The 54,883-nt window shown below is 60.8% G+C and carries 65 protein-coding genes and 2 tRNA genes (2 of these 67 only partly in view); 51 read left to right on the forward strand and 16 right to left on the reverse strand.

Features of this window, described 5'->3' with window-relative positions:
* A protein-coding gene (gene hmgA, locus C441_RS11985; RefSeq protein WP_007275319.1) for a hydroxymethylglutaryl-CoA reductase (NADPH) crosses the window boundary here: on the reverse strand, positions 1-1,029 show its 5' portion. Its footprint begins 183 nt before the window's first position; the window shows 1,029 of its 1,212 coding nt (coding positions 1-1,029); the start codon lies at positions 1,027-1,029; the stop codon falls past the left edge of the window.
* Positions 1,030-1,181: 152 nt separating this feature from the next.
* On the opposite strand from hmgA, the gene C441_RS11990 reads away from it, so the two are divergent.
* The 7 genes from C441_RS11990 to C441_RS12020 all read left to right on the forward strand — a co-directional run bounded on the left by C441_RS11990 (position 1,182) and on the right by C441_RS12020 (position 9,881).
* A complete protein-coding gene (locus tag C441_RS11990; protein WP_007275320.1) occupies positions 1,182-2,822 on the forward strand; it encodes an amidohydrolase in 1,641 nt (546 codons plus the stop codon).
* Positions 2,823-3,032: 210 nt separating this feature from the next.
* Positions 3,033-4,190, forward strand: coding sequence for a quinolinate synthase NadA (gene nadA, locus C441_RS11995; protein ID WP_007275321.1), 1,158 nt, complete (start codon positions 3,033-3,035; stop codon positions 4,188-4,190).
* Entirely contained in the window at positions 4,187-5,815 is a 1,629-nt protein-coding gene (locus tag C441_RS12000; RefSeq protein ID WP_007275322.1) for an L-aspartate oxidase, read from the forward strand. The genes nadA and C441_RS12000 overlap by 4 nt, the downstream gene beginning before the upstream one ends.
* Complete coding sequence (gene nadC / locus C441_RS12005) at positions 5,802-6,608, forward strand: carboxylating nicotinate-nucleotide diphosphorylase (protein WP_007275323.1); 807 nt, start codon at positions 5,802-5,804, stop codon at positions 6,606-6,608. Before C441_RS12000 ends, nadC begins: the two co-directional genes overlap by 14 nt.
* Before the next feature lie 62 nt (positions 6,609-6,670).
* Entirely contained in the window at positions 6,671-7,468 is a 798-nt protein-coding gene (gene pyrF / locus C441_RS12010) for an orotidine-5'-phosphate decarboxylase (protein WP_007275324.1), read from the forward strand.
* Positions 7,469-7,556: 88 nt separating this feature from the next.
* Entirely contained in the window at positions 7,557-8,135 is a 579-nt protein-coding gene (locus tag C441_RS12015; protein ID WP_007275325.1) for a DnaJ domain-containing protein, read from the forward strand.
* Positions 8,136-8,276: 141 nt separating this feature from the next.
* Positions 8,277-9,881: a GTPBP1 family GTP-binding protein gene (locus tag C441_RS12020; protein WP_007275326.1), complete on the forward strand. Its 1,605-nt coding sequence runs from the start codon at positions 8,277-8,279 to the stop codon at positions 9,879-9,881.
* A gap of 39 nt (positions 9,882-9,920) precedes the next feature.
* Here C441_RS12020 and C441_RS12025 read toward each other — a convergent pair whose 3' ends face one another.
* From C441_RS12025 to C441_RS12035, 3 genes are all read right to left on the reverse strand, one after another.
* Complete coding sequence (locus tag C441_RS12025; RefSeq protein WP_049920562.1) at positions 9,921-10,412, reverse strand: hypothetical protein; 492 nt, start codon at positions 10,410-10,412, stop codon at positions 9,921-9,923.
* The gene (gene mch / locus C441_RS12030) at positions 10,409-11,341 is read right to left on the reverse strand and encodes a methenyltetrahydromethanopterin cyclohydrolase (protein ID WP_007275328.1); all 933 of its coding nucleotides are present in this window, start codon (positions 11,339-11,341) and stop codon (positions 10,409-10,411) included. Before mch ends, C441_RS12025 begins: the two co-directional genes overlap by 4 nt.
* Before the next feature lie 128 nt (positions 11,342-11,469).
* Entirely contained in the window at positions 11,470-11,784 is a 315-nt protein-coding gene (locus C441_RS12035; RefSeq protein WP_007275329.1) for an MTH1187 family thiamine-binding protein, read from the reverse strand.
* A 105-nt stretch (positions 11,785-11,889) separates the two neighbouring features.
* On the opposite strand from C441_RS12035, the gene C441_RS19955 reads away from it, so the two are divergent.
* The 5 genes from C441_RS19955 (at position 11,890) to C441_RS12055 (ending at position 14,295) form a co-directional block, all read left to right on the forward strand.
* A complete protein-coding gene (locus C441_RS19955) occupies positions 11,890-12,057 on the forward strand; it encodes a hypothetical protein (protein WP_167321012.1) in 168 nt (55 codons plus the stop codon).
* 72 nt (positions 12,058-12,129) lie between these two features.
* A complete protein-coding gene (locus tag C441_RS12040) occupies positions 12,130-13,188 on the forward strand; it encodes a YihY/virulence factor BrkB family protein (protein WP_007275330.1) in 1,059 nt (352 codons plus the stop codon).
* A gap of 38 nt (positions 13,189-13,226) precedes the next feature.
* Positions 13,227-13,511, forward strand: coding sequence for a DUF7130 family rubredoxin-like protein (locus C441_RS12045; RefSeq protein WP_007275331.1), 285 nt, complete (start codon positions 13,227-13,229; stop codon positions 13,509-13,511).
* Positions 13,512-13,582: 71 nt separating this feature from the next.
* On the forward strand, positions 13,583-13,834 hold the full coding sequence (locus C441_RS12050; protein WP_007275332.1) for a hypothetical protein: 252 nt from the start codon (positions 13,583-13,585) through the stop codon (positions 13,832-13,834).
* 170 nt (positions 13,835-14,004) lie between these two features.
* Positions 14,005-14,295 carry a hypothetical protein gene (locus C441_RS12055; RefSeq protein WP_007275333.1) on the forward strand — a complete coding sequence of 97 codons (291 nt, stop codon included), beginning with the start codon at positions 14,005-14,007 and terminating at the stop codon, positions 14,293-14,295.
* 397 nt (positions 14,296-14,692) lie between these two features.
* Here the strand turns inward: C441_RS12055 and C441_RS12060 are convergent.
* Both C441_RS12060 and C441_RS12065 read right to left on the reverse strand, forming a co-directional pair.
* A tRNA-Gly gene (locus C441_RS12060) sits at positions 14,693-14,763 on the reverse strand.
* 12 nt (positions 14,764-14,775) lie between these two features.
* Positions 14,776-14,846 (reverse strand) — tRNA-Gly (locus C441_RS12065).
* 289 nt (positions 14,847-15,135) lie between these two features.
* Here C441_RS12065 and C441_RS12070 point away from each other — a divergent pair.
* The 29 genes from C441_RS12070 to C441_RS12205 all read left to right on the forward strand — a co-directional run bounded on the left by C441_RS12070 (position 15,136) and on the right by C441_RS12205 (position 35,378).
* The gene (locus C441_RS12070) at positions 15,136-15,978 is read left to right on the forward strand and encodes a putative RNA uridine N3 methyltransferase (RefSeq protein WP_007275334.1); all 843 of its coding nucleotides are present in this window, start codon (positions 15,136-15,138) and stop codon (positions 15,976-15,978) included.
* Positions 15,979-15,982: 4 nt separating this feature from the next.
* Complete coding sequence (locus tag C441_RS12075; RefSeq protein ID WP_004969581.1) at positions 15,983-16,999, forward strand: 50S ribosomal protein L3; 1,017 nt, start codon at positions 15,983-15,985, stop codon at positions 16,997-16,999.
* Between the two features lie 3 nt (positions 17,000-17,002).
* Complete coding sequence (gene rpl4p / locus C441_RS12080; protein WP_004969582.1) at positions 17,003-17,749, forward strand: 50S ribosomal protein L4; 747 nt, start codon at positions 17,003-17,005, stop codon at positions 17,747-17,749.
* Positions 17,746-17,997 (forward strand): 50S ribosomal protein L23, encoded by a 252-nt coding sequence (locus C441_RS12085; RefSeq protein WP_004042614.1) that lies wholly within the window; start codon positions 17,746-17,748, stop codon positions 17,995-17,997. The genes rpl4p and C441_RS12085 overlap by 4 nt, the downstream gene beginning before the upstream one ends.
* Positions 17,998-17,999: 2 nt before the next feature.
* Positions 18,000-18,725, forward strand: a complete 726-nt coding sequence (locus C441_RS12090; protein WP_004042612.1) for a 50S ribosomal protein L2 — start codon at positions 18,000-18,002, stop codon at positions 18,723-18,725.
* Positions 18,726-18,727: 2 nt separating this feature from the next.
* Positions 18,728-19,150: a 30S ribosomal protein S19 gene (locus C441_RS12095; protein WP_004974913.1), complete on the forward strand. Its 423-nt coding sequence runs from the start codon at positions 18,728-18,730 to the stop codon at positions 19,148-19,150.
* Positions 19,151-19,153: 3 nt separating this feature from the next.
* Entirely contained in the window at positions 19,154-19,615 is a 462-nt protein-coding gene (locus C441_RS12100; protein ID WP_004042608.1) for a 50S ribosomal protein L22, read from the forward strand.
* Positions 19,615-20,523: a 30S ribosomal protein S3 gene (locus C441_RS12105; RefSeq protein WP_007275335.1), complete on the forward strand. Its 909-nt coding sequence runs from the start codon at positions 19,615-19,617 to the stop codon at positions 20,521-20,523. Before C441_RS12100 ends, C441_RS12105 begins: the two co-directional genes overlap by 1 nt.
* Positions 20,524-20,736 (forward strand): 50S ribosomal protein L29, encoded by a 213-nt coding sequence (gene rpmC / locus C441_RS12110; protein WP_004062417.1) that lies wholly within the window; start codon positions 20,524-20,526, stop codon positions 20,734-20,736.
* Positions 20,736-21,167 (forward strand): ribonuclease P protein component 1, encoded by a 432-nt coding sequence (locus tag C441_RS12115; RefSeq protein ID WP_007275336.1) that lies wholly within the window; start codon positions 20,736-20,738, stop codon positions 21,165-21,167. The genes rpmC and C441_RS12115 overlap by 1 nt, the downstream gene beginning before the upstream one ends.
* Positions 21,158-21,502, forward strand: coding sequence for a 30S ribosomal protein S17 (locus C441_RS12120; protein WP_042663561.1), 345 nt, complete (start codon positions 21,158-21,160; stop codon positions 21,500-21,502). The genes C441_RS12115 and C441_RS12120 overlap by 10 nt, the downstream gene beginning before the upstream one ends.
* On the forward strand, positions 21,502-21,900 hold the full coding sequence (locus tag C441_RS12125) for a 50S ribosomal protein L14 (protein ID WP_004042597.1): 399 nt from the start codon (positions 21,502-21,504) through the stop codon (positions 21,898-21,900). The genes C441_RS12120 and C441_RS12125 overlap by 1 nt, the downstream gene beginning before the upstream one ends.
* 1 nt (position 21,901) lies before the next feature.
* Positions 21,902-22,258 carry a 50S ribosomal protein L24 gene (gene rplX, locus C441_RS12130; protein ID WP_004969587.1) on the forward strand — a complete coding sequence of 119 codons (357 nt, stop codon included), beginning with the start codon at positions 21,902-21,904 and terminating at the stop codon, positions 22,256-22,258.
* A complete protein-coding gene (locus C441_RS12135) occupies positions 22,255-22,956 on the forward strand; it encodes a 30S ribosomal protein S4e (RefSeq protein ID WP_007275337.1) in 702 nt (233 codons plus the stop codon). Before rplX ends, C441_RS12135 begins: the two co-directional genes overlap by 4 nt.
* On the forward strand, positions 22,953-23,471 hold the full coding sequence (locus C441_RS12140; RefSeq protein WP_004969589.1) for a 50S ribosomal protein L5: 519 nt from the start codon (positions 22,953-22,955) through the stop codon (positions 23,469-23,471). The genes C441_RS12135 and C441_RS12140 overlap by 4 nt, the downstream gene beginning before the upstream one ends.
* On the forward strand, positions 23,468-23,644 hold the full coding sequence (locus tag C441_RS12145; RefSeq protein ID WP_004042587.1) for a 30S ribosomal protein S14: 177 nt from the start codon (positions 23,468-23,470) through the stop codon (positions 23,642-23,644). The genes C441_RS12140 and C441_RS12145 overlap by 4 nt, the downstream gene beginning before the upstream one ends.
* Positions 23,645-23,646: 2 nt before the next feature.
* Positions 23,647-24,039 (forward strand): 30S ribosomal protein S8, encoded by a 393-nt coding sequence (locus tag C441_RS12150; protein ID WP_004042581.1) that lies wholly within the window; start codon positions 23,647-23,649, stop codon positions 24,037-24,039.
* Between the two features lie 4 nt (positions 24,040-24,043).
* Positions 24,044-24,580 carry a 50S ribosomal protein L6 gene (locus tag C441_RS12155; RefSeq protein ID WP_007275338.1) on the forward strand — a complete coding sequence of 179 codons (537 nt, stop codon included), beginning with the start codon at positions 24,044-24,046 and terminating at the stop codon, positions 24,578-24,580.
* Positions 24,580-25,287, forward strand: coding sequence for a 50S ribosomal protein L32e (locus C441_RS12160; RefSeq protein WP_007275339.1), 708 nt, complete (start codon positions 24,580-24,582; stop codon positions 25,285-25,287). The genes C441_RS12155 and C441_RS12160 overlap by 1 nt, the downstream gene beginning before the upstream one ends.
* Positions 25,287-25,742 carry a 50S ribosomal protein L19e gene (locus tag C441_RS12165; RefSeq protein WP_004969594.1) on the forward strand — a complete coding sequence of 152 codons (456 nt, stop codon included), beginning with the start codon at positions 25,287-25,289 and terminating at the stop codon, positions 25,740-25,742. The genes C441_RS12160 and C441_RS12165 overlap by 1 nt, the downstream gene beginning before the upstream one ends.
* The gene (locus C441_RS12170; RefSeq protein ID WP_004969595.1) at positions 25,742-26,296 is read left to right on the forward strand and encodes a 50S ribosomal protein L18; all 555 of its coding nucleotides are present in this window, start codon (positions 25,742-25,744) and stop codon (positions 26,294-26,296) included. The genes C441_RS12165 and C441_RS12170 overlap by 1 nt, the downstream gene beginning before the upstream one ends.
* Positions 26,293-26,937, forward strand: coding sequence for a 30S ribosomal protein S5 (locus tag C441_RS12175; RefSeq protein ID WP_049920563.1), 645 nt, complete (start codon positions 26,293-26,295; stop codon positions 26,935-26,937). Before C441_RS12170 ends, C441_RS12175 begins: the two co-directional genes overlap by 4 nt.
* On the forward strand, positions 26,937-27,401 hold the full coding sequence (locus tag C441_RS12180; protein WP_007275340.1) for a 50S ribosomal protein L30: 465 nt from the start codon (positions 26,937-26,939) through the stop codon (positions 27,399-27,401). Before C441_RS12175 ends, C441_RS12180 begins: the two co-directional genes overlap by 1 nt.
* Positions 27,398-27,895 carry an uL15m family ribosomal protein gene (locus C441_RS12185; protein ID WP_004969598.1) on the forward strand — a complete coding sequence of 166 codons (498 nt, stop codon included), beginning with the start codon at positions 27,398-27,400 and terminating at the stop codon, positions 27,893-27,895. The genes C441_RS12180 and C441_RS12185 overlap by 4 nt, the downstream gene beginning before the upstream one ends.
* 3 nt (positions 27,896-27,898) lie before the next feature.
* Positions 27,899-29,368 (forward strand): preprotein translocase subunit SecY, encoded by a 1,470-nt coding sequence (secY, locus tag C441_RS12190; RefSeq protein WP_007275341.1) that lies wholly within the window; start codon positions 27,899-27,901, stop codon positions 29,366-29,368.
* A gap of 104 nt (positions 29,369-29,472) precedes the next feature.
* Complete coding sequence (locus tag C441_RS12195; protein ID WP_007275342.1) at positions 29,473-30,123, forward strand: hypothetical protein; 651 nt, start codon at positions 29,473-29,475, stop codon at positions 30,121-30,123.
* The gene (locus C441_RS12200) at positions 30,116-31,171 is read left to right on the forward strand and encodes a tyrosine-type recombinase/integrase (RefSeq protein ID WP_007275343.1); all 1,056 of its coding nucleotides are present in this window, start codon (positions 30,116-30,118) and stop codon (positions 31,169-31,171) included. The genes C441_RS12195 and C441_RS12200 overlap by 8 nt, the downstream gene beginning before the upstream one ends.
* Positions 31,172-31,488: 317 nt before the next feature.
* Positions 31,489-32,628 (forward strand): hypothetical protein, encoded by a 1,140-nt coding sequence (locus C441_RS19545; protein ID WP_152420727.1) that lies wholly within the window; start codon positions 31,489-31,491, stop codon positions 32,626-32,628.
* Entirely contained in the window at positions 32,625-35,378 is a 2,754-nt protein-coding gene (locus tag C441_RS12205; RefSeq protein ID WP_007275344.1) for a hypothetical protein, read from the forward strand. Before C441_RS19545 ends, C441_RS12205 begins: the two co-directional genes overlap by 4 nt.
* Before the next feature lie 46 nt (positions 35,379-35,424).
* On the opposite strand, the gene C441_RS12210 is transcribed toward C441_RS12205, so the two are convergent.
* Positions 35,425-35,634, reverse strand: a complete 210-nt coding sequence (locus C441_RS12210; RefSeq protein ID WP_152420728.1) for a hypothetical protein — start codon at positions 35,632-35,634, stop codon at positions 35,425-35,427.
* Positions 35,635-35,778: 144 nt separating this feature from the next.
* Between C441_RS12210 and C441_RS12215 the strand changes: the two genes are divergently transcribed.
* Positions 35,779-37,140, forward strand: a complete 1,362-nt coding sequence (locus C441_RS12215) for a DNA adenine methylase (protein WP_007275346.1) — start codon at positions 35,779-35,781, stop codon at positions 37,138-37,140.
* A 69-nt stretch (positions 37,141-37,209) separates the two neighbouring features.
* On the opposite strand, the gene C441_RS19055 is transcribed toward C441_RS12215, so the two are convergent.
* The 9 genes from C441_RS19055 to C441_RS12265 form a co-directional block, all read right to left on the reverse strand.
* Positions 37,210-39,483 (reverse strand): DUF262 domain-containing protein, encoded by a 2,274-nt coding sequence (locus tag C441_RS19055; RefSeq protein WP_161618821.1) that lies wholly within the window; start codon positions 39,481-39,483, stop codon positions 37,210-37,212.
* A 335-nt stretch (positions 39,484-39,818) separates the two neighbouring features.
* Positions 39,819-40,877, reverse strand: coding sequence for a hypothetical protein (locus tag C441_RS12235; RefSeq protein WP_007275348.1), 1,059 nt, complete (start codon positions 40,875-40,877; stop codon positions 39,819-39,821).
* Positions 40,877-41,659: an MvaI/BcnI family restriction endonuclease gene (locus C441_RS12240; protein ID WP_007275349.1), complete on the reverse strand. Its 783-nt coding sequence runs from the start codon at positions 41,657-41,659 to the stop codon at positions 40,877-40,879. Before C441_RS12240 ends, C441_RS12235 begins: the two co-directional genes overlap by 1 nt.
* Positions 41,660-41,728: 69 nt before the next feature.
* Complete coding sequence (locus C441_RS12245; protein ID WP_007275350.1) at positions 41,729-42,097, reverse strand: MarR family winged helix-turn-helix transcriptional regulator; 369 nt, start codon at positions 42,095-42,097, stop codon at positions 41,729-41,731.
* Positions 42,098-42,205: 108 nt separating this feature from the next.
* Complete coding sequence (locus C441_RS19060) at positions 42,206-42,847, reverse strand: RipA family octameric membrane protein (RefSeq protein ID WP_007275351.1); 642 nt, start codon at positions 42,845-42,847, stop codon at positions 42,206-42,208.
* Positions 42,844-43,284: a TIR domain-containing protein gene (locus C441_RS19065; protein WP_083874916.1), complete on the reverse strand. Its 441-nt coding sequence runs from the start codon at positions 43,282-43,284 to the stop codon at positions 42,844-42,846. The genes C441_RS19060 and C441_RS19065 overlap by 4 nt, the downstream gene beginning before the upstream one ends.
* 695 nt (positions 43,285-43,979) lie before the next feature.
* A complete protein-coding gene (locus C441_RS12250; RefSeq protein ID WP_007275353.1) occupies positions 43,980-44,714 on the reverse strand; it encodes a recombinase family protein in 735 nt (244 codons plus the stop codon).
* A 1,151-nt stretch (positions 44,715-45,865) separates the two neighbouring features.
* Positions 45,866-46,150 (reverse strand): hypothetical protein, encoded by a 285-nt coding sequence (locus C441_RS12260; protein ID WP_007275354.1) that lies wholly within the window; start codon positions 46,148-46,150, stop codon positions 45,866-45,868.
* Positions 46,151-46,672: 522 nt separating this feature from the next.
* Positions 46,673-47,047, reverse strand: coding sequence for a hypothetical protein (locus tag C441_RS12265; RefSeq protein WP_007275355.1), 375 nt, complete (start codon positions 47,045-47,047; stop codon positions 46,673-46,675).
* Positions 47,048-47,296: 249 nt separating this feature from the next.
* On the opposite strand from C441_RS12265, the gene C441_RS20745 reads away from it, so the two are divergent.
* The 9 genes from C441_RS20745 to C441_RS12300 all read left to right on the forward strand — a co-directional run.
* On the forward strand, positions 47,297-47,590 hold the full coding sequence (locus C441_RS20745; RefSeq protein WP_449271542.1) for a DUF7563 family protein: 294 nt from the start codon (positions 47,297-47,299) through the stop codon (positions 47,588-47,590).
* Positions 47,590-48,192, forward strand: a complete 603-nt coding sequence (locus tag C441_RS19725; RefSeq protein ID WP_007275356.1) for a hypothetical protein — start codon at positions 47,590-47,592, stop codon at positions 48,190-48,192. The genes C441_RS20745 and C441_RS19725 overlap by 1 nt, the downstream gene beginning before the upstream one ends.
* Positions 48,193-48,217: 25 nt before the next feature.
* Entirely contained in the window at positions 48,218-50,353 is a 2,136-nt protein-coding gene (locus C441_RS12275) for an ATP-binding protein (RefSeq protein WP_007275357.1), read from the forward strand.
* Between the two features lie 238 nt (positions 50,354-50,591).
* The gene (locus tag C441_RS19555) at positions 50,592-51,290 is read left to right on the forward strand and encodes a hypothetical protein (RefSeq protein ID WP_152420729.1); all 699 of its coding nucleotides are present in this window, start codon (positions 50,592-50,594) and stop codon (positions 51,288-51,290) included.
* Positions 51,291-51,725: 435 nt separating this feature from the next.
* Positions 51,726-52,457 carry a hypothetical protein gene (locus tag C441_RS12280; protein ID WP_007275358.1) on the forward strand — a complete coding sequence of 244 codons (732 nt, stop codon included), beginning with the start codon at positions 51,726-51,728 and terminating at the stop codon, positions 52,455-52,457.
* Between the two features lie 103 nt (positions 52,458-52,560).
* Entirely contained in the window at positions 52,561-52,917 is a 357-nt protein-coding gene (locus C441_RS12285) for a hypothetical protein (RefSeq protein WP_004969601.1), read from the forward strand.
* Positions 52,914-53,855, forward strand: a complete 942-nt coding sequence (locus C441_RS12290) for an alpha/beta hydrolase (RefSeq protein WP_007275359.1) — start codon at positions 52,914-52,916, stop codon at positions 53,853-53,855. The genes C441_RS12285 and C441_RS12290 overlap by 4 nt, the downstream gene beginning before the upstream one ends.
* A 69-nt stretch (positions 53,856-53,924) precedes the next feature.
* Positions 53,925-54,416: a hypothetical protein gene (locus C441_RS12295; protein ID WP_007275360.1), complete on the forward strand. Its 492-nt coding sequence runs from the start codon at positions 53,925-53,927 to the stop codon at positions 54,414-54,416.
* Positions 54,417-54,510: 94 nt separating this feature from the next.
* Positions 54,511-54,883, forward strand: partial view of an ornithine cyclodeaminase gene (locus tag C441_RS12300; RefSeq protein WP_007275361.1) — the beginning only. The gene runs 869 nt beyond the window's last position; 373 of the gene's 1,242 nt are visible here — the first part of the coding sequence; the start codon lies at positions 54,511-54,513; its stop codon lies beyond the right edge, outside the window.

A 54,883-nucleotide genomic window follows, 5' to 3' on the forward strand; every position in this document is an offset into this window, starting at 1 on the left:
CTTCGTGCCGCCGCCGACGGTGCCGACTTCGAGGGAGGCGATGGAGACCGAGACGTAGAGGTCGCCGTCCTGCACCTCGGCGGTCGTGATGGCGTTCGCCCCCTCGACGACCTGCGCCTCGTCCTGCCCGGTGGCGAGGAACATCGCGGCGACGACGTTGGCGACGTGGGCGTTGAAGCCGAGGCTCGCGGCCTTCGCGGAGCCGACGAGGTTCTTGCGGGTGTTGAGTTCCGCGACCGCTTCGGGCGTGGTGTGCAGGCGCTCCTCGACGACTTCGCGCGGGATTCGAACGTCGGCGGCGACGCTCCGCCCGCGGCCCTCGACGGCGTTGATGGCGGCGGGCTTCTTGTCGGAACAGAGGTTGCCCGAGAGGGCGACGAGCGAGGCGGTCGTCTCGTCTTCGACGACGCCGCAGGCGGCCTCGGTGGCGATAGTGGCCATGTTCATCCCCATCGCGTCCTTGGTGTCGTAGCGGAACCGCAGGTACACGGAGTTACCGACGACGTACGGCGTCACGTCGAGGAGTTCGCCGTGGTTCGTCGTCTCTTCCGCGGCCTCCTTCAGCGCCGCGAAGTTGTCGCGGGTCCACGAGACGAGCGCCTCGGCCTCGGCCACGTCGGCGACGCGGAACACCGGCGCGCGGGTCATCCCGGACTTGAGGACGCGAGCGGTCGCGCCGCCGGCGCTGTTGATGACCGAACAGCCGCGGTTGACCGACGCGAGGAGCGCGCCCTCGGTGGTCGCGAGCGGCAGGTACTTCTCGCCGGAGACGGAGCCGCCGTCGACCGAGACGGGGCCGGCGACGCCCATCGGCACCTGAATCGCGCCGACCATGTTCTCGATGGCCGACTCGGCGGCCTCCGCGGGGAAGCCGTAGTTCCCGACCGCGTCGAGCGACGCGCCGGACTGCTCTTCGACGAGCGAGCGGCGCGCCTCGGCGGCGGTGTCGGCGTCGGCGTGCGCTTCGAGTTCGTGGAGGCGGAGTTCGCCCTCCCGAACGCGGTCTGCGAGGGACGCGGCGTCTGTCATGCCCCGACGTTTCCCGCGCCGGCCCTAACGCGTTCCGGTTCTTCCAACGCCCGCGGTCCGTCCCCGTTCAAGGCCGCCCCGTCGTCCGACCACCGCCCGACCGCTCCGCCGCCTCCCGAACCGTTTTGCCCTCCCGCGTCGGGGTCGAACGTATGACCGCGGCAGCGGACCTCGTACTGACGAACGCGGAGGTACACACTCTCGGGTCGCCCGACGAGACGCACGAAGCCGTCGCCGTCCGCGACGGCGAGGTCGTCCGGGTCGGCCGCACGTTCGACGTGGAACTGCTCGCCGGCGTCGAGACGCGGGTCGTCGACTGCGGCGGCCGCGTCGTCCTCCCCGGCTTCATCGACGCCCACACGCACCTCCCGATGGTCGGCCGGTCTATCGTCCACGCCGACCTCTCGGAGGCCGGCTCCGCGGCCGAGGCGGTCGAACTGCTCCGCGAGCGCGCCGCCGAGGTCGAACGCGAAACCGAGGGAGGCGATGGGGGGACTGGCGACGGAATCGGCGGCGACGAGACCGACTGGGTGCTCGGCTACGGCTACGACGAGAGCAGGTGGGACGAATCGAGATACCTCACCCGCGACGACCTCGACGCCGTCTCCGAGTCGCGTCCCGTGGTCGCCTTCCGCGAGGACCTCCACACCGCCGGCGTCAACTCGGTCGTCCTCGACCGCTACGCCGACGAACTGCCCGACGAGGGCGTGCGGACCGCCGGGAGCGACGGTGACGGCGACGATGCCGGCGACCCGACGGGCATCGTGGTCGAGGGCGCGGTCGACGTGCTCCGCGAGGCGACCGAACCGGGCCGCGCGGAGATGGCGGAACTCGTCCGCGCGGCGCAGTCGTACGCGACCGCCCGCGGCGTCACCGGCGTCCACGACATGGTCCGCGGCTCCCGCGCGCCCGAGGTCTACCGCGACCTCGCCGACGCCGGCGAACTGGCCCTCCGCGTCCGAATCAACTACTGGTCCGACCACCTCGACGCGCTCCGCGAGGTCGGCCTGCGGACGAACCACGGCGGCGGGAGTCGCGGCGACCTCGTCACCGTCGGCGCGATAAAGACGTTCACCGACGGGAGCTTCGGCGGGCGGACCGCGAAGCTCACAGAACCCTACGCCGACGCCGCGGCGGACCCCGACGCGGCCGACGACGAGACGGGCCAGTGGGTCGTCGCCCCCGAGGAACTCCGCGACCTCGTCGCCGACGCGGACGAGTCGGGCTACCAACTCACCGCCCACGCCATCGGCGACGCGGCCGTCGACGCGGTGCTCGACGCGTACGAGGAGACCGACGACCCCGGCGCGGCCCGCCACCGGGTCGAACACGTCGAACTCGCGTCCGACGAAGCTATCGAGCGCTTCGCCGACTCGGGCGTCGTCGCTTCGGTCCAGCCGAACTTCCTGAAGTGGGCCGACGAGGGCGGCCTCTACGACGCCCGGCTCGGCGAGCGACGCCTGCGGACCAACCGCTACCGCGACCTGCTCGACGCGGGCGTGGACCTCGCGTTCGGGAGCGACTGCATGCCGCTCGGACCGCTTCTCGGCGTCGACCTCGCCACCGACCACCCGAACCCCGACCAGTCGCTCACCGTCACCGAGGCGCTTCGGGCGTACACCTCCGGCGCGGCCTACGCCGGGTTCGACGAGGGCCGACTGGGAACCGTCGCGGTCGGCACCGCCGCCGACCTCGTCGTCCTCGACGAGTCGCCGTGGGAGACCGACTCGATTCGCGATGTCCCGGTCTCGATGACCGTCGTGGACGGTCGCGTCGTCTTCGAACGCGACTGAGCAAAGAACAACTATCGATGTCGTTACTCTTTTGAAGAAAATTATTCTTCGACCGAGTAGAGACTGTGCTCGACTTCGAACGACTAATCGAGTGCATTTACCACCGGCCAATCGTCTATGTAGAGAATCTTTACGGGTGAGTCACGAGTATTGAAGAAAAATATTTTTCAATAAGGGCCGATGATTGGACTTCCACCGTGGTGACCAATCGTGGTTGAATTACAGTCGGTCGGGTTCGAGTCGGAGCTCAGCCTGTTCAAATACGACACCCTCGAACAGCTTCCGGAGAGCCACCGCGACCTCGACGAGGCCGCCCGCTCCCGGCGAATCGCCGCCGCCCGCGAGGAGCTCGGCGACCGCGTCGTCGTCCTCGGGCACAACTACCAGCGCCGGGAAATCGTCGAGCACGCGGACTTCATCGGCGACTCCTACGAACTCTCGAAGCGCGCCGCCGAGTCGGACGCCGACTACGTCGTCTTCGCCGGCGTGACGTTCATGGCCGAGAGCGCGGACGTCATCACCGGCGACGACCAGACGGTGATTCTCCCGTCGATGGAGGCGTCGTGTCCGATGGCCGGGATGGCCGAGGCCGTGCAGGTCGACTCCGCGTGGGAGACGCTCGTCGAAGAAAGCGGCGGCAAGGACATCGTCCCCGTGACGTACATGAACTCCTACGCCGACCTGAAGGCCTTTTGCGCCTCCCACGGCGGGCTCATCTGCACCTCCTCGAACGCCGCCGACGCCTTCGAGTGGGCCTTCGAGCGCGGCGACGCCGTGCTGTTCCTTCCCGACAAGCACCTCGGGCGCAACACGGCCGACGACCTCGGCATCGACGGCGTGGTCGAGTGGGACCCGTGGGCCGGCGACGTGGCCGAGTCGATGGGTGCCGCCGGCGAGGTGGAACCCGACATTCCGGACCTCGGCGACGCAGAAGTCATCCTCTGGGACGGCTACTGTCAGGTCCACGAGCGCTTCCGCGTCGACCACGTCGAGGCGGCGCAGGCCGACGGCGCGAAGGTCGTCGCCCATCCCGAGTGCCGCCCGAGCGTCGTCGCGGCCGCCGACGAGGTCGGCTCCACGAGCCACATCTGCGACGTCGTCGCGAACGCCGACCCCGGCGAGACGTGGGCCATCGGCACCGAGGTCCACCTCGCGCGACACCTCGCGCGCTGGCACCCCGAGGTCGACGTGCGCCCCCTCTGCGGCGACGCCTGCATGGACTGCAACGCCATGCGGCAGGTCGACCCCAACTACCTGACGTGGGTGCTCGAAGAACTCGCCGCGGGCCGCGAACCCAACGTCGTCGAGGTCGCGCCCGAGGAGAAGGAACTCGCCGCGGTCGCGCTCGACCGCATGCTCGAACTATGAAGGCCGACGTGCTCGTCGTCGGCTCCGGCATCGCCGGCTGTGCCGCGGCCCTCGCCGCCGCCCGCGAGGGGGCCGACGTGCTCGTCGTCACGAAGGCGACCGAACCCGAGGACGCCGCGTCAGACTGGGCGCAGGGCGGCATCGCCGTCACCCGGTCCGCGCCCGCGGAGTTCGCCGCCGACATCCGCCGGGCGAGCGACGACACCGCCGACCCCGAGGCCGTCGAGACGCTCGTCTCCGAGTCCCGCGCCGTCGTCGAGGACGTGCTGTTGGACACGCTCGGCGTCGAGTTCGACGCGGCGGGCGACGGCGACGCCGGCGACCCGGGTTCTGGCGACGCCGCCGGCACCGACGCCGCCGACTTCGACCTCGCCCGCGAGGCGGGGCACTCCAGCCGCCGAATCCTCCACGTCGACGCCAGCACCGGCGCGCACGTCCTCCGGCCGTTCCTGAAGCACCTCTCGGCCCGCGACGGCGTGCGCATCGTCGAGGACGCGATGGCGCTCGACCTCCTGACCGAGGAGGGGACCGTCCGCGGCGCGACCGTCCTCGCGGGCGGCGAGGTCGAACCCGTGTTCGCCGGGGCGACCGTCCTCGCCACCGGCGGCATCGGCGACTGTTACGCCCGGTCGACCAACCCCGCGGGCGCGGCCGGCGACGGCGTGGCGATGGCCGCGCTCGCCGGCGCGACCGTCTCTGACATGCAGTACGTCCAGTTCCATCCGACGGCGTACGACCCCCGGACTGACCCACGGGCCGACGACGACGCGCGACCGTTTCTCGTCAGCGAGGCCGTTCGCGGCGAGGGCGCGGTCCTGCGCGACGCCGACGGCCGCCGCTTCATGCCTGACGTGCACGAAGACGCCGAACTCGCCCCCCGAGACGTGGTCGCCCGCGCCGTCTCCCGCGCCCGCGACCGGACCGGCCGCGTCGTCCTCGACGTGGCCGACCTCGCCTTCCGCGGGGAGTTCCCCGACCTCGCGGCGCTCTGCGACGACCGCGGCGTCGACCTCGACGCCGGCATCCCGGTCGCCCCGAGCGAGCACTTCCTCTGCGGCGGCGTCGCCGTCGACGACCGCGGCAGGACCTCGCTGTCCCGGCTGTTCGCCGTCGGCGAGTGCGCCCGCACCGGCGTCCACGGCGCGAACCGACTCGCCTCGACCAGCCTGCTCGAAGGCCTCGTCTGGGGCGTCCGCGCCGGCGAGACCGCGTCCGACCGGGGCCGCGGCGAGGCCGAGACCGTCGAGTACGCGCCGCCGCGCGACTCCGACCCGGCGCTCCCCGACGCCTTCGCCGACACGAAGTTCGACCGCCTCGGGCGGACGATGGACGAGTTCGTCGGCATCGAGCGCACGCCCGACGGCCTCGACACCGCGCGGGCGCGGCTCCGCCGCCTGAAAGGCGAGGTCGACGCCTACGCCCGCACCCGCGTCTCGCGGGCCGTCTACGAACTCCGGAACGCCTGCGTCGCGTCGCTCCTCGTCGCCCGCGCGGCCGCCGACGCGCCGTCGGCCGGTTGTCACTCGCTCGTCGACCCCGACGGGCGCGAGGGAAGCGAGGGAGGCGACGGAGGCGAGCGTGGCGACGACGCCGGACAGGGGGTGACCCCGAGTGCTGACGACTGAGACGGTCGAGCGCTGGCTGGCCGAGGACGTCGGCCACCGCGACGTGACGAACGACGTGCCCGGCGACACCACCGGCCGGCTCGTCGCCAAGGAACCGGCGGTCGCCGCCGGTCTCGACGCCGCCGTCGCCGTCTTCGGCTCCCTCGGCGTCGAGGCCGAGCGAGCGGTCGAAGTCGGCGACGCGGTCGAAGCGGGCGACGAAGTCCTCCGCGTCGAGGGCGACGCCCGGAACGTCCTCCGCGGCGAGCGCGTCGCCGCCAACGTCGTCGGCCACGCCTCCGGGGTCGCCACGACGACCCGCGAGGCGGTCGACGCCGCCCGCGAAGTCTCGGATTCGGTTCGGGTCGCCGCGACCCGCAAAACCACCCCCGGCCTCCGCGGCGTCGAAAAGCGCGCCGTCGTCGCCGGCGGCGGCGACACCCACCGCCTCACGCTCTCCGGGATGGTGATGGTCAAGGACAACCACGTCGCCGAACTCGGTCTGGAGGAGGCGGTCCGCCGCTTCGCCGAGCGCAAGTCGTTCGCGACCAAGCTCGAAGTCGAAGTCGAGACGCCCGCGATGGGCGAGCGCGCCGCGGCCGCCGGGGCCGACATCGTCCTGTTCGACAACCTCCCGCCCGAGGCGGTCCGCGAGGGCGTCTCCCGACTCCCCGAGGGCGTCCTCTCGGAGGCCAGCGGCGGCATCACTCCGGAGACGCTCCCCGACTACGCCGACACCGGCGTCGACGTGGTGTCGATGGGCTGGCTCACCCACAGCGCGCCGAGTTCGGACTTCTCCTTCCGGACCGGGTGAGGGGCCGGTCCACCCGGAGCGAAGGGAAAACCCCTTACTTTCGGTCGTCGCACTCGCGGGCAATGGGCTTCTTCGACGACCTCCGCGACCGCATCGAGGCGACAGACAGCGTCGTCTCGGTCGGCCTCGACGCCGATATCGACCGCATCCCCGAGCACCTGATCGACGAGGACCTCCCGCGCTGGGCGTTCAACCGCCGCATCATCGACGCGACCCACGAGCACGCCGCGGCGTTCAAGCCGAACGCGGCGTTCTACGAGGACGAAGACGGCTGGCGCGCCCTGCGGGAGACCATCGCCTACGCCCACGGCAAGGGCGTGCCGGTCCTCTTGGACGCCAAGCGCGCCGACATCGGCAACACGACCCGCAAGTACGCCGACCTGCTCGACGACGCCGACGCCATCACGGTCAACCCCTACATGGGCCGCGACTCCGTCCAGCCGTTCCTCGCCCGCGAGGACAAGGGCGTGTTCGTCCTCTGCCGCACCTCGAATCCCGGCGGCTCCGACCTCCAGTCGCTCGAACTCGACTCGGGCGAACCCCTCTACGAGCGCGTCGCGGCGCTCTGCGCCCTCTGGAACGAACACGGGAACGTCGGCCTCGTCGTCGGCGCGACCGGCCCCGACGAACTGGAGCACCTCCGCGAGCAGGTGCCCGACCTGCCGTTTCTCGTCCCCGGCGTGGGCGCGCAGGGCGGCGACGCCGAGGCCGCCGTCGAGTTCGGCCTCGCGGACGGCGTCGGCCTCGTGAACTCCTCTCGCGGCATCATCTTCGCCGGCGAAGACCGCGGCGAGGACTTCGACAAGGCCGCCGGGCAGGCGGCCAAGCGCCTCAAAAAGCGACTGAATCAGTACCGCTGAGGCGACGCGTGGGCGGGTTTCTCGGCCGCCTCGTCCGGCGGTCGCGCCCCGGCGAGACGTTTACCACCGTGCGACCCTAACTGCGCCCGTGGACCGAGACCGACTCGTCATGGGGCTCGCGGCGGTGTTCGCGGGCATCACCATGCTCCTCGTCGTGTTGGCGTTCGCCTACCGACAGCTCCTGTTGCTGTTCGTCGCCCTCCCCTTCGGCGCGACGACCTACTTCATGTACGCCCACGTCAGCGGCCGCCTCCACGAGCGGTTCCGCCGGACGCGCGTCCGCGCCGACGCCGGACGCGGCGGGTTCGGCTTCCGGTCGGAGCGACGGCGGAGCGACCGCCGGGAGACCGGCGGGTTCGGCGCTGGGCCCCGCGGCGACCCACAAGAGGGACCGCGCGCCGGGCGGTTCGGTCCAGACGGCGGATTCGGCGGCGAACGCCGCCGCCGACAGCGAACTCGCGGCGACGGGCCGAACGTCCGCCCGCCGCGACGCGGTATGAGCCGACGGCAAGCCCTCGACACGCTCGACCTCGACGACGACGCCTCCGCGGACGAGGTGAAAGCCGCCTACCGGAGGCGCGTCAAGGAGACGCACCCGGACTCGAAGACCGGCGACGAGGAGGCGTTCAAGCGCGTCAACCGGGCATACGAGCGACTGAGCGACTGAGCGCGTCTCGTTTCCTCTCGCATTCGACCGCCACACGTCTCGTCGGGCGCGTTCGCGTCGCTTCCGTCTCGATTGTGTTACAGTCTCATGGCAATCGCTACCGCGGAAAGCGTTTTCACGGTCGGTTTCCTACCCGAGTCCATGAGCGCGGATCGGGCTCTCTTGGACGAGGCCCTTGAGCGCGGTGAGGAAGAAGGCGGAAACGTCGAGTTCAAAGAACGCCTCACCCGCGCCGTTCACCTGTCCGACGGCCGGATGGAGTCGCTCGCGGCGCAACTCAGACACCGAGTGCTCTCCGGCGACGGCGTGGCGACCTACGTGGTCGGCGTCACCGACGACGGCGGCATCGCCGGCATCCCGCCGGACGACTTCTCCGAGACCATGGACGTGCTGTCGCTTCTGGCCGAGGAGGCCGGGGCGCACATCGAGGACGTGGAGACGTGGGGCGTCGGCGACTCGGCCGAGCGCGGCCTCGTCGGCGTCGCGACCATCCGCGAGGGCGCGATGCTCGACGTGGACGACGACCACATCGTCGTCGGCACCGCGGGCCACGTCGACCACGGCAAATCGACGCTCGTCGGCTCGCTCGTGACCGGACAGGCCGACAACGGCAACGGCGGCACGCGGTCGTTCCTCGACGTGCAACCCCACGAGGTCGAACGCGGCCTGTCCGCGGACCTCTCGTACGCCGTCTACGGTTTTGCCGACGACGGCCCGGTCCACATGCGCAACCCCCACCGGAAGTCCGACCGAGCGCAGGTCGTCCAGGAGGCCGACCGACTGGTCTCGTTCGTCGACACCGTCGGCCACGAGCCGTGGCTCCGAACGACGATTCGCGGCCTCGTCGGCCAACGCCTCGACTACGGCCTGCTCGTCGTCGCCGCCGACGACGGCCCGACGCGGACGACCCGCGAACACCTCGGCATCCTGCTCGCCATGGAGCTTCCGACGGTCGTCGCCATCACGAAGGTCGACGCCGTCTCCGAGGAGCGCGCCGCCGAGGTCGAACGCGAGGTCGAGCGCCTCCTCCGCGACGTGGGCCGGACGCCCCTGAGCGTCGAGCGCCACGGCGTCGACGCCGCCGTCGAGGAGATAAGCGAGTCGGTCGTCCCGCTGTTCCTGACGAGCGCGGTCACGATGGACGGCCTCGACGACCTCGACCGGCTGTTCGAGGCGCTCCCGAAGCGGAGCGCCGCCGAGGGCGAGTTCAAGATGTACATCGACCGGACCTACTCGGTCACGGGCGTCGGCGCGGTCGCCTCGGGCACGGTCAACTCCGGGGCGGTCGAGGCCGGCGACACACTGCTCTTGGGACCGATGTCCGACGGCGAGTTCCGCGAGGTCGAGGTCCGCTCCATCGAGATGCACTACCACCGGGTCGACCGGGCCAACGCCGGCCGCATCGTCGGCATCGCCCTGAAGGGCGTCCGCGAGTCCGAAATCGAACGCGGTATGGTGCTCCTCCCCGCCGACTCGGAGCCAGCCGCCGTCCGCGAGTTCGAAGCCGACGTGATGGTGCTCAACCACCCGACGCGGATTCAGGAGGGCTACGAGCCGGTCGTCCACCTCGAAACCATCTCCGAGGCGGCAATCTTCCACCCCGACGGCGGGCGGCTCCTGCCGGGCGACACCGGCACGACCCGCGTGGAGTTCAAGTTCCGCTCGTACTTCGTCGAGGTGGGCCAGCGGTTCGTCTTCCGCGAGGGGCGGTCCAAGGGCGTCGGCACCGTGACGAAGGTCGACTAGAATAGCACGGACGGCGACGCAGATTCGCCTCGCCGACGGTCAGGCCGCGTCTTCGACCGCGACGTAGCCGTCCGGTCGGTTTTCCGCCGCGTCGAACAGCACCGCCCAGTCGAGGAGCCGCGCGACTCTGTCGCGCCAGCGCGACTCCCACCCCTCGGGGTCGCGGTGGCGCTCCCAGTTCGGCACGGTCGGCTCGAACGCCTCGAACACCGCGTCCGCGGACGTCGGCTCGTCGCCGAGGGCGTCGAGCGCCTCGCGCGCGCCGAAGACGTTCTCTTCGAACGCGCTCCGCAGGTCGTCGGCGTCGGGGTCGTCGCGGACGCGCTCGAAGCCGCGGCTCACCTCGCGGGCGAGGCCGAGCGACTGGCAGAACACGAGCCAGTCGCGGCCCTCGTCGGGCGTCACGTCGAGTCGGGTCGCCACTCGGCCACAGCAGTCGTCTTCGGACCCCGGAATCAGGGGGACGGCGCGGTGGGCGTCCCACAGTCGGTCGAGGGAGTCAGGCGCGGGCGGGACCGGCTTGCGCCTCACAGTCCGAACGACTCGGCGAGCACGTCCTCGTCGGTCTCGCCGAGGGTGTACGTCGGCCCGTCGACCACGTCGACCGTGACCTGCGCGGGGCCGAACACGTCGGGGTCGACCTCGCCGAAGTCCCAGTCGGCGTCCTCGAACAGCTGTTCGAACGGAACGCCGTAGTCAGCCCCGGCCGTGGATATCGCGCGGTCGAAGTCGTCGAAGTCCTCGCTGACGGTGACGTGGACGCGCCCGCCGTAGGCGACGGCGTCGTTCGTCCGACCCATGGCGACGCTCTCGTCGTAGCTGACGGGGGCGAGCGGGGCGGAGCCGTTGATAGAGAGGACGTTCGTCGGGTCGTACCCCGCCTCGAAGAGGTTGAAGACGGCGAGTTCGGCGGCGCGGGCCGCGCCCGTGACGCTTCCGACGAGCGAGCCGGTCGCGTAGGTCGGCAGGAAGACGGCGCTCGGTTCGAGGCCGGTCGTCTCCGCGACGTGTTCGGCCACCTCGTCGGTCGGAAGGTCGATGCTCTCGACGGCGAGGACCGTCAGGTCGAACTCGTCGTAGTAGCCGAGGTGGTGGAACTCCTCTTCCTCGCCGACCAGCGCGCGGGCCGGGCCGGAGCCGAGACCGTCGAAGCCGTCGAAGGTGAGCTCCCAACCGGCCTTCTGCGAGCAGAGGAGCGCGAGCGCCGGGCGGTCGGTGGAGAGTTCGACGTGCGGACGGGGCGTGCCGGCGACCTCGCCCATCCGCGTCTGTACCGTGGCGAGACCCGCGGTCTGAATCTCCGCGAGGAGCATCCCCGCTTCGACACCGCCGTCGGCGTCGACGCCGAAGTCGATGACCGTCGCGCCCGAGTCGAGTTCGTAGCCCTCGATGCCGAGCTCTCCGGCGAAGTCGAGCGCCTCGTCGACCAGTTCGATGGCCATCCGATTGATGCTGTCCATGCGAGGCGATTGCGCGCCTTCGGCTAAAGGGTTTGTCAGTCACCCACCGCTCCGGGTCGCGTGGACGTGTCTCGTGTCTCGTGTCTCGCACGGCGGACCCGCGTGGCGGGTCGCCGCGGCCCGCGAAGCTACTCGCGGTCGCGTCTCGCTTCCCGCCCGAGGTGGGCTTCGACGGCGTCGACCTTGTCGGCGGCCGTCTGGTCTTTCGTGCGCTTGTCGTCTATCTTCAGGAACGAGCTCACGCGGTCGCCGTCGACCGCCTTGTGAGCCGCGCCGACCGCCGCGAGCAGTTCGTCGATGTCGTCGGCCTCGATGACCGTTCCCATCGGGTTCGTCTCGTAGGCCACGTCGAAGTCGTCGAGGGCCGCGACGGCCTTTGCGACCTCGCCCGACATGCTCCCTTCGACGACCGGTGCGACGCTCAACATGGCGATGACTGTCATGGCCGTACCAACGCGGCACGCGGTAGTAAAACGGGGTGGGCCGAGCCAGCCGGGCCGGCGACCGAACCGACGAGGCTATGACCTCGAACAGCCACAGATTCCGATATGTTCCAGAGCCAACTCACTCGGCTGGCGCTCGTGTTGGGGGCGAACGTCGTCGGCGGGGTCACCCTCGGTTCGGCCATCGGCGGGGCCGTCGGCTACGCGGCGGAGTGGACCGTGACGGGTGCCGTCTTGGGACTGGCAGTCGCCGTCTTCGCCGTCCGTCGGTAGTCGCTCTCACCGAGAGCCGCCGCCGACCGGGCGCGCATCGCGCTTTTCTCGTCAGCCGACGTATCAGCGCCCATGAATCCGCGCGTCGAGAGAGCGCTCACGCTGGGCCGGGCCATCGCCTACGAGGTCCGGACCGAGCGGCTCACCTTCATGGCGGGCAGTATCGCCTACGGAGCGTTCGTCTCGCTGTTACCGCTGTTCCTGCTCGTCCTCGCGGCCGTCTCCGCCACCGGTAACAGCGGTCTCCGCGAGAGCGTCATCGCCGTCATCCAGTCCGTCTTGACCCCCGGCGCGGGCGACGTCATCGTCGCCGAACTGGAGTCGTCGACCCAACTGGCGAGCCTCTCCGTCGTCGGGGTGCTCGTGTTGGTGTGGGGGACGCTCCGCATCTTTCGCGGCCTCGACACCGCCTTCTCAGACATCTACGAGTCGGAAGCGGCCAACACCTTCGCCGACCAACTCTCCGACGGCATCGTCGTGCTCGTCACCGTCGCGGTCGCCGTCGTCGCCGGCGCGCTCATCGAGTCCGCGCTCCCGGCGCTCGACGGGGCGCTCGGGTGGGCCGTCTACCGCGGCCTCCTCGTCGGCGTCCTGTTCGTGACGTTCTACCCGATGTACTACATCTTCCCCGACGAGGACGTGACCTATCTGGAGGTCGTCCCCGGCACGCTCGTCGCCGCCGTCGGCCTGACGACCTTCGAGTCGCTGTTCCGGCTCTACGTCGAGTTCAGCAGTCGCGCCCCCGAATCGAGCGTCGTCGCCGGCATCCTCGTCCTCCTGACGTGGCTCTACTTCAGCGGGCTCGTCATCCTCCTCGGCGCGGCCGTCAACGCGGTGTTGTCGAACCGCTCGCGCGACGTGAACGTTCGCCCGCTGTTCGGCGGCGTCCCCCTCGACTCGCAGGTCGACACCGTGACTCGCGGGGAAGTGACCGCGGCCATCGAGCGACTCGACCGCCTCGTTGCGGCCGCGCCCGACGAGGACCTGACGCTTCGCGTCGGCGACGAGTCGGTCACACTTCCCCGGCCAGAGCGGGTCGTCACGGACACCGAAACCAGTCGGTTCCTGCCGGAGGGCCCCGTCAGACTGGAACTCAGATGGTCCTCGTGGCCTGACAGTCACGAGGAATGACGACGGGCGTTATGGGACTGGCGTGCGTATGCGACACTATGGCAATAAAGACACCAGCCCGCCCGACCCAGCCGGCGCGACCACTCGAAGAGGACCGAACGAAGTGGGAGGCCACCGAGACGACCGCCGAAACTGCCTCGCGAGCGGTCCGACCCCCGACCGTCGTCGAACACCGGCGACTGCCCGAGAAGAACTTCGGCGAGGCGCAACTCGTCTGGCGGTGTGACGACTGCGGCGAACTCGGCTCGCTGACCGCGTTCCCGTCGTCGTGTCCCGACTGCGGCGCGGGCCGCGAGGCGCTGTTCTACTTCACTGAGGACTGACCCCCTCGGTCGAGCGCGGTCCGCCACCGGCCGACCGCGACCGTTTTCCCGCCGGCCGACGATCCACGGATATGTACCTCTCTCACCCCGTCCGTCGCATGCGCGACGACCCTCTGGACGGCGAGGTCGTGGCGCTCCGCGTCGAACCAGCGGACGACGCCCGCGAGGCGCTCGAAACCCGCGTCGAGTCGCTCGGCGGAAGCCTCGAACGTGAACTCCGATTCGGCGGCGTCGTTGTCTCGCTCGCGGAGTCGGCCGTCTCCGACCTGTGCGAACTCGACGGCATCGAGCGAATCGAGACGGCCGACACGCTCGGCTACTGATTCTTCGCCCGCGCGTGCGAGAACGGGACGGTCCGCTCGGGCATTAGTGTCAACTACTTAGTAGACCCCCTGCGGACGTGGCGTATGGTCCGTCTGCCCTCCCGAATTGCGCGAGTGACCGGTGTCGTCGCCGCCGCACTCATCGCCCTCGTGACGTTCCCGACCGTATCATGAGCCCCCTCACCGACCTCGGGGGGCTCCCCCTGCTCGTCGCGTACCTGTTGCTCCTCGCGGGCACGGCCGTGCAGTATCGGCGCGAGAAGCTCTCCGGCACGCGGGCGGTTCTCCTCGTCGGGATGTGTCTCACGTGGCTCTCGTACGCCCTCTTGCAGGTGACGCAAGGCGGGGTCGTGCCGACGGGCACGCCGCTCAACTACGCCCTCGACGCGCTCGCCGTCGTCGTCCTCGTCGCCGGCGTGGCCGCGATGGCCTGGTGGTGGCGGACGCGGGACGAAACGTGAGAGTTTCCGGGGGCGCGTCGCTGACGGGGTTGCGTTCGGAGACGTGCGTCGGCCGGGAGTTCACCGAGCACCGTGAGATGAACGCAGGCGCACCGGCGAGACCGGCGGTCGAGTCGGTGAGACGGGGTTTGAGCCGAGCCGAGACGATTTCCTCGCGATGCTCGGAACTGCGTCTCGTCGGGTTCGAAATCCCAGCGTCCCGCACACAGCCTCAAGACCGAGAGACACGGAGGTCTCTCGGAGGTTTGTGTTCGGCAGAAGTGCGTCGGCTGGGATTTGAACTCCACTCGCTCACTCGCGTTCGCTCGCTAGTTCAAATCCCAGCGTCCCGCATTCACAACTCACAGTCCGAGCGACACGCACAGCGGTCGCTCGGAAGGTAGATTCGTTGTAGAAGTGCGTCGGCTGGGATTTGAACCCAGGTTGTGACCATGGCAAGGTCACGTGATACCACTACACTACCGACGCATGTGGTGGAAGTGCGCTGGCTGGGATTTGAACCCAGGTTGTGACCATGGCAAGGTCACGTGATACCACTACACTACCAGCGCATTCCGCGTGTATCGTGGCGTGCTACTGCGTTACTCGATAGTGTCGGGTTGATAAATAAGGCTTGCGAAACGGGGGAGAAATCGGGCGACGGCGCGCCACCTGCTACCACGTGAGATTCGCCCTCGGCGACCTGTCGCCGACCGTGTAATTATGTACCACGCGACATTCGCCAATCTCCCGCAAACTGGGTCGTGGGACGCTCTATCACCCCAGAACGGATTCGCTACTCTTTTAGGTAGGCCCCCGGTACAAACGCCACAGTCTAGACGAGACGAGGATGAACCCGGCATGAAACTCAGCGTACTCGTGCCGTCCTCACTCGTCCGGGAAGCCGAAGACAAACGCGAGGCAACTCGCAAACTCGGCTACGTCGCCCGCGCGGCGGCGGTCTTCCGGGCGAACGAACTCGTCGTCTTCCCCGACGAAGACGGCGAGAACAAGTGGGGCGGCGAGTTCGTCGAAACCGTACTTCGGTACGCCGCGACGCCCCCCTACCTCCGCAAGGAGGTCTGGGGCAAGCGCGACGAACTCCGCTACGCTGGAATCTTGCCGCCCGTTCTCGTCGCGTCTACGACCGCGGACGACTCCGACGAGTCGCCCGCGTTGCGAGAAGGAATCGTGACCGAGGTCGGACCTGACGACCGCGTTCGGGTCAATTGCGGAATGCAACACCCGATCTCCCTGTTCGTCCCTCCCGGGATGGACCTCACAGAGGGAGAGCGCGTCGCTGTCAGGATCTCTTCGCGAGAACCGGTCCGTGCGCGGATCGTCGACGAGCCCCGTCCGGGCTTCGACGTATCCCGCATGGACCTCACGGAAGCACTCGGCAGGCCGGATGCGGGCGTGCGAATCGCCACGTCTCGCTATGGCGAACCGCTGTCGGTCCCCACATTGGGTGACTTGACGGCCCGCATCACCGATGCCGGCGGCATGACCGTCGTCTTCGGGTCGCCGGGCCGTGGGCTTCCGGACATGCTCGGGATGCCTCCCGAGGATGTTGCAGACGTCGAACCTTCCGTTGGTCCGGGGTTCGACCTCTGGCTCAATACGATTCCGCGACAGGGCAGTGAGGTCGTGCGAACAGAAGAAGCGATGTTCGCCTCCCTCGCCTCCCTGACACTCACGGAGTGAATCCATGCCACAACCAAGCAGACCACGAAAAGGCTCGATGGGCTTCAGCCCGCGCAAGCGAGCAGTCAAGGAGGTTCCACGCATCAAGTCGTGGCCGTCCGACGACGGCTCTCCCGCGCTGCAGGGCTTCGCCGGTTACAAGGCCGGTATGACCCACGTGATGATGGTCAACGACGAGGCAGACTCCCCCCGCGAAGGAATGGAGGAGTCCGTCCCGGTGACCGTCGTCGAGACGCCGCCGATGCGCGCCGTCGCCCTTCGCGCCTACGAGCAGACGCCGTACGGTATGAAGCCGCAGACCGAGGTCTGGGCGGGCGAGTTCCACGACGAACTCGACCGCGTCCTCGACCTGCCGGCAGAAGACACGTTCGACTCGGACGCCGACGCGCTTCGCGAGGCCGTCGAGGCCGGCGAAGTCGATGACCTCCGCGTCATCACGCACACGGTGCCCTCCGAGCTCGCGAACGTGCCCAAGAAGAAGCCCGACGTGATGGAGACTCGCGTCGGCGGCGGCTCCATGGTGGAGCGCGCCGACTTCGCCCTCGACCTCGTTGCCGAGGGCGGCGAACACGAGATGTCCGACGTGTTCCGCGCCGGCGAGTACCTCGACGCCGCGGGTGTCACGAAGGGTAAGGGTACGCAGGGTCCCGTCAAGCGATGGGGCGTCCAGAAGCGTAAGGGCAAGCACGCCCGCCAGGGCTGGAGACGCCGTATTGGCAACCTCGGCCCCTGGAACCCGTCCCGTGTCCGCTCTACGGTTCCGCAACTCGGTCAGACTGGCTACCACCAGCGCACCGAGCTCAACAAGCGCCTCATCGACCTCGGTGAGGGCGACGACGCCTCCGTCGACGGTGGCTTCGTCAACTACGGCGAGGTCGACGGCTCCTACGCGCTCATCAAGGGCTCGCTCCCGGGCCCCAACAAGCGCCTCCTGCGGTTCCGCCCGGCCATCCGGCCGAACGACCAGCCGCGCCTCGACCCCGAGGTGCGCTACGTCTCTACCGCATCGAACCAGGGTTAAACCATGCAGGCAACTATCCGAGACCTGAACGGCGACGACGCGGGCAGTATCGACCTGCCCGAGGTCTTCGAGACGGCTTACCGTCCGGACCTCATCAAGCGTGCCGTCATCGCCGCGCAGGCAAACCGAAAACAGCCGTACGGTGCCGACCCCTACGCCGGACTTCGAACCCCGGCAGAGTCCATGGGCAGTGGCCGTGGGATGTCCCACGACCCACGCCAGAACGGCGTCGCCCGACGCGTCCCGCACGCCGTCTCCGGCCGCCGCGCTCACCCGCCGAAGGCCGAAAAGGACCAGGGGAAGGAGATCAACACGAAGGAGCGTAAGCTCGCCGTCCGCTCGGCGCTCGCCGCCACGACGGACCCCGAGCTGGTCGCCGAGCGCGGTCACCGCTTCGACGACGACGTCGAGCTCCCCCTCGTCGTCTCCGACGACTTCGAGGACCTCGTCAAGACGAAGGAGGTCGTCGACCTCCTGCAGTCCCTCGGCGTCTACGACGACATCGAGCGCTCCGAGGAGAACAAGAAGGTCAAGGGCGGCCAGGGCAAGCTCCGCGGTCGCAAGTACACCCGTCCGAAGTCCATCCTCTTCGTGACGGCCGACGAGCCCTCGAAGGCGGCTCGCAACCTCGCGGGCGTCGACGTCGCCACCGCGGCGAACGTCTCCGCCGAGGACCTCGCGCCCGGCACCCACGCCGGCCGCCTCACGCTGTTCACTGAGAGCGCGCTCGAGGAGGTCGCAGAACGATGAGCATCATCGAACACCCGCTGGTCACGGAGAAGGCGATGAACCAGATGGACTTCGACAACAAGCTCCAGTTCATCGTCCACATCGACTCGACGAAGTCCGACGTCAAGTCGGAAGTCGAGTCGCGCTACGACGTGACCGTCGAGAAGGTCAACACGCAGGTCACGATGAAAGGCAAAAAGAAAGCAACAGTTCGTCTCTCTGAAGACGACGACGCGCAGGAAGTCGCGTCGCGTATCGGGGTGTTCTAACCATGGGACGCCGAATTCAGGGCCAGCGTCGCGGTCGCGGTACGTCCACGTTCCGGGCGCCGTCGCACCGCTACAAGGCCGAGCTGTCGCACAAGAAGTCCGAAGACAAAGACACGATCTCGGGTACGGTCGTCGGCATCGAGCACGACCCCGCACGCAGTGCGCCCATCGCCCTCGTCGAGTTCGAGGACGAACAGCGCATGATTCTCGCACCCGAGGGTATCTCCGTCGGCGAAGAGCTTCAGATCGGCGTCTCCGCCGAGATCAAGCCCGGCAACACCCTGCCGCTCGCCGAGATTCCCGAAGGTGTCCCCGTCTGTAACGTCGAGCACCAGCCCGGCGACGGCGGGAAGTTCGCCCGCGCCTCCGGCGTGAGCGCGCAGCTTCTCTCGCACGACCGCAAGGTCGCTATCGTGAAGCTCCCGTCGGGCGAGGTCAAGCGCCTCAACCCCAACTGCCGAGCCACCATCGGCGTCGTCGCCGGTGGCGGCCGCACGGAAAAGCCGTTCGTCAAGGCAGGCAAGAAGTACCACAAGATGAAAGCGCGCGGTATCAAGTGGCCGCGCGTGCGTGGTGTTGCTATGAACGCCGTCGACCACCCGTTCGGTGGCGGCGGCCGGCAACACCCCGGTCAGCCGAAGTCCGTCTCGCGGAACGCTCCGCCGGGCCGGAAGGTCGGTGACATCGCCTCCAAACGCACCGGTCGCGGTGGCAAGGGAGGTAAGTAACCATGAGTACGCAATACCGCACCGGCCGCGAAGGTGAGTTCACCTACCGCGGCTACACGCTCGACGAGCTGCAGGATATGGAGCTCGACGAGGTCGCGGAACTGCTCCCCGCTCGTCAGCGGCGAACCATCACCCGAGGCCTGTCGGCCGAGCACGAGAAACTGCTCGCGAAGGCTCAGGACAAGACGGAAGAGGAGACGGCTAACACGCCCATTCGAACGCACCTGCGCGACATGCCGATTCTCCCCGAATTCGTCGGTCTTACCTTCGCCGTCTACACCGGTCAGGAGTTCGAGCGCACCCAGATTCAGCCCGAGATGATCGGTCACTACCTGGGCGAGTTCCAGCTGACCCGTAGCTCGGTCGAGCACGGTCAGGCCGGTATCGGCGCGACCCGGTCTTCGAAGTTCGTGCCCCTCAAGTAAACCATGGGAATCAACTACAGCGTCGAGGCCGACCCGGACACCACGGCCAAGGGTATGCTCCGGGACCGGCCCATCAGCATCAAGCACAGCAAGGCCATCTCCCGAGCCATCAAGGGGATGCCCGTCGCCGACGCAGAGGAGTACCTCGAAGCCGTCATCGACGGCGAGCGGTCGGTTCCGTTCAAGCAGCACAACTCCGGCGTCGGTCACCGAAGCGACATCGACGGCTGGGACGCGGGACGGTACCCCGAGAAGGCGTCCAAGGCGTTCCTCGAACTCCTCGAAAACGTTCGCAACAACGCGACCGAACAGGGCTTCGACGGACCGGCCATGGAGATCAAGCACGTCGCCGCCCACAAGGTCGGCGAACGTCAGGGTCGCAAGCCCCGCGCCTTCGGTCGGGCGGACCCGTGGAACACCCCAATCTGTGACGTCGAACTCATCATCGAAGAGGTCGAGGAATAATGGCTGACGAACACCAATTCATCGAGAACGGACTGCAGCGGTCCCAGATCGACGAGTTCTTCGCAGAAGAGCTCGGTCGAGCGGGCTACGGCGGCATGGACGTCGCCAAGACGCCGATGGGCACCCAGATCGTGCTCAAGGCCGAAAAGCCCGGGATGGTCATCGGGAAAGGCGGGAAGAACATCCGTAAGGTCACCCGCGAACTCGAAGAGCGATTCAACCTCGACGACCCCCAGATCGACGTGCAGGAAGTCGACGAGCCGGACCTCAACGCCCGGATCGTCGCCGACCGCCTCGCCAACGCGCTCGAACGCGGCTGGTACTTCCGTAAGGCGGGTCACACGACCATCGACCGCATCATGGACGCCGGCGCCCTCGGTGCCGAGATCGTCCTCTCCGGAAAGGTCACGGGCGCTCGCTCCCGCGTGGAGAAGTTCAACCGCGGCTACATCAAGCACAACGGCGAGCCCGCACAGGAGATCGTCGACGAGGGCCAGGGCGTCGCAGTCATGAAGCTCGGCACCATCGGCGTGACGGTCAAGATCATCCCGCCGGGTGCGCGACTCCCCGACGACTTCGAAGTCGAGGAAGACGCCAACCCCGAGGCGGTCGAACAGATCGAAGAGACCGAAAGCGTCGAGGACCTCCTCGAAGAGGAGCCGGAGGAAGTTCCGGACGTCTCCGAGGAGGACGACGACGAGACGGACGCCATCGACGAAGACGTCGTCGAGGAAGCGGCCGTCGAAGCGGTCGAAGAGGAAGTCGTCGACGACGAAGCCGACGACGAGGACGAAGCGGTCGAGGAAGTCGTCGACGACGACGAGGAACTCGACGAAGACGTCGCCGAAGAGGCGGCCGACCTCGTCTCGGAGATGGAAGACGAAGACGACGAAACGGAGGAAGAATAAATGGCGATCCTCTACACCGAAGAGATTCGCGACATGACGCCCGCAGAGCGCACCGCCGAGCTCGAAGAGCTCGAGACGGAACTGCTCAACGCGAAGGCCGTTCAGGCCGCGGGCGGCGCGCCGGAGAACCCCGGCCGCGTCTCTGAACTGAAAAAGACCATCGCCCGAATCAAGACGATTCAGGGCGAAGAAGGCGACCTCGACGAAGAATAATGCCACTCACACCCGAGACTCTCACGCGACACGAACTCAACGGCCTCCACGTGGAGGTCGTCGACGCGGCGAACCCCGACCTCGTCGGGATAGCCGGTCGCATCGTCGTCGAGACGATGCACACGTTCATGCTCGACGACGGGTCTCGGGTGCGGCAGGTGCCGAAACGAGGGGCGACCTTCGAATTTGAGATTCCGCGTACAGATGAAGCCGCCGGCGCCGCGAAGGCGTCGGGGACCGCGTCCAAACTTCGGTCGGATACTACTGGCGGATTTGATGCCAGTCAGTCTGGCCGGCTCGCCGACTCATCATCGGCGGCTTCCCGTTCCGGGAATTGCGAGGGTGTGGCCTACGTTACGGTGGATGGCGCACAACTGCTCTCACGACCCGCCCTGCGCACCGAAACTACAGGTGACTCGAAATGGCGATAGGACTTGACGTTCCAATGCCTCCGGAACCTGACGATTCCGAGGCTTACGACTACGAAAAATGTCCGTTCTACGGCTCGCTCTCCGTCCGGGGTCAGACCCTGGAGGGGACGGTCGTCTCGACGGACATGGCAAAGACCGTCATCGTCGAGCGGGAGTACGACGTATTCGTTCCGAAGTACGACCGCTACATGAAGCGACGTTCCCGCATCCCGGCACACGTGCCGGGCGTGCTCGACGACGTCGCTGTCGGTGACGAAGTAACGATTGCGGAGACCCGACCTCTCTCGAAGACGAAATCCCACGTCGTCGTCGAGATTATCGGAGGTGACGAGTGATGGAAGCGCTCAAAGCGGACATCACCAAGGGTGTCGCCCGTGGCTCGCTGGTCACGTGCGCCGACAACACCGGCGCTCGTGAACTGAAGATTATCAGCGTCGCGGGTTACTCCGGTACGAAGAACCGCCACCCCAAGGCAGGCATCGGGGACAAGGTGACCGTCTCGGTCACCAAAGGTACCCCCGAGATGCGCCGCCAGGTGCTCGAAGCTGTCATCGTCCGCCAGCGGAAATCCATCCGCCGGCCCGATGGCACGCGTGTGAAGTTCGAGGACAACGCCGCCGTCATCATCGACGAGATGGAAGAGCCTCGCGGGACCGAAATCAAGGGTCCCGTCGCACGCGAAGTCGCCGAGCGCTTCGGGAGTATCGCATCGACGGCTACGATGATCGTATAGTATGACTCGACAACCGCGCAAACAGCGAACCCAGATTCGCGACGCGCCGCTCCACGAGCGGCAAAAGCAGGTCCGCGCACCGCTGTCGGCCGACCTCCGCGAGGAGTACGGCAACCGTAACGTCCGCGTCAACGCGGGCGACACGGTCGAGGTGCTCCGCGGCGACTTCGCCGGCGACGAAGGCGAAGTCACCGAGGTCGACCTCACGGACGCCGTCATCTACGTCGACGGCGTCACCGTTGAGAAAGCCGACGGCGAGGAGGCCCCACGCCCCCTTCAGGCCAGTAACGTCCGCGTGACGGAACTGGACCTCGAAGACGACGTGCGCGAGGCCCGACTCAAGGAGGATAACGAATGACTCGACACCAGAAGCGACTGTCCGTACCGAAGTCCTGGCCGGTCGAGCGCAAGACAGGCACGTTCACGGTCAAGGCCGGAGCGGGTCCGCACGGCGAGGCGGGGGTTCCCCTCATCATCGTCCTGCGCGACGTGCTCGGCTACGTTGACTCGAAGAAGGAGGCCCAGTACGCCCTCAACCACCAGAGTATTCTGGTCAACGGCGACGTGGCCTCCGACGTCCGCCGTCCCATCGGGATGTTCGACATCCTGGCGTTCGTCCAGCGAGAGGAGTACTACCGCGTCTTCCCCGACGAGGGAGGCCGCCTGGCGCTGACGCCCATCGACGCCGACTCGGCATCCAGCCGTCTCGGCAAGATCGTGAACAAGACGCAGGTCTCCGGTGGCGACTTCCAGCTGACGCTCCACGACGGGGCGACCCTCGTCGTCGAGGACGCCTCGGAGTACAGCGGCAAGGACTCCATCGTCGTCGACAACGAGACGAAGGACGTCGTCGCGCACTTCCCCTACGAGGAAGGCGCGCTCGTCACAGCTGTCAACGGGCAGCATGCTGGCGAAATCGGCGAGGTCACAGAGATAATCGTCACGCCCGGCAGCGGGAACAACTCCGTTGTCGTCGAGACCGAAGACGGCGAGTTCGAGACGGTCGAACAGTACGTCGTCGTCATCGACGAGAACTTCACGGGTGATGACGAATGAGCGAGGCTGACTTCCACGCGATGCGCGACCCGCGCATCGAGAAGGTCGTCGTCCACATGGGCGTCGGCGAAGGCGGTCGCGAACTCGCCAAGGCCGAGGACATCCTCGAGGAGATTACCGGTCAGGAGAGCGTTCGCACGATCTCCGGCCGAGCCTCGCAGGACTTCGGCGTTCGCCGCGGCGAACCCGTCGGCGCGAAGGTCACCCTCCGCGGTGACACCGCCGTCGAGTTCCTCGAAACCGCACTCCCCATCGCGGACCTCTCGGTCTCGTCGTTCGACGAGACTGGCAACTTCGGCTTCGGCGTCGAAGAGCACACGGAGTTCCCAAGCCAGGAGTACGACCCGCAGATCGGTATCTACGGGCTGGACGTGACGGTCAACCTCGTCCGCCCCGGCTACCGAGTGAAAAAGCGCGACAAGCGTTCCCGACAGATTCCGTCGTCCCACCGGATGACCGTCGAGGACGCCGTCGCGTTCATCGAGTCCACGTTCGACGTGGAGGTTGAAGAATGAGCGATAGCGAAACAGAACAGACGGGCGAGCACGCGTCCCGCCGCACCGGCCAGGAAAACGAGTGCCGGCGCTGCGGTCGAAAACAGGGACTTGTCAGCAAGTACGACATCAACCTGTGCCGCCAGTGCTTCCGAGAGATCGCCCGCGAGATGGGATTCAAGAAGTACCGATAAGAATGGCTGACAACGACCCACTCAGTAGCGCGCTTTCCGGTGTGGACAACGCCGAGAGCGTCGGACACCTGTCCCACGAGATCCAGCCCGCCTCCAACATCATCGGCTCCGTCCTCGAGGTCTTCTACGACCGCGGGTACATCGACGGCTTCGAGTTCGTCGACGACGGCAAGGCCGGTCTGTTCGAGGTTGAACTGAAAGGCGCAATCAACGATTGTGGCGTCGTCAAGCCCCGGTATTCCGCCGGAGCCGACGACTTCGAGAAATGGGAGAAGCGATTCCTCCCCGCCCGTGACTACGGCGCGCTCATCGTCACGACGAGCCACGGCGTCATGAGCCACTACGAGGCCCGCGAGAAGGGCATCGGTGGCCAGATCATCGCCTACGTCTACTAGAACAATGAGCCGAATAGAAATCGAAATCCCGGACGAGGTATCCGCCGAGGTCAAGAACCTCGAGCTCACCATCGAGGGCCCCAACGGAAGCGTCACAAAGCGCCTCTGGTACCCGAACGTCACGGTCTCCGCCGAAGACGCCGCTGTCGTCATCGAGAGCGACGTCGAGAACGCGAAGACCAACGCGACCATCGGTACCTTCGAGAGCCACGTGAACAACATGCTTCACGGCGCGACCGAAGGGTGGGAGTACAAGATGGAAGTCCACTACGCTCACTTCCCGATGCAGGTTAGTGTCGAAGGGAGCGACGTGGTCATCAAGAACTTCCTCGGCGAGAAGTCCCCGCGACGAGCGCAGATTCGCGGCGACACGGACGTACAGGTCGACGGCGAAGAACTCACCCTGACGGGCTCCAACAAGGAGGACGTCGGGCAGACCGCCGCCGACATCGAACAACTCACCCGCGTCAAGGACAAGGACACTCGCGTGTTCACCGACGGCGTGTACATCACCCAGAAACCGCAGACTGGTGATGCCTAATGTCGGAAGAAATCACCGAACTCGAAGACATCAGCGGCGTCGGCCCGTCGAAGGCCGACGCACTCCGCGAAGCCGGCTTCGAGAGCGTCGACGACGTACAGGCCGCGAGCCAGTCCGAACTGGCCGAGGTCGACGGCATCGGGAACGCGCTCGCCGCGCGTATCAAAGCCGACGTCGGTGGCCTCGAGGTCTCCGACGAGTCCGAGGCCGAAGTCGAAGACGAGTCCGAAGCCGAGCCTGAGGAAGAGGAAGCCGAAGAAGTCGAGACGGAGCTTCAGCCCCGCGGTCACGCGGACAAGAAGCCCCAGCTCGACGACGAAACCGCGGAAGCCCTGGCGCAGAAGCGCCGCGAGGGCAAGCCGCAGTTCAACCGGCAGGACCACCACAAGAAGAAGCGCACGCCCAAGTCGTGGCGTCGCCCCCGTGGCGGTCTCTCCAAACAGCGTATCGGCATCAAGGGCAAGGGCCCCAAGGTCGAGGCGGGCTACCGCACGCCGAAGGCCGCCCGCGGCCTTCACCCGTCGGGCTTCGAGGAGGTCCGCGTGTTCAACACGGACGATCTCGAAGGCATCGACGGTGATACGCAGGCAGTTCGCATCGCCTCCTCGGTCGGCGCGCGCAAGCGCGAGCGCATCGAGGAAGCGTGTGAGGACCGCGAGATTCGCGTCCTCAACCCCACCTACGTCGAAGTCGAGGTGGACAACTGATGACGGACCTCAAAGCGCAGAAGCGAATGGCGGCCGACGTCCTCGACGTCGGCAAGGGTCGAGTTTGGTTCGACCCCGAGGAACAGTCCGAAATCGCGGAGGCTATCACGCGCGAAGACATCCGTGAACTCGTCGACGAGGGCACGATTCGCGCCAAGGACGCCAAGGGCAACTCGAAGGGTCGCGCACGCGAGCGCGCCGCCAAGCGTTCCTACGGTCACCGCAAGGGTGCCGGCTCCCGCAAGGGCCGTTCCGGCGCTCGACAGAACAAGAAAGACGCATGGGTCAGCCGAATCCGCGCCCAGCGCCGTCGCCTGAAGGAGCTTCGCGAGGACGGAACGCTCGACCGTTCCCAGTACCGCTCGCTCTACAACAAGGCGTCCGGTGGCGAATTCGATAGCGTGGACCGGCTCGAAGCGTACATTCAGAACAACTACCAGGTGGAGATTCAATAATGGCGACCGGACCACGATACAAGGTTCCGATGCGGCGTCGCCGCGAAGTCCGGACCGATTACCATCAAAGGTTGCGCCTGCTGAAATCGGGCAAGCCCCGCCTCGTTGCTCGCGTGAGCAACAAGCACGTCAGGGCGCAGCTGGTCACTCCGGGCCCGCAGGGCGACGAGACCCACGCTGCAGCGACCTCTGCCGACCTCGACGAGTACGGCTGGGAAGCCCCCACGGGCAACCTCCCGAGCGCGTACCTCACGGGGTATCTGGCAGGTAAGCGGGCGCTGGCCGCCGGCGTCGAGGAAGCGGTCCTCGACATCGGCCTCAACACGGCCACGCCCGGGAACAAGGTCTTCGCGGTGCAGGAGGGTGCTATCGACGCTGGCCTCGAAATCCCCCACAACGACGCAGTGCTCGCTGACTGGGACCGCAACCGCGGTGTCCACATCGCCGAGTACGCAGAGCAGCTCGACGAGCCGCTCTACAGTGGAGACTTCGATGCCACGAACCTCCCCGACCACTTCGACGAAGTGCTCGGGAACCTTCAGGAGGACGAATGAGCAGAAATAACAACGGCTGGGAGCCGCGAACGCGGCTCGGCCGCATGGTGCAGAACGGCGACGTCACGTCGATGGACCAGGCGCTCGAGACGGGACTTCCGCTCAAGGAACCCCAGCTCGTCGACCAGCTCCTTCCCGGACTGGACGACGAGGTGCTCGACATCAACATGGTCCAGCGCATGACCGACTCCGGCCGCCGGGTGAAGTTCCGGTGTGTCGTCGCAGTCGGGAACCGTGACGGCTACCTCGGCTACGCTGAGGCCCGCGACGACCAGGTCGGCGGTGCCATCCAGAAAGCCATCGAGGTGGCGAAACTGAACATCATCAAGGTGGACCGCGGCTCGGGGTCGTGGGAAGACCGCGCAGGCGGCCTCAACTCCCTCTCGCGCAAGGCGGAGGGGAAGGCCGGCTCCGTGACGGTCCGCATCATCCCCGCTCCGCAGGGCCTCGGCCTCGCGGCCGCAGAGACCGTCCGCAACATCCTCGAACTCGCCGGCATCCAGGACGCCTGGACCAAGAGCGACGGGAACACCCGGACCACGGTCAACCTCGCGAAGGCGACCTACAACGCGCTCAAGAACGCGTCGCAGTCCCGCACGCCGCGGCGCGCTCGCGAAGTCCGTCAGGAGGTGCGCGAATAATGCAGGCTATCGTTCAGCTTCGCGGTGAGGTCAACATCGCACAGGACGTCCGCGACACGCTCACGATGCTCAACATCCACCGCGTGAACCACGCGACGTTCGTGCCGGAAACCGACGCCTACCGCGGAATGATCTCGAAGGTCAATGACTTCGTCGCGCACGGGGAACCGAGCGTCGACGTCGTCGAGACCCTCATCAGCACGCGCGCCGAGCCCGAGTCGGGCGACGGCGACATCACCGATGAGTGGGTCTCCGAGAACACCGACTACGACGATGTGGCCGCGCTCGCGCAGGCCATCGTCGACGAGGAGACGACCCTGCGAAAGCAAGGCGTCTCCCCCGTGCTCCGTCTGCACCCGCCGCGCGGCGGTCACCGCGGACAGAAGCACGTCACCAAGGAAGGTGGCCAGCTCGGTAAGCACAGCACCGAACAGATCGACGAACTCCTGGAGGACATGCGATGACGTCCAAGAAGCGACGCCAACGCGGCTCCCGCACGCACAGCGGCGGTACCCACAAGAACCGGCGTGGCGCCGGTCACCGTGGCGGCCGCGGCCGCGCCGGACGCGACAAACACGAGTTCCACAACTACGAGCCGCTCGGCAAGCACGGCTTCAAGCGACCCGACGTCCTACAGGACGACGTCGCCGAAGTCAAGATCCAGAAGCTCGACGAGGACGCGGCGCTCCTCGCGGCCGACGGAGTCGCCGAGAAAGACGGCGACACCTACGTCGTCGACGCTCGCGACGTGGCCGAAGACGGCTGGGAAGCCGACGTCGTGAAGGTGCTCGGTGGCGGGCAGGTCCGCAACGAACTGCACGTCGTCGCCGACGCCTTCACGGCCGGTGCCGTCGAACTCATCGAAGAGGCAGGCGGCGACGCCGAACTCTCCGAACGCGCTGAAGAAGCGGCCGAGGCCGAGGAATCGGCCGACGCCGACGAAGACGACGAGGAATAAATCATGGGATGGAAGGACGCCGCCGAACCAGTGCTTTCGCGGATGCCCGCAGTCGCCCGACCGGAGGGACACGTCCCGTTCCGCCGGAAGCTCGGGTGGACCGGCGGCATCCTCGTCTTGTACTTCTTCCTGACGAACGTGACGCTGTTCGGCCTCGACGCCGCGACGGCGAACGACCTGTTCGGTCAGTTCCGGTCCATCTTGGCCGGCCAGCAGGGCTCGGTGCTCCAACTGGGTATCGGCCCCATCGTCACGGCGAGCATCGTCCTGCAACTGCTCGGCGGTGCTGACCTGCTCGGACTCGACACGGACAACAACCCGCGCGATCAGGTCCTCTATCAGGGCCTCCAGAAACTGCTCGTCGGAGTCATGATCTGCCTGACGGGACTGCCGATGGTGTTCGCAGGGAACTTCCTGCCGGCCGACCAGGCCGTCGCGACGTCGCTCGGCATCGGGACGTTCGGCGTTCGGAGTCTCATCTTCGCGCAGATCGCCGTCGGCGGCGTCCTCATCCTGTTCATGGACGAAATCGTCAGCAAGTGGGGCGTCGGCTCCGGCGTCGGCCTGTTCATCATCGCCGGCGTCAGCCAACAGCTCGTCGGCGGGCTGTTCAGCTGGCAGGGCCTCGGCGGCGCGTCCGGGTTCTTCCCGACGTGGATCGGCATCGTCACCGGTGCCATCGAACTGCCGGCCTCGCCGACCGACCTGCTGTCGACGATCTTCCTCGGTCAGGGCCAACTGCTCGCGCTCATCACGACGGTGCTCATCTTCGGCATCGTCGTCTACGCCGAGAGCGTCCGCGTCGAGATTCCCCTCTCGCACGCTCGCGTCAAGGGCGCTCGCGGTCGCTTCCCCGTGAAGCTCATCTACGCGAGCGTCCTGCCGATGATCCTCGTTCGCGCCCTGCAGGCGAACATCCAGTTCCTCGGCCGGTTTCTCAACAGCGGGTGGGTCGGCATGCCCGCCTGGCTCGGCCAGTACACGGGTGGACAGGTCACCGGTGGCCTGTTTTACTACCTCGCGCCCATCCAGTCGCGCTCCGACTGGATGTGGTTCCTCGGCCTCACGTCGGCCGACCCGCTCGACATCGCCATCCGCGTGCTCATCGACCTGATCTTCATGATCGTCGGTGGCGCGGTGTTCGCGATCTTCTGGGTCGAGACGACGGGCATGGGTCCGGAATCGACCGCGCGACAGATTCAGAACTCCGGGATGCAGATTCCCGGCTTCCGCCGCAACCCGCAGGTCATCGAGAAGGTCATGGAGCGGTACATCCCGCAGGTGACCGTCATCGGTGGCGCGCTCGTCGGCCTGCTCGCCGTCATGGCGAACATGCTCGGCACCATCGGTGCAGTCTCCGGGACGGGACTGCTCCTCACGGTCTCCATCACGTACAAGCTGTACGAGGAGATCGCGGAGGAACAGCTCATGGAGATGCACCCGATGATGCGCCAGATGTTTGGCTCGGAATAAACACTGAGCCAACAACCCGGAGAAAATCTCCGGTTCGTTTTTTCTTTCGCAGCGCTTGACACATTTGCGGACGTTTAAGTCAGTCTGTTCGACCACGATGAGCCATGAGGCCATCTGGTCAGGATGACAACATTGACGACATCTCCCCGCACGTCCACCTCGAAGTCCCGAAAGACAAGAAAGCTCAGTGGTTGGAATACGCACTCGAACACTACCGAGGAAACCTGACTGCTCTGATTGAATCAGCAGTTGATAACACCGTTTCGTCTCACTGGGTTTTGGAAGATGATACCGAGTCGGAGGCCCGAGTGGATCTCACTCCTCTTGAATCGGAGTTGGGCGAGCTGAAAGAACAGGTGTCCACAATCTCCAGTGAGATGTACAAATCTTCTCAGGAAGAAATGGACAACCTGTCTCGCATGGAGTTCCTGCGACTGGCTGCTGATGTGCAAGATTTGTTGCCCGTTGTCTGGAATCCAAACGCTCTCCCGGATATAAATGAGACATCGCGTCAGTCACCGGAAAACGGCGACCTGATTTTGACCACAGCCCCGGATATTGCTTCACACATCGATGTTTCTGAGAGACTTGTCCGTCAAGCCTGTCGTCATCTCGAACAAGAGGAACCCACCGTTGATAGTGTGGTGAGAGACGGTGTGCGCTGCTGGTTCCAGACACCGGACGAACCAGACGTCCGAGAGCAGATTGTTGAGACAGACGAATCAGATTGGTCTTCGGAGGTGAACGATGATTAGAAATGAAAAGGGCAAGTTCGAGCAAGAGTACACACTGGACCAGTATGAAGGCCTGTACGACGATTATGAAGAGTGGGTGGATCCGAACGCAGACAAAGAGACGACTTCTGACCGACTTAAAGCAGGGGTCCGTGCATGGTTATTTTGGTGCGAAGAGAATCAGATCGATCCATTCGAAGTCGAAGAGAATGATGTTCGAAGTTATATTGTCGAGGGACTTTCCAAATACGCCGATACTACGCTCATCAGGCGTGTAGCGACGGTTTCAAAGTATTACCACTATCATCTCCATGACCCGAACTCTGGTGTGGAAATCGAGGAGAATCCAACTGCGGAAATCAATCTGAGAAGAGACTACGATGTCAGACAAACTGCAGAATATGTCCGTGTGCTGAGCAGGCAAGGACGAAGCGACGTCATTGCATTGCCGTTCGAGAAAATCAAACTCATTTTCTCGGAGGTGGAAGGTAAAGATCCGATTTCGGTTCGAAACGAACTCATCTGTAGGTTGTTGTGGCAAACAGCACTTCGAAGCGACGAGTTGTCACGTATTCGCATCGATAATATCGACTTTGAAGAGCGAGACATCAAAATTCGATCATCGAAGCTGAATCAAGAAGACCATCCAAAACTCTACCATCGACACGTCTGGTGGGAGAAGAACCTTGACCGGCTCATGTTCAAGTGGCTTGAAACACACCGATCACGATCCTCGAAGTACGCGGAAGAGAGTCCCTACTTGTTCTTGACGAGCCATAGTGATCAGATGCGACCAACCCATATCAGCCGAATCGTCAAAGAAGCGGCCCATAGCGCTGGGATTCAGGAGCCATTGACGCGGAAGCCATCAGGAGAGGTGAAACAGTGGCTCATCACAGCTCACCGGCTCCGGCACAGTCGCATCACACAGCTGGTCAATGAGACGGACATGGATCTGAACTGGGTTCGTATGATGGCAGGCCACGCCAAGATAGATACCACGTTAAAATATGTGCGCGAGGACTGGGGATTGGCACACGACGCATATCGTGACGCGCTTGAGGAGTGATTAGTTACTTGGATAAAACAGGAATCCTCCTCGGATTCCATCGTAATCAACAGTTCGAGAGGTTAACCGATTAATCATCTCTTCTGCGCTGGGTTACCCATGCAAAGCAGTGTAGAGACGGACTGATAGAGGTTTTTGACAATTGTAACCCAATATGTCGAACCATCTTATTTTCTTCCTGAATATGACTGCAGACCACATTTCTAAAACCTCGAATTTAATCGTTAGAAGACGTTAAAGTGCATTTTTCGATATTTCCACAAATGGCGACAGCGTTATATCTAATCTGTAGCGTATGGGGGGTGCTGACCATATACATGAAACTTATCATCGATGTACCGGCTCCAGTCCTCGAACAGATACGTGAGGCATTGGAATACGGAGGATACGCAGACCCAGAGGCCTTCGCCCTAACTGCGTTACAGAACCAGATTCGCCTCGAAATCGACGAATCTGATGTTTCCAACCTTCCTACCTTCTCAGAGGCGCTGGCGGAGTCCGAATCGGCAAAAATAACTTCAGATGGTGGGGGTGGAGTACGAACATACCCACCATCGAGGGGTACTAACTCAAGACCAACATCACTCACAGTCGAACACAAGGAATACGAAAACCTTCCAGCAGTCCCACCGCCAGCGACCAGCCGACTCAACTCGGGACCACTGTGGGGGCAATATAATCGGATCTTCCCAGTCAAACTCTTGGTACGGGCACTAGCAAATGAGATCGCTGCAAGTCGCGAAGATTCCACTCCCAGCGAAGACAAGGATAAGCCGCAGGAGGGGTGGATTGACCGTGCCCGGTTTGTGCGTGCGTGTTCGCAACTCGCTCGCGAGGTTGGATTTACCATCCAACAAGTAGACAGGGAGAAGTCACGAGGTCGTGGAGAAAAACTCGCAGCAGGACTACCAGTTGGACAGAACGCCGTAAAGTCAAAAGATCGCTTTGCGTCCCAGTTCATCGGTTACGTCGAACAAGATGGCGGTCTTGTGGGTGCAGCCACCCACCTCCAATTCGTTAATATCTCTGCGGAGTCCGAGCCGTTAATTGGACTCACCAATGCCGGTCTCGAATTTGCGTCGCTGTGGAATCCACTACTTGACGGTGACTACAGCGCGGATCGGACTCTTTCCGAAGAAGAGGTAGAGTTTTATCTCCGTCATGTCCTCAGGTGTTGCCCCGATGAGTTCGAGGCGATGCACTTCGTCGCACAAGCGCTTCTAGACGGGGATGACCGTCCAGAAGAACTCACAGCTCGAGTCAATGAACTGAACGACCAATGGAGTGACGCCACCGCAAGTACCATGCGCTCAGGCTTGATTGCGCGTATGTTCGAACTCGGGTTCATAGAACGAAGTCGAGTTGGCCAGCGGGGGGTCGCTTACCACCTAACCCAATCAGGCGAGAGTTTCCTCTCTACGACCGCATCATCGAACGCAAGTATAGACAAGAAATGACACACACCGATTTCACACAAACGCAGTCGAAGAACGCCGCTGACAGATTCCTGGTCGCAAATGACACGGATGAGGTCTACGAACTGATCAACGAGATAGAGGCCAAAACAGATACAGAATGGATTCCTCTCGCGAAAGACGAAGGCAACTATTCTGCAGTCTATGGACAGGCAGCGTCGCCCATGCCGTGTTTCGTTGAGATAGCCATTAATAGTGAAGACGCGATTGGGATCCGGTTTTTCGAATCGTCAACTGGCCCAGAAATTAAACCCGACACGTACAAGACACTCCGAGAGGCAGTTGATGCGTTCGTTGACAAGAATGACGCTTCAGTTGAGATAATTGCTGACGGAACAATTCCGCAAGCAAAGCAGATTCCGAATCCGAATATGCTGAATCTGACTGTCCGCGACAACGGATGTGGTCAGCCCCAAGATGAATTTGAGGACACGTTCCTTGGAATCCACAAGCCAGGACTCATCAAACAACAGTATGGTTTCACCCAAGGACGCTTTGGAATGGGATCAACGGGTGTCTTACAGTTCTGTGGAAATATCAACGATGAGTACAATGATCGGTGTTTCAAATTCATCGCGTCAGCAAGCCACCGTGACCCCGGCAAATGGTCATGGAGCATCATTCGGGACAATCAACGGCTTGGACGGTTCGAATATCTGCGCATCAACGGAGAAATCCCCAGATTCACCGGAACGTTCGGAGATTCGATGCGCCAGAAAATCATCAATTCGTCTTCGAAATATAACCGCCAGGAGGACATCGAGGTTTTCGAACCACAAGAGTTCGGGACGTTTGTTAAGATGTACGATTACCAAACGAACTGTTCACGTTCGCAGATAAATTCGTCAGATGGATTCCGCCCTAAACTCGAACGATACCTCGTCAACTCTCCGCTCGAGATCACCATAACAGAGGCAAGATACCCGACGCAGAAGGTCGTACAAGCGAGAACGAAAGGTTTCCTACCTAGACTTGCGGGGAAAGAGAACTTACTCGTTGGTGAGGAGATTGACGTGTTTAAATGTGATTTCGAGTCGGAGATACTCGGAACACGCCCAATTCAGGTCGCCCTGTTCAAACACACCGACGACCTCGAAAATACGAACAAGCGGGGGAAAGATGAGTTCCTTAAAAAAGGAAGCAGATCGGATGTGGCAGGTACTCGCACGGGGATTCAAACTGACCACGCCGTCATGATCACGATCAATGGTCAAACCCACGGGTCACTTGGAACGGTGTTCCTGCGCCAATGTGGATTCTCAAAAGTTGCAGATGACACCGTTGTCATCGTCGAGTTAGATGACTTCGCAAACGGCGATTTAATCCGGATGTTCCGCCCCTCACGCGATGACCTAAAAGAGGGGATGCCAATCGCACAGCGATTCCTTGCTGGGCTTGAAACGGCATTGAAAAAATCAGACCTTCTGCTCGAAGAGGAAGACCGGCGCCGCTCACGGCGGGGTAGTTCAAAAGAACTCGTCACGCGCGAATCGTTTGAGAAGTTCCTTAACAGACATCCCACTCTCGTGAACTACCTAGACTTCCGTCAGAAGGTCGCTGCACCCTATTTCTCGTCTGAGGACGGGACAGAAACGCCTCTGCCGAAGCAAGATGACGATGAAGCACAGATTCCAGAGACACGTAGGACAACTGAAGGGGATGGTGAAACCGTCATGGAGTCTCTTCGCTTGCCGACGTATATCACTCCGATTGCAAAGTACGATCCAGATGGTGAACACATATATTGGGAATCTCCGAGACCTATGCCCCTCGACATCCCTGTGAACGCAGGGAAGCAAGTTCGGTTCGCAACAGATGCACAGTCGAACTATCTCGTTCGCGACATACTGTCTGGAGAGTTGAAAGTGTCCCCATCGGAAATGTTCCGCTCCGTTGAACTCCACGATGGAATATTGACCGTGACACTCAAACCGTACAAAGACCCTGATCCGGGCGACAGCCATCCGGTTACGGTCGAACTTACCCGCCCATCAACTGCCGAGATTCGAGCGAATGCGGCATATATCGATTTCGAGGCAACAGAGATTGAAACGGATGGAGGAGGCGTCGATACGGGTTCTGAGGAGGTATTCGAGAATCCACTTGTCAGCTACCTAGACGTTAGATACAAACCTGCGGTGAACCGCCCACCACGAAAACCGTGGGATGACATAGTTCATGAAGAAGACAGGGGGGATGGAACGGGAGATGAAGACACCGATGGCAGAATTATTGATGACGAGGCATCCAGTGCAGAGGCGTCTGCCGAAACTGCTACCCCAGATACGACTCGCAAACGGGGGATGCCATCAATCTCGTATGTTTATCGTGCTGACTGGGAGGTTGACCCGGATGTGCCAGAGGAAGATTGGACGGAGACACAGCGCGAGTTTGACGAACACACGCTACTACGGATCGAACCAAGCATTGATGGGAGCGTGAGTGGGTTACATCTCACTATCAACAGAGACGCTGCTGTGCTGCGGTCATTCATCGTTGAAGAGAACATAAGGGATGGTTGGAAGAAGTTCGTTGAACAACAGTATGAACTTGCACTGGTGTTCTTCTCTATCTGCGACTACCTCTACTTCCAGGAGTCCTTTGACGATCAGGTACTTGCGACTGCAGACTTCGAACTCACTGATATTGTCGAGACATCGGTCAATGGACTCTCACAAGCACTCATGCCGATGCTGATAAACGACGACCAACTCACCCGAATCAGTGAATAGGACAAACCTGTCCACTTCGAAAGGAGTCTTCGTAAGTTTGGAGATTTTACAGCTCTTGTTCTCCCGGAATTAATTCGTAGAGGCCTGTATCTTCAAGATTCACCACAATGCCGTGTTCCTGCAGGCGTCGGAGGCGTTGCGTGAGGTATCCACGTTCCCACCGGATGCGCCGGTCGAGATACGCAGCGGTGACCCGTCCTTGCTGAAGTTCCTCTATAATTGCTTTGTCAGCGTCGTTCAGCCGGATGTCCGCCATGTTACCGGTGATGGTTGAGGAGTCGTAATCAATCCCATTACTTAATATCATTACTTCACATCGTTAAGTAGAATGCACACATCTACTCGCGTGAAGTGCGAAACGAATAGGACACTGCAACTCACAGAGTTTTACAAGTGAATAATGGCTGGAAATACACGGCAGACGACGCTCGGTGCATCTGACGGGGAGATAACGTCTCTGGAAGATATTGACTGGACGTTCGAAAAAGCAGACACATCTTACCTGACGCACGGCCTGCATTCTTACCCTGCGCGGATGATTCCACAGATCCCGGACGCGCTTCTCAACTACTACAAATCGGAAGGAATCATCGACGATGGCGACACCGTGTACGATCCGTTCAGTGGAAGCGGGACAACCGCTGTTGAGGGCCGACTGCACGGTCTGCACGCAGAAGCGAACGACATCAACCCACTCGCCGTGACCCTCAGTAAAGCGAAAGCCGAGCCGCTGGACGTCTCTACTCTCCAGTCTGCACGAGATGACCTGCTCGAACACCTGAGTGATTCTCTTGAAAGGGCCAGAGAGAACTATGAGGATGGCTCGTCACTAACTCCGGAAGACTTGGAAATTCGAGACGGGTGGTTCCCGGAGCCACAACTATCTGAACTCTACACCGTGAGTGTGGAGATTAACCAACTGGAAACGAAATATTCAGAGGAGATAGGGCGATTCTTCCGCATTGTACTGTCAGCAATCACTCGGAAGGTCAGCTACCAGCGAAATGGAGAATACAAACGGTATCGGATGCCGGAAGAGAAGCGCGAATCCCATAATCCCGACGTATACGACCTCTTCGTGACGAAACTGGATAAGAACATCAAGCTCATGCGTGAATACAGCGAGCAGGTTGACCATTCGCTCAACACAACGATTCACTACGCGGATTCACGCACTGCCACGACAAATGACGATGACGCTGTTGAAGAGAACAGTGCCGACATCGTGATCACGTCGCCACCTTACGGGGACCACCGGACAACAGTCGCTTACGGGCAGTTCTCACAGGACCCTGCTATCATCGCTGGAGGGCATGGTTACGACGAAATGAAATCGGTGGACAAGACCGGGCTGGGTGGTTCCAACAGCGAACTCGAACCGTTGGAAGAGTTGGAAGAATGGTCGCCGTCGTTCGCTGCGACGATGGATACCCTCCGCGAAAAGGAAGGTCGGTCGGAAGATGCGATGGACTTCGTTCGAGACTACTACGAGGTGATGAAGGAGGTTGCGAAGATTCTGAAACCCGGTCAGCCTTCCGCATGGGTTGTTGCGAACCGGACGATGAGTCGAGTCAACATTCCTACTCACCTCATCACTAAGGAGCTGTGCGAACATGTCGGGTTCGAGTACCAACACATGCTCCCCCGGGAGATTCCGAACAAAACACTTCCATGGTCGAACGCCCCCGAAAACGTTCCCGGGGTAACGGGCGACCTCATGGCGAACGAAAACATCGTGGTGATGACTGCGCCAGATAACTAATACTCAACAATCCGGCAATCTGATTTCACATCCCATTGTTGGTTACTCACAAAATCGCGTCTGTATTCTTTACTCAGTCCTAATCATGCTGTAGTTCGGGACATCTAATTCGTCCCCGCAGGTACACTGACAGCTTCCATCTTCGTTTACCACTGTGACGTTACCACCACAATTCGGACACGACTTTCCAGTGGCCCCAGCATAAGATGTCACGTCCACTTCATCGACCGGGACAAATTTGATGGTTGGAACTTTCCCGTTCGCGTGTTTCTGGTGGTTTTGAACCTGCTCTCGAAGTTCTTGACCCAAGTGTAGGGAAACTTTGGATTTGACCAATACATGAGCTTGATTCCTTCCCGACCATCTCTCTGAGGCGAACTCAATCAGCTTCTTCTCGCGGTCGTTGATTGCCTCAACATCCCAACCCTCCTTGGGGCTTGGGAGTGCCTCCAGAGTGGCAATACGAGAACCACTGTAGATGTTCTTGTGCTTCTCGTTGTACTCGTCATTACTCGCATCCTGGTTATCTTTCGGCCACAAGAACGCGAGGTTACCGAGTCTATTTCGGTTCTCTTGATGGTCTTCGAGCTTTGCACGGTCAGTTCCCGGATTTTGGGGCGCAATATGCTCTATCTGTGCTTCCTCGACAAACGTACCGAAGTCAACGAGCGTTTCGAGACCAGTCTCGCCCTTCTGTTCACGAAGGTATCGTTCGTACTCATAGAGAAGGTATAAGATGGTCTTTTTATTATGGAACCCACCCCATCCAGTGGTGAACTCTCCCTGAATTACGTCTTTTCTTTTCAAATACTCGATGACATCTTCATCGGGTGCCCGCTTTCCAGTCTCGTAGTCGATTTTGTCACAAATTCCGATGACAGCATCATCTATGTTCTTGTAGAGGTTGTCGAGTGGAACCTCACCAAACAGCTTTTCGAGATCGGCCTGAGACTGGTCAGCTACGTAGAGTCGATGTGCTTCCTGCTTGAGACTGCGCCGAAGTAACGTCGTACTCCGATTCATGATTTCGAAGGCGCGGAACGAGAATGTCTCACAAGCGTCAACAATCTCCCTAAATTCGTCACTGTGGACATCCAACTTCAGGTAGGCCGCCATAAGGAGTGGTCGGAAGGTAGATGCCGCACCCGAGTTACTAATCGCACGAACTCTCTTTACGGTCTCTTTATCAATAGAGGAGAATTGGTCCTGAAGATGGTCCGCATTATATACCGCATAGAACGCTTCTGCGGCATCCTGTAATGACTGTACGTACGTGTTCACCCAGTACGTGAGGTCGCTTGGGTTCCGGTCCAGAGGAGCATACCGGTCGATTTGTTTTATACGTCGGTGAAGACCGTTGATGTCGCTCCGTGGACGGCTTCTTCGTGTCTCACCTGTGAACATTTCCCAGTGGCGGTCAACGAATTGGTCAACCAGTTCTTCGTCACCTCCACTAATGGTGATTGTTTCAACTGCTTGGTTGAACTCCCGAGCGACCTCTTCAGAGTCAAGGGTATCGATTTCTCCAGCACAGTAGAGCAGATGGCTTTTAACCTTCTCCGCAGTCGTCAGATCTTTCCCTCTGTCGTTGACGACCTCGAACAGACGGCCTGCTTCTGCGGTGTCGTCTACCCGGTAGCGGGTCACTTCAAATGTGTTATCTATGACAGAGAGGACATCGTACAGGTAATCGAAATACACTCGAAGATCGCTCTCATCTGCGTCTTCAATATCGCCTCCGAAGACGGCATCGCGTTTTCGTGCAAGCCGCTTCTGGATTGTTTCTTTCGCCTCGGCAAGCTTGCGAGCGGGGAGGATTTTCTGCCCGTTCGAGAGGATGACATCAGGGTCCTTTTCAGAGAGGACTAACTGGCTGTATGCATCTTCGGTTAAATCACCCGGAACGAATTTTCGACCATTCGATTTGTTCCGATATTTAATGTATATGTTTCTATATGTTTGGTGCAGTTCTATAGGTGAGTTTTCTGTTTGAGGGTCTACATTCACGTGACCCTCTAGGTCAGATAGCTCTTCGCAGATACAACCCACAAGTAGGCTGATTGTAGTTAGACGTTGTTGGCCATCAACGATGTCGTAGAGTACCCAATCATTCGGGGTCGGGCTACTAACTTCCTTGATGTCATCTAAAACGACAGTGCCAAAGTAGTGAACAATATTTCGGCTCTGTCCAACATGGTTGCGACGGCCAAGCACGTATTCCACGTCGTCGATCAGGTCATTCACTTGTTTCTCGTCCCACGCGTAACTTCGCTGGTATCGCGGAATATTCAGCCGAGCCTGCTGGAATATTTCTTGCAGGCTCATTTGGTCGGCGTCTGCCATGTCCAAGTGTGTCATGGCAGTAGGTTAAAACGTTTATTATTGTCCAGGATTCTCACAGTATGCAAGTGCAGCAAAAAGTGCTGAAAGGCAGTGTTAGAGATTCATTTATATCAAAGATAGATTAGAATGAATCCAGGCGAGCCACTCAGTAAGATTGGCCCATCCCTCAAGCTGGTCCAGTAGCGGTATGGCTCACGGGTTTCGACCGTGTCGGCTCTGAGTAATAGGAGACACTCAAGCAAGGGATTCAGACAAGACTATTCTGTGGAGTAACGTGCTGGAGAACGTGGAAGGAGTAACACGTGAGTTAACGGTGAACAAGAATATCGTCGTTCTTACTTCCCCCAAGTAGCGGTCAGATACTTGCCTTCGTGTCCGAGGGGCTTGTCGGGAAGGTCGCCGTGTGCATGGTAGTGTTTCATGTCAACACCGTACTCGTTGTTTGCGCGTAGGAATCGCTGCCCTGTTTTCTGACTCGTCATCGAGTACACGCTATGATCCGAACGGGCGATGTCAGCGAGTGTGCCCGGTGGCAAATATACGACCCGGCACTCGTTATCGAGTTTCCCCGCTGCACCAACGATTTCCTCCGCATCATCGAAGAACCCGAGCAGACCGGATGGAGAGTCGACTGCACCCACACCGAACTCTCCGCGTTCGCGGTTCTTACTGGATTTCGCTTCAATTCGGAATGGGTTCCCGCCTGACTTCTGATAGACTTTGATGTCACCGGTATCACCCTTCGAAGAGATCTGTTCAAAGTCCGAACCCCGCGTCAACCCTGCCGATTCCAGAGCCAATAAGAACAACTCTTCATTGACACTCCCGGCCATGTTCTTCCCGCTCTGGTTCATCGAAGTCACTTTCTCCGGTACTCGGTCTGCGAGAAGTTCTTCGTAAGTATCCAGCAGACGATCGACGACATCGGAATCAACCATGCCGTTGAGGAAACCACTGTACTCGGTTTCTGTTTCCTTCCGCAGATAGTGGATGAGTCGTTCGGAGTACCGCGTCTTCGACTCACGGTATGTATTGAGGCAGGTCTGCTGGACCACGTTGATGTGTTTCCCGATGTCGGTGATGTTGTTCTTCACCGCATTTTGTTCGATGAAGGAATCAACGTGGTAGACGTATCCCGCAACCTTGAGTTCGAGCGCCGGGTCGTACTCAATCGTGTGTTTCAGGTACTCCCGGTAGGTCCTTCTGGAGTAGTTGCCCGCTGCGTGGTCGAAGAGTTCGATGTCGGTCGCAACTTCCCCCGCAGGGAGTGAATATAGGTACTCGAAGTAGGGTTTGTAGTACCGGTCGTACTTCTTGTCGCTCACACGGTCGTCACCCAGTACCTTCTCCAACTCGTCTTGTGTCGGGATTGATTGTGTTTGCGAGACCGTCATTAGTACCCGTCGAGAGTATCCTGTTCCGGGGCGACAGGATGCGGTTTGGTGGTGACAGGGATATCGTCCAGTTCGGTGTCGTCAAGTAGTGGTGTTCGGTCTTCGAATGCTTCATCCAGACGGCTTTCGTCCATGATGCGCCACGCAGTGCCTCGGTTCCGGTTTGCTCCGGATTCTTTGAGGTGCATTCGGAGGTCGAGCGTGATAACCCCATCACGCATTAGATCGAGGAAGGCGTCGCTGTCGAATCCGTCGAGATGGTAGGCTTCCTTGTACCAGAAGTGTTCAACGCCATCGATGCGTTTCGTGTCTGCGAACACCATCACGAGCTGCGGGAACTTGTCTTCGAACCTTTCGCGGAGGAAGTCAAGCGGATACGTCGCACAGACACCGACATCCTCGTGTACAACTGAAACAGAGGTGTCGTCGTAGTCGAGGTAGAATCCTTTGTTGTTGGGTGTGTTCGGTCGGATCGTGACTTTCAGGGCTTGACGTCCTTTGTCGTCAACGTATCCGAGTTCGTTCACCATTTTGGTTCCCCAGAACGGGCGTTCGCTACGCGGTGGTTCTTTGGTGAATAGAGTGGTGAGACTTCCAGAGCCTTCCCGCATCGCTTTGAGTTCGGCGCCTACGGCGTCTGGACCCGGGATGTTGTTTTCTTCGATGCCGAGAAGGTCTTCGAGCGTTTTTCCGATTCCTGTGTTTCCTTTTCTGTGGGTTTCGACGTGGCCGAGTTGTTTGATTTCGCGAAGACGGGAGACGAAATCCTCGAAAGTGTCCATGCTGCGAAAAAGTCAGTATGTATGGAGAATAATACCACATAGTCAACATAGTGAATTAATATCGTTAAGTCACTTGCTGTACTTCTGTTCTGCGTCGTGTTCGGCGCGTATGAGGGCGCGAACGCCATCGTCGATTCCTTCTCGCAGAACGGTTCTTCCGGGCTTCGTCAGTGTGTAGTACGAATAAGTCCCTTTCCGGTCAGTATTCGGGTCACGTCGCTGTTTGATAAGCGCAACTCGCATCATGTCTTTGAGCGTATCGTGGATGTCGTCCGCATCACGGTTGAGCGTCTCAACCAACTCATTCTGGCTGAGCCGGTCGTTCTCCTCCAGTATTTCGAGGATGTCGGTTGCGAGTGACGTGGACGAAACCTCTTGCATCTTCTCATAGTCCTCCGAGGCGAATATGCTGTTTTCGGGCAGGTCGAGGTTACCCATACATTGTGTTCGAGAGAACAGCAGATAGACGCTTGGAGGCGAGTGAAATAAACGCTTAAGAGATTGGGAAGTAGTCTGTAACGATTTTCACAGAACCAAACGCCGTTTTTAATTAGAGTCTTTGCGCTGGGTCCAGAATGGCGCAATAAGGTTGAATGGTTTGTAACCTCGAAACGCAATTATCCAATAGATTATCGTAACACCTGTCCACAATATGATTGAAACCCACGGGAAGTTGGCTGCATCTTGGATTTGGTCGCAGCCATAAATCGACATCGCGCCAAAGACCCAAAGCGTGACACGAGGCCACCAAATTTCAACACTCGTATGCGTAACGTATGTCTGTGGGTCAGTTCCGCTTTTGAGTTCTGTCCACTCATCAGAGAAGGGTTGGTTTGGAAGTTCAGATTCCAACTCATGTAATATCTGGTACTTACCACCATTCAACTGCTTGTACGAGATGATATGCAGCATCCATAAAAGAGAGATCGCCACCCCAATCACACCCACTAATATATACACTAGTGGTCCTATTGCATTAAACTTCGAAGCAACACCAACACCCGCTACAGTTGCCCCCAATAAACGTTGGTAGAAACGGTTGTTTTTTAGCCGTCGATTGCTTACGTCGCGGGTCGTCTGTTCGTAATGTTTCCACTGTTCGAGTGTAGGATCGGGTTGCGCCCCCTCACCACGCTCACCACATTTTCCTTGAGTTCGGGAACCGGAATCAGAGGTTGAGTTCGTCACGGAGAAAGGTCTCGAATTTCACGTACAATGCTGCTTTTATTCCAATTCACTTTCGCATCAGCTTTAGATTCGATGTAAGACGTTCTTTCAGCGCCCCATGGTTTCACACTCAATATTGGTTTGCCGAGATCTTCTGCAATTCTGACTTCTTTGCCGATCCAGTCACTATATGTTGAATACATTCCTGCAATCACAATAACGACAGATACCGGTTTTATCTGCTTATTTTTGATGTGCCGCTTGAGAGCAGCATCAGATTTCCCTTCCACTTTCTCTTCTTGCGTTACTGAGTAGTTCCGAAACGAGAAATGGTTCTTGTCTTCGAGCAGACTAACTAATCCTTCATAGTCTGAATCGTATTCCCATGAGTGAGATATGAAAATATCGTAACCGCTGCGATCAGCACTCAATTCAATCTCTTCTATGTTGAATGTCATAATTGTTATTTTGAATCCACTATGATTAAACGATTTTCTTCTCACCCAACATTCAGCTTTGAAGACAACGACCAGAATGCACACTTGAGAGTGTGCTACCATTTCCAGCGAGTTTTGGAGTCTATTTACGAAGACCGAAACTCGGCGCCGACATCCACGCCCGAACCCCGGCTCAAACATACAAACCCAGCATCCAGAACGGATTCCCAAACTCAGCGCACCTTAATCGAAAAGTGACGAGAACACGCAAAAAATTGGAAGCCTATAAACTACTTCCAATAACGAAGGACAGTAGTCTCATACTCTTTGGTTTCACGGTCAGGATGTAACTCGATGACAGTTCTCCGAAACGTCCGATTCAGTTCAGGTTCCCAATACCACTTTCCGACTGAGCGTAGGAAGCTGGCTGCGCCAAACACCACGCCTAAGAGGGTTAACCAATTCATCTGCAACGTCTCCCGAGCGGTTTCTATATATAAAACTATGGGTGGAATGGCTTGTTAGAATCCTACCGGGCAGTCAATTAACCTTCAAGAGTTATCGTTGGTTTACTACCAATCACGCTCGAGCGTTACTGTTCATCCGATTAACCCAAAGTCAAATCAGAACTCGTCCAACGTCGCCTGACAGCCACCGAACTTCCCCCCACACCGCCATCAGCAATTTACTCGCGAGAGCGGCGAAGGCAAACGCAGTCATACATCCAGCTCACTCACAGCATCCAGCACACGGTCGTCGTCAGCCTCCAAATCCAGATACCACGCACGTCGTTCATCGTCCTGATGGATGGTACTAAGCGTCTGACGAGTTATGTTCGGAGTTCGTCCTGCGGTTTTGTTGTAGCTGTCACCCGCTTCAACCGATTCCAACGCTTCAACGACATCCAAAAAACCGGTCTCCCCAGAACTGTAGTCCGGATCGAGGTTCGGCTTCAAATACCCGTCAACGCGAGCAAATCCAGCAGGGACTTGTCCAAGCCACTTCCCTTGTTCTCGAGCGCGTCGTTGCCCCGAGCGAGTCCGCCGAATGAGCTGCCGACGCTCCTCTGCTGCCACTGATGCAATGATGTCGGCCACGAGACGCCCAGTTCCGTTCGGTTCAATCTCACGAATACTTCCGTTCGTAATGTGGATTGTCACTCCGGCATCTTCACAACTATCGAAGAATCGTTGTGCGAGGAAACCCTTCCGTGCGATTCTCGACACCTCCCAAACAACGACATCTGTGTAGGTGTCGGATTCAATTTCGTTGATGAGCGCCAGGAACTCATCTCGGTCAGCGGATGCGCCCGATCCTTGTTCGGAGTACACGTCGACATCCCCGATTTTGAGATTGTGATTGTCTAACCAGACTTTGATGTCTTGGCGTTGGTGTTTGTCGTCCTGTTCGGCTGTCGACTTCCTGATGTAAGTCGCGTATTTGGAGGGCATTTCTCGATTACAGCTTGCAACTCACCGGGGTTATATATTACACCGCGCTGCTTACAGGTTGTATCTCAGTGACCACCCGCTTACAACCCGCAACGAACGAAGCCGACATCCACCGAATCAACCGCTTCAGCGTAGCAGACTCTATCCTTGAGGACCTCCAGAGAAATAATACCGTAGTGTCGCAACCCCTGCACCAAGGAATACTGACAACGGGTACACAAGGAGTGTTGACAGACCAAATATCAACCCAATCACCCTCCCATAGGTCTCCCCGGCTTGGTAAGCGTGAATCGGGGATTTGAGTCCCCACATGAAACCATACAACAACGCGATGAATATCGAACGCAGACCCATATACCCAATCTCTTATCGGCCAACCATAAATTTCAGCACCGGTGAATGAACGGAGACTTTCAACATACCCAGATGCACGTTGAGAGTGGACATGTACGCTGATAGCGTACACTTCCGCCGCACATGGTGCCGATCACTTCCGAACCAACGAGTAACCGCGCTGCGAACCCCTTACTGAACCCGACCTTCATACGGGTAGATACGACACGTCGACGTACAGAAAATGGGAAGAATCAACATCGAAATCCCCGACGGTCTGCACCAACAACTCCGAACCGAAAGCGCCGTCAAGAATGTGCCAATCAAAATGATTGCAATCCGCGCACTCAGAGAACACTCCAATTCGGTCGAACTCGATGTCGACCCCGCTATGCTCGACTGAGGTTTATTTGTCACTGAAGAGTAGGCCGAACCGGGGCGTCAACGACATCCTCGAAAATGAAGGGCTTTCGGGTCGAAACGACGCCCCCACGTAACTCACTCCTACGAACAACACCCTCCCAGACAACTCTGAGTCCTGCGAACAGAATCCTTTGGACAGAAACTCCTTCGGGAATGAACCCTCAGAGAACCATAGAGAAATATCAATAAAGTGTTGAAGACGGCTGTCTTGAAACTCAAGAAGACCATATTCGAACATCAACACATGAAATTCATCTGTTGAATACCACTCACTCATGGAAATATGATGTTGAGTGATATTCAGCAGTTTGCTCCGTCAAGGTATACCCCTCGTTCAGAAGGGGGAACCCTCTCACAGCGAAACAGAAGACCACTCTCGATGTCGACCGCGAACTCTATCCTTGATAAAATGAGGAGTTATCAACCGGATTCGGTTCCCACCCACCATCATCATCAGCATCATCCTCATCACCAACAAGTTCCTCCAGCGTAACACGGCACTCATCCAACAACCCGTGCATCTCCCCATCACGTATCTCGATAACAGACCCATCGGCCAACTCAATCTCAACCGGATACTCGTCAACATCATCCACCTCAACCCACGTCTCGTACAACAGACTATTGCGTGAGACAAAATCTTCGTCCAAGTTCAAACCAGACTGTGATTTCTTCCCCATACCCCGCGATTCGAGGCAGGAGCCTTATACTCCCCATGAGTCCAACCATCCACCGAGAGAAACAAGCGAACACCCACAAACGTCGTTGTTCAACGTTTCTACCTACGTCGCGCTGCACTACTGTCGGTACAGACCCGACATCGACCTACAAATCTCGCAGCGGCAGTCTCGCCCGCTTCCCCGAAAATCACTACCGACTCTACCAGAAGTCATTGCCGATGACGCACTGTCGTTCACGCCCAAAACACGCTGAACGGTTCGGAGCGGCTGAACACGCCTCCCCGATCCGGTCATAGGAAGCACATCCTCCCTTGGCATGTAGTTAACATTTCATCTTGTGATGTTAATCACATTCCTCTGGAGTGGGTGGTGACGTATGTGGTCTACCGTGATGTGATTAACATTTCATCTTGTGATGTTAATCACACGACTTTGGTGTTGGTTCGATCTAACCGATGACGAGTTCAGTTTGGCTTCCACACTGCGGAACGGGTTGGCGACGATGCAGACGAGAACAGGCGACTATTCGGACGAGTATGCTTCGGAGATGTCGGCTCGGGCGTGCAACCGACCGTGGTTTGTGTCGATGTTGCGTTGGCTGATGATTTCAGCGACATCAACACCTCTGTGTGTGAGTTCGTAGAGGCCTGATTTGGGTGCTGGCCCGATTTTCTGGATAAGTCCTTGTTCGAGAAGAATGTCGTTCATCCTGTTCCAGAGGCGGTTTGAAAAGGACGGGATTTTGTCTCGTTCTTCGGTGGTTGGGTTGTCGAGGTTGATGGTGTCGTCGTTGACGTCGTTGTAGAGGCTGTATGCGACGTTTTGGCGTGTGTTTCGGTTTCCGGGCTGTGCGTACAGGTGCGTGATGATCTGCATGTCGATGTGTTTGAGTTCCATGTTGTGTTCTCCGTTGAGGGTGTCTTGGTGGCGAAGGCTTGCGCCACTCACTTAAGCATTTACCAAATTGAGTCTATTAATGTGTAAACACCCAAGGTTTATAAGTATTTGTTCTTCATGAGGTAGTAGAGACTAACACGGGACACGATACGTCCGGTGAAAAACCGGTGCGAGAGCCGTCAACTCTCGCGCCAATACCCCTCGCGGGGTCTGTGAGTTCGGTGTTGGTCTCTCCGAGGAGACAACAGTATGACAAAGACTGACCCAACGTATAAAGGCAACGACCGGAAACAACCCGAACAGACTGATTTTACTAGTCTCGGGCCGTCTAACGACGATACGAAGATCCGAACCCCAGTCACGTTTCGCGACTACAACGCGATCGAACTTGGGAACAACTTTCGCACATGCGGAAGCAGAGTCAGCGACTCATTCACTCGCGTATATGTGGGCAATGATGGAATCGTCCAAGCTTGCCCTGCGTGTTCAACGCGAAGAGAGCGTGCGATCCGAGAAAGCGCACAGACTCGGGGTGGTTGCTGATGACGAAACGCATCAACTTCGAGACTCACCCAGCAACGAAGATTGCGATGAAACAGATCGCAGACAATGAGGATTGCACTCTCAAAGACAAGATGCACTTCCTCATCTACGACGAGATTTCCCGTCACATCGACGCTGCGAACATCGAAGAGTCTGACCCTGAGTTGATCGAGGGGGCGATCCGACTCCGAGAGGAGCAGGCTGAGTCGGAGCGCGAGAAGCAGGCCGAGCATGAACAGAAGGCCTCCGAACACGCGAAGGAAGCAGACGAGATCGAAGAGGACATCGAAACGCTGGAAGCGTTGTACGAAGAGGCGCTTGCCGCACAGAACAGTTACGAAGAAGACCTTGATGAGTTCGTCTGCGAACTGACCGGAGACCTTGTGGGAGTGAAACTGACCCGCAAAACGGCGCGTGTCAAACATCTCGCTGACGAACATGACCGGTCTGTCGACACTGTCCTTGCCGATCTCGAAGATGATGACCGGCTCACAACCGACCGGTTCCCGAACAGAACCGAACAGAGTCAATCATCCGGCACTGAGAACTCCGAGGACAAGACTGTGGAGTACGAGAGAATCATCGCGAAGAACACTGCGTGAACGCCCTGAAACCCTCCAATCAACAATGATTCAACAACTAACTCCCTCCGAAGTAACGACCGATAACCATCTTGCAACGGCCATCCAGACAGTCCTCTGGAAACACCAGAACGACGACGTGGAACAGTTGTTCAAGGATGTCGCGATGGCCGAAGGTGCTGTCGAGACCACGTTTGAAGTGGATCTGTCGGTGTTCTACCGGTTCGCATACGACATCTACGAAGACCTCCGAGACGACTGGAGCAAGCACTCAGTTCACGTCCAGAACGTGCTGAAGAGTTGGAACGGTTGCGCCAAACGCGCGTTGAACGACGTTAGTGAAGGTGACGTTCCCAACATGACGTTCGACCTCGCTGAGCCGGGGACGGACGCCGAGATTGAGTTGGTTCCTCGGAACCCTCCTGAAGACATGGTGTTCCGACCCAGTTCCGACAGTCCGAGCGACCTGATCGGTCAACTGGTCGCATTTCGCGGTACGTGCGTTGTGCAGAGCGCAGTTAAACCGACGGTCAAGGAAGCTGCATGGGAGTGCCAACGGTGCGGCACAGTGACGTATCTCCCGCAGATTTCGTCTGCGGACGAGGGTATCCAGAAACCTCACGAGTGTCAGGGCTGCGAACGCCAAGGGCCATTCCGACTGGACAAAGAACAGTCGGATGTTGAGGACACGCAAGCCATCAAAGCCCAAGAGGATTACAGCGACGTCTTAACAGAGGCGCAACCCCGTAACGCTGAGGCTCGTATCACCGGATCCAGATTGTCGAACGCTGCTCATGCAGGTGATGAAGTGATGGTGGTCGGTGAGCTTGAATCAGGACTGGAGGGTGATACTCGTCATCTGACAACGTGGATTAACGCACTCAACATTGAGCAGCGGAGTGGAGACGACATCGACTACGATTCGATTTCCACTGAGGAACGCGAACAGATCAGGGACATCGCTAGTATGGATGACCCTGTGGGGTACTTGACCGAAAGTATCGCTCCAACCATTCACGGACACGAACACGCCAAACGAGGTATCCTTCTGCAAGCCGCTGCTCCCGGCAGCCAAACACTTACGGATGGGACTCGCGCCCGTGGCGAGATCCACATTCTGCTCATCGGGGATGCAGGGACCGGGAAGACGATGCTCAACTACTACGCCAAACTCATCAACAAGAAGTCGGTGTCGTCGTCCGGTACAGGGTCCACGAAGGCTGGTTTGACGGCTGCGGCTGACGATGAGGTGATTGGCGGGTCTACGAAGAAGGTATTGAAACCCGGACTGCTCCCCCTCGCTGATGGCGGTCTCGCTGTTGTTGACGAACTCGACAAGGTTAACGACGAAATTACCTCGCTCAACAACGCCCTCGAAGACGGACAGATTGAGTTCTCAAAATACGGGTTGAATACGACGATGAAGACGCGATGCAATCTTCTCGCTACCGCCAACCCGAAACACGGTGACTTCGACCCGATGATGGCGCTCGAAGATCAAGTGGAGTTCGACACGAGCGTCATGAGTCGGTTTGACCTTCGGTTCGCGTTCCATGACGAGATTGATGAGGACCTTGACCACCGGATTGCCAAGGCAATCAGTAAGCAACACGGTGGCACACTCGACCTTGATGGTGACGAGTTCCTTCACCCTGAGTTCGTCGCCAAATACGTCACCTACGCGAAACAGCATACTAACCCGGTGTACGACCCAGATGGCCCAGAGGCAGACGCGATCCATGATACCTATACGGTCCTCCGTCAGATGCTTTCAGATAGTTCTGACGGGGGTCTTAACAAGGGGTTGAAGCCGAGGTCTGTCGGTTCGATGATTCGGCTCGCTAAAGCGTCTGCTACGCTTCGCTTGTCGGATACAGTTGAGATGTACGATGTTGAGGTTGCCCAAGGAACAGTGGTGAAGATGCTCGACAGTTGGGGGTACGATACCACCAAGTTCTCCGGGAAGAGCGTCTCGCAGTACGATGTCGTCGGAGCGTTGAATGCCACCTACGACGAGTTGATGCACAGGAACTCAGGGAACACGGACGGGTTCGCGCTTGACGAGATTGTAAGCGCGATGCAGAAAGACATTCCATCCTCGCGTGTCGAAGAGGTTCTCCAGCAGCAGTCTCGCTCCGGGAACTACTACGAGCAAGATTCCGGGAAGTGGTTGCGGGCGTAGGCCGGGGCGAGACACATTGAGAGGGACATTGTGGGGACTACATGAGAATCAAGAGTCAACGGTTCTGTTGAAATCCTACGTCGCTGATAGTTTATTATGGCCGTGCTGAATAGAGAGAGTGTATGCAGCACCCTATCAACTGATTCGTGATTCACTTGACTATCAGTCATCAGGAAACCAATTGAGGAGTGGATTTTTGTAATCCAATCACCATGTCTTGGTCATCAACAGGTAGACGATGTCAGTACAAGCTATACGAGACGTAGCAAACATTCAATATGGTGGCTTCTACATCCCTGTAGCTGGCTGGTTCTATATCTACCAACAAAACCCGACCCAATTGGCATTTTTTTCCATTGGGGCTGTTCTTCTTGGAGCAACCCTTGTTCACAGTGTATTGTACAGTGTATTCGGGCCAGAAGGGCCACAAGTCCATCCGAAAAAGGACCTCACCGTCATTGGTTACTCACTTGCTCTACTCTATACCAAGAACCCAGGGAGCAATCCAGACACAATTGACGAATTTGGTGAGCGACTTTCCAGCGCACTCTCAATCCGTCGTACAATCAGATTCGTCGTACTCCTTTGCATCGGTGCGGCTTACGTCATTCTCGCGCTCTACTCTTTCGCACCATTGTATCAACTGACGGTAGCTGGAGACTCCCTGATTCCGGGCATCTTACTACTCACTCAAACGATATTCATTCTTCAAGGAGTGATGATGAATCGATTCGCAAACGTCCTACCACCAAATGAGGCCGAGTGGGTTTGGGTGCCTGAATATAGACGTGTCAATGAAGTTTTCTCCGAGGATAAATATCCAAACAACCCATACAGAGATCCACCGCTGATTTTCAACGACATCAAATCCCAGCTAGCCGAGTTACAGCCCCAATTCGCCTCGGCACAGCTACGTGACGGCGAAGGACCAGAGTAAGTTAATGACCAACTCGCGCTCTGTATTCAGCACGCCCTTGACAACCAATCATCGGATGAGGGTTTCAACAGAGTCCTACTATCACATTTCGACCTTGCTGTTATCACAGACAACCTTCACACGACTACCCACCTCTGGTTGGTCCAATTCCTACTAACAGACCCACGACAATACCTAGTCGGTAGCACCTTCCAGCAAAGAGTTCCGGTATGTTGTGAAAATGTTGCACAATAACGAATGATGCGCAACATGTTCGGCTCAGAGTAGCGAGCACCGACGCGCTCGACGGCCGCCGCGCGACGCGGCGAACGTCACTTCCACTTCACTTCATTTCTACCGCGTTCGACCGGATAGCGGCGCGGCCATCTCGACGGACGCCGCGCGCGCCGTCGGCAATCCGGCCACTTTTGACTCCCGGCAGGGGAAGACCGGAGTATGCACGAGGGGCGACTCGCGGTCGATATCGAGACGGCCAGCCCGAACGGCCCGCCGAGCGACTTCCGCAACACCGACGACTTCGAGTTGGTCGCGGTCGGTCTGGGCCACCGCGTCGGCGGCGCCACCGACGCCGACACCGAGGTCGAAGTCGAGGTGCTCCTCCGCGACGGCGACTGGTCGCTGGAACACACGGCCGACCTCCTTCGGCGGGTCGTCGAGTGGTGCGAGGCCCGCGGGGGGCGCGTCGTCACGTACAACGGCGAGTACTTCGACGAACACCACCTCCGCGCGTGGGCCGACCGCGTCGCCGACGCCGGCGTCTGGGCGGACGCGCCGCGCCGAGTCGACGCGCTGTTCGCCGACCACGTCGACCTCGGGGAGCTCGCCGCCGAGGCGTACCCGGAGGCGGTCCGTCCGAACCGCGACATCCCGGCGCTGTGGAAGGCGTGCAAGGAAGCCGGCGTCGACCAGCCGACCGTCTGGTACGACGACTACGACCTCCCGGCGGGCTATCTCGAACGCCTCGGCGTCGAGGACGCCCACGTCAAGGGGGCGCACGTCGGCGAGGCGCTGGGCGAGGCGTACGTCGAGGGCGTCGTCGCGGGGCTCGACCACACGCGGACGCACGCCGAGCTCACTCGACTCCTCGTCGACTACGCCGCCGGCGACATCGAGCCGCTGTTTTCGCTCCACGACGCGCTCCGCCGGGCCGGCGCGAGCGCGGACTGAGTCGTCTCACCCTCGCCGACCCGGGTCGAGGCCGTCGATTACCCACGGGGGCGTGTCCTGTCTCGCGGCAAACGTTTAGCCGCCGGCAGTCGTAGCCCGTGGTATGAACGACCTCGAACCGGCGGCCGCCGTCGAAGAGGCGCTCCGCGGTAACGGCATCAGCGTCGAGTCAGTCTCGCTCGACGACCCCGTCTCACTGACCTATCTCACGGCGTTCCCGGACGTCGAGCCCGACCACGGGGAGGTCGGCCGCGCGGTCACCGCCTTCCTCGACCTCTCCCGCGACGACGAGTTCGACCCGAGGACCGTCGAGGCGACGGTGCTCCGAAGCGAGGGCGACGTGCAGGCGACGTGGACGCTCGAAGCCGACTGGATTCGCGCGTACAACGACTACGCGCTGGACGACGAGGAACTGTCTCAACGCGTCCTCGACAGCCTCTACGAGGGGGGCGACGCGTGAGCGCGTGGCGACACCGCGGTGAGCCGCCCGCCGCGCGCGGCCCGCGCCGGCCCTCGCACTTCGAGTACTCGCGCGTCTCGCTGACGTTCGACAGCGAGGGGACGAACTGCGCGGGCTGGCTCTACCGCCCCGACGGCGTCGAGTCGCCGCCGGTGGTCGTCATGGCCGGCGAGCTCGCGGCGGAGCGTCGCTTCGGCCTCCGCCCCTGCGCCGAGCGGCTGGCCGAGGCGGGCTACGCGGCGTTCCTCTTCGACTACCGCAACACCGGCGACTCCGACGGCGAGCCTCGGAACCTCGTCGCGCCCGACGCGCAGGTGGCCGACTGGCACGCCGCGCTCTCCGGCCTCCGCGAGCGCGACGAGGTGGACTCGCGCTCGCTCGTGCTCTGGGGCGCGGGCCTCTCCGGCGGCTACGCGCTCCGCGCGGCGGCCGAGGACGGTCGCGTCGCCGCCGCCGTCGCCCAAAATCCGATGCTCGACGGGACGGCCGTCACGCGGGGCCGCGGCGTCAAAGGCACGCTCGCCGCACTCGCCGCCGGCGTCCGCGACAGACTCCAGTCGCGGTTCTTTGGCCCGTATCGCGTCCCCGTCATCGGCGACGGCTCGTCGATGGCCGTCTTCGAGGACCCCGGCGTGCGCGCCGCCTACCGCGAGCTCGTGCCGCCGGGGAGCGCGTGGCGCGACGAGACGCCCGCGCGGCTGTTCCACTCGTTGCTCCGCTACCGGGCGCTTCCCGACCCGGAGGCGGTCACCTGCCCGACGCTCCTCGTTTCGGGGACGCGCGACGACCTCGCGCCCGCCGACGCGGTGGCTGACCTCGCCGACGAGCTTCCGGACGCGACGCTGGTCGAACTCCCCGCGGGTCACTTCGACCACTACGACCGGGCGTTCGAACAGACGTTCGGCCACCTCCTGTCGTTCCTCCGAACGGTTCGCTGACGGGAGTCGTCAACGCGTTGAATCCTCGCGCGAACCATTATGTCCTCACCCGGCGTATACTGCATAGAAATGTCCACATCCACCCGTCTCGTCTCGTTCTTACTCGTCGTCGCGCTCGTCGCGGGGACCGCGTCCGCGCCGGCGTTCGCACAGGAGTCGGAGACGCCGAGCGACGCTGACACACAACGGCTTCTCGAAGAGGGGGTCGCGCTGTACAACGACAACATCGAAGAGTTAGACGTCTCGTTCGCCCGGAGTCTCGTCGCGGGGCGAACGGTGAACGTCTACGTCGAAGACGGGGGCGAGACCCGGGTGTTCTCGGCGTCGGTGCGAGACGACATGCGAATCGAAGACCTGTCGACCGGCCCCGACAGCGAGGCTCCGACCCGCATCACGACTGACCGAGGGACGCTCGAAACCATCGCCGAGTCGCCGGAGCCGATGTCCGAGGTGCGAAGCGCCCTCTCCGACGACCGCATCCGCGTCAACGGCGAGCGCGGACACCCCGTCGACCAGATCGTCTGGACCGTCGCCAACACGTTCAAGGGCTTCTTCCTCTGAACCCGTCCCGAACGCCGTCCGAATCCGTCTTTTTTCCGGCCCTCGCGTCGTCGCGTCCGTAACCCACTTTGCCGCCTTCCCCGTCTCTCCGTCGATGACGTTCACGCGCACGGTCGAACTCGACGGCCATATCATCGACTCGGGGATGATGCAACAGGCCATGGGCATCGTGATGGACCTCGACGGCGACTTCGACGTCGAGCAGTTCGACGTCGGCCGGCAGAAAGACGAGCCCTCCTACTGCCGGATGTCGGTGACCGCGGACGACCGCGAGACGCTCCAGGAGATACTGCACGAACTCCACCAAATCGGCGCGAACCTCACGGACCTCGTCGACGCCCGCGTCGAGGCCTCTCCGGCCGACCGGGTCGTCCCCGTGGGCTTTTACTCGACGACGAACCACCCGACCGACGTTCGGTATCGCGGCGAGTGGCTCCCGGTCGAGGACATCGAGATGGACTGCGCGA

The organism is Haloferax sulfurifontis ATCC BAA-897, assembly GCF_000337835.1.
Classification (GTDB): domain Archaea; phylum Halobacteriota; class Halobacteria; order Halobacteriales; family Haloferacaceae; genus Haloferax; species Haloferax denitrificans.

What these genes read in the sequence shown, in the direction of transcription:
- C441_RS11990 (WP_007275320.1), top strand. Translation starts at nt 1,182, where the DNA reads ATGACCGCGGCAGCGGACCTCGTACTGACGAACGCGGAGGTACACACT.
- C441_RS12000 (WP_007275322.1), top strand. Translation starts at nt 4,187, where the DNA reads ATGAAGGCCGACGTGCTCGTCGTCGGCTCCGGCATCGCCGGCTGTGCC.
- pyrF (WP_007275324.1), top strand. Translation starts at nt 6,671, where the DNA reads ATGGGCTTCTTCGACGACCTCCGCGACCGCATCGAGGCGACAGACAGC.
- C441_RS12020 (WP_007275326.1), top strand. Translation starts at nt 8,277, where the DNA reads ATGAGCGCGGATCGGGCTCTCTTGGACGAGGCCCTTGAGCGCGGTGAG.
- mch (WP_007275328.1), bottom strand. Translation starts at nt 11,341, where the DNA reads ATGGACAGCATCAATCGGATGGCCATCGAACTGGTCGACGAGGCGCTC.
- C441_RS12035 (WP_007275329.1), bottom strand. Translation starts at nt 11,784, where the DNA reads ATGACAGTCATCGCCATGTTGAGCGTCGCACCGGTCGTCGAAGGGAGC.
- C441_RS19955 (WP_167321012.1), top strand. Translation starts at nt 11,890, where the DNA reads ATGTTCCAGAGCCAACTCACTCGGCTGGCGCTCGTGTTGGGGGCGAAC.
- C441_RS12040 (WP_007275330.1), top strand. Translation starts at nt 12,130, where the DNA reads ATGAATCCGCGCGTCGAGAGAGCGCTCACGCTGGGCCGGGCCATCGCC.
- C441_RS12045 (WP_007275331.1), top strand. Translation starts at nt 13,227, where the DNA reads ATGGCAATAAAGACACCAGCCCGCCCGACCCAGCCGGCGCGACCACTC.
- C441_RS12050 (WP_007275332.1), top strand. Translation starts at nt 13,583, where the DNA reads ATGTACCTCTCTCACCCCGTCCGTCGCATGCGCGACGACCCTCTGGAC.
- C441_RS12055 (WP_007275333.1), top strand. Translation starts at nt 14,005, where the DNA reads ATGAGCCCCCTCACCGACCTCGGGGGGCTCCCCCTGCTCGTCGCGTAC.
- C441_RS12070 (WP_007275334.1), top strand. Translation starts at nt 15,136, where the DNA reads ATGAAACTCAGCGTACTCGTGCCGTCCTCACTCGTCCGGGAAGCCGAA.
- C441_RS12075 (WP_004969581.1), top strand. Translation starts at nt 15,983, where the DNA reads ATGCCACAACCAAGCAGACCACGAAAAGGCTCGATGGGCTTCAGCCCG.
- rpl4p (WP_004969582.1), top strand. Translation starts at nt 17,003, where the DNA reads ATGCAGGCAACTATCCGAGACCTGAACGGCGACGACGCGGGCAGTATC.
- C441_RS12085 (WP_004042614.1), top strand. Translation starts at nt 17,746, where the DNA reads ATGAGCATCATCGAACACCCGCTGGTCACGGAGAAGGCGATGAACCAG.
- C441_RS12090 (WP_004042612.1), top strand. Translation starts at nt 18,000, where the DNA reads ATGGGACGCCGAATTCAGGGCCAGCGTCGCGGTCGCGGTACGTCCACG.
- C441_RS12095 (WP_004974913.1), top strand. Translation starts at nt 18,728, where the DNA reads ATGAGTACGCAATACCGCACCGGCCGCGAAGGTGAGTTCACCTACCGC.
- C441_RS12100 (WP_004042608.1), top strand. Translation starts at nt 19,154, where the DNA reads ATGGGAATCAACTACAGCGTCGAGGCCGACCCGGACACCACGGCCAAG.
- C441_RS12105 (WP_007275335.1), top strand. Translation starts at nt 19,615, where the DNA reads ATGGCTGACGAACACCAATTCATCGAGAACGGACTGCAGCGGTCCCAG.
- rpmC (WP_004062417.1), top strand. Translation starts at nt 20,524, where the DNA reads ATGGCGATCCTCTACACCGAAGAGATTCGCGACATGACGCCCGCAGAG.
- C441_RS12115 (WP_007275336.1), top strand. Translation starts at nt 20,736, where the DNA reads ATGCCACTCACACCCGAGACTCTCACGCGACACGAACTCAACGGCCTC.
- C441_RS12120 (WP_042663561.1), top strand. Translation starts at nt 21,158, where the DNA reads ATGGCGATAGGACTTGACGTTCCAATGCCTCCGGAACCTGACGATTCC.
- C441_RS12125 (WP_004042597.1), top strand. Translation starts at nt 21,502, where the DNA reads ATGGAAGCGCTCAAAGCGGACATCACCAAGGGTGTCGCCCGTGGCTCG.
- rplX (WP_004969587.1), top strand. Translation starts at nt 21,902, where the DNA reads ATGACTCGACAACCGCGCAAACAGCGAACCCAGATTCGCGACGCGCCG.
- C441_RS12135 (WP_007275337.1), top strand. Translation starts at nt 22,255, where the DNA reads ATGACTCGACACCAGAAGCGACTGTCCGTACCGAAGTCCTGGCCGGTC.
- C441_RS12140 (WP_004969589.1), top strand. Translation starts at nt 22,953, where the DNA reads ATGAGCGAGGCTGACTTCCACGCGATGCGCGACCCGCGCATCGAGAAG.
- C441_RS12145 (WP_004042587.1), top strand. Translation starts at nt 23,468, where the DNA reads ATGAGCGATAGCGAAACAGAACAGACGGGCGAGCACGCGTCCCGCCGC.
- C441_RS12150 (WP_004042581.1), top strand. Translation starts at nt 23,647, where the DNA reads ATGGCTGACAACGACCCACTCAGTAGCGCGCTTTCCGGTGTGGACAAC.
- C441_RS12155 (WP_007275338.1), top strand. Translation starts at nt 24,044, where the DNA reads ATGAGCCGAATAGAAATCGAAATCCCGGACGAGGTATCCGCCGAGGTC.
- C441_RS12160 (WP_007275339.1), top strand. Translation starts at nt 24,580, where the DNA reads ATGTCGGAAGAAATCACCGAACTCGAAGACATCAGCGGCGTCGGCCCG.
- C441_RS12165 (WP_004969594.1), top strand. Translation starts at nt 25,287, where the DNA reads ATGACGGACCTCAAAGCGCAGAAGCGAATGGCGGCCGACGTCCTCGAC.
- C441_RS12170 (WP_004969595.1), top strand. Translation starts at nt 25,742, where the DNA reads ATGGCGACCGGACCACGATACAAGGTTCCGATGCGGCGTCGCCGCGAA.
- C441_RS12175 (WP_049920563.1), top strand. Translation starts at nt 26,293, where the DNA reads ATGAGCAGAAATAACAACGGCTGGGAGCCGCGAACGCGGCTCGGCCGC.
- C441_RS12180 (WP_007275340.1), top strand. Translation starts at nt 26,937, where the DNA reads ATGCAGGCTATCGTTCAGCTTCGCGGTGAGGTCAACATCGCACAGGAC.
- C441_RS12185 (WP_004969598.1), top strand. Translation starts at nt 27,398, where the DNA reads ATGACGTCCAAGAAGCGACGCCAACGCGGCTCCCGCACGCACAGCGGC.
- secY (WP_007275341.1), top strand. Translation starts at nt 27,899, where the DNA reads ATGGGATGGAAGGACGCCGCCGAACCAGTGCTTTCGCGGATGCCCGCA.
- C441_RS12195 (WP_007275342.1), top strand. Translation starts at nt 29,473, where the DNA reads ATGAGGCCATCTGGTCAGGATGACAACATTGACGACATCTCCCCGCAC.
- C441_RS12200 (WP_007275343.1), top strand. Translation starts at nt 30,116, where the DNA reads ATGATTAGAAATGAAAAGGGCAAGTTCGAGCAAGAGTACACACTGGAC.
- C441_RS19545 (WP_152420727.1), top strand. Translation starts at nt 31,489, where the DNA reads ATGAAACTTATCATCGATGTACCGGCTCCAGTCCTCGAACAGATACGT.
- C441_RS12205 (WP_007275344.1), top strand. Translation starts at nt 32,625, where the DNA reads ATGACACACACCGATTTCACACAAACGCAGTCGAAGAACGCCGCTGAC.
- C441_RS12210 (WP_152420728.1), bottom strand. Translation starts at nt 35,634, where the DNA reads ATGGCGGACATCCGGCTGAACGACGCTGACAAAGCAATTATAGAGGAA.
- C441_RS12215 (WP_007275346.1), top strand. Translation starts at nt 35,779, where the DNA reads ATGGCTGGAAATACACGGCAGACGACGCTCGGTGCATCTGACGGGGAG.
- C441_RS19055 (WP_161618821.1), bottom strand. Translation starts at nt 39,483, where the DNA reads ATGGCAGACGCCGACCAAATGAGCCTGCAAGAAATATTCCAGCAGGCT.
- C441_RS12235 (WP_007275348.1), bottom strand. Translation starts at nt 40,877, where the DNA reads ATGACGGTCTCGCAAACACAATCAATCCCGACACAAGACGAGTTGGAG.
- C441_RS12240 (WP_007275349.1), bottom strand. Translation starts at nt 41,659, where the DNA reads ATGGACACTTTCGAGGATTTCGTCTCCCGTCTTCGCGAAATCAAACAA.
- C441_RS12245 (WP_007275350.1), bottom strand. Translation starts at nt 42,097, where the DNA reads ATGGGTAACCTCGACCTGCCCGAAAACAGCATATTCGCCTCGGAGGAC.
- C441_RS19065 (WP_083874916.1), bottom strand. Translation starts at nt 43,284, where the DNA reads ATGACATTCAACATAGAAGAGATTGAATTGAGTGCTGATCGCAGCGGT.
- C441_RS12250 (WP_007275353.1), bottom strand. Translation starts at nt 44,714, where the DNA reads ATGCCCTCCAAATACGCGACTTACATCAGGAAGTCGACAGCCGAACAG.
- C441_RS12260 (WP_007275354.1), bottom strand. Translation starts at nt 46,150, where the DNA reads ATGGGGAAGAAATCACAGTCTGGTTTGAACTTGGACGAAGATTTTGTC.
- C441_RS12265 (WP_007275355.1), bottom strand. Translation starts at nt 47,047, where the DNA reads ATGGAACTCAAACACATCGACATGCAGATCATCACGCACCTGTACGCA.
- C441_RS20745 (WP_449271542.1), top strand. Translation starts at nt 47,297, where the DNA reads ATGACAAAGACTGACCCAACGTATAAAGGCAACGACCGGAAACAACCC.
- C441_RS19725 (WP_007275356.1), top strand. Translation starts at nt 47,590, where the DNA reads ATGACGAAACGCATCAACTTCGAGACTCACCCAGCAACGAAGATTGCG.
- C441_RS12275 (WP_007275357.1), top strand. Translation starts at nt 48,218, where the DNA reads ATGATTCAACAACTAACTCCCTCCGAAGTAACGACCGATAACCATCTT.
- C441_RS19555 (WP_152420729.1), top strand. Translation starts at nt 50,592, where the DNA reads ATGTCAGTACAAGCTATACGAGACGTAGCAAACATTCAATATGGTGGC.
- C441_RS12280 (WP_007275358.1), top strand. Translation starts at nt 51,726, where the DNA reads ATGCACGAGGGGCGACTCGCGGTCGATATCGAGACGGCCAGCCCGAAC.
- C441_RS12285 (WP_004969601.1), top strand. Translation starts at nt 52,561, where the DNA reads ATGAACGACCTCGAACCGGCGGCCGCCGTCGAAGAGGCGCTCCGCGGT.
- C441_RS12295 (WP_007275360.1), top strand. Translation starts at nt 53,925, where the DNA reads ATGTCCACATCCACCCGTCTCGTCTCGTTCTTACTCGTCGTCGCGCTC.